Source organism: Chryseobacterium aurantiacum (genome assembly GCF_003020585.1).
Classification (GTDB): domain Bacteria; phylum Bacteroidota; class Bacteroidia; order Flavobacteriales; family Weeksellaceae; genus Chryseobacterium; species Chryseobacterium aurantiacum.
Window position 1 is genome coordinate 1 of sequence record NZ_PXUE01000008.1, and the last position, 57,671, is coordinate 57,671.

53 protein-coding genes (1 of these 53 running past the window's edge) are annotated in these 57,671 nt (G+C 35.3%); 24 read left to right on the forward strand and 29 right to left on the reverse strand.

The annotated features are described in order from the left end of the window. Positions 1 to 359 precede the first annotated feature (359 nt). From C7D53_RS19690 to C7D53_RS19710, 5 genes are all read left to right on the forward strand, one after another. Entirely contained in the window at positions 360 to 1,526 is a 1,167-nt protein-coding gene (locus tag C7D53_RS19690; RefSeq protein WP_106918111.1) for a T9SS type A sorting domain-containing protein, read from the forward strand. A 140-nt stretch (positions 1,527 to 1,666) separates the two neighbouring features. Next, complete coding sequence (locus C7D53_RS19695; protein ID WP_106918112.1) at positions 1,667 to 4,318, forward strand: 4-alpha-glucanotransferase; 2,652 nt, start codon at positions 1,667 to 1,669, stop codon at positions 4,316 to 4,318. Positions 4,319 to 4,457: 139 nt separating this feature from the next. Continuing rightward, positions 4,458 to 5,450 carry a hypothetical protein gene (locus C7D53_RS19700; protein WP_106918113.1) on the forward strand — a complete coding sequence of 331 codons (993 nt, stop codon included), beginning with the start codon at positions 4,458 to 4,460 and terminating at the stop codon, positions 5,448 to 5,450. Between the two features lie 178 nt (positions 5,451 to 5,628). Next, on the forward strand, positions 5,629 to 6,075 hold the full coding sequence (locus C7D53_RS19705) for a hypothetical protein (protein WP_106918114.1): 447 nt from the start codon (positions 5,629 to 5,631) through the stop codon (positions 6,073 to 6,075). A 127-nt stretch (positions 6,076 to 6,202) separates the two neighbouring features. Then, on the forward strand, positions 6,203 to 6,712 hold the full coding sequence (locus C7D53_RS19710) for a ferritin (RefSeq protein ID WP_106918115.1): 510 nt from the start codon (positions 6,203 to 6,205) through the stop codon (positions 6,710 to 6,712). A gap of 114 nt (positions 6,713 to 6,826) precedes the next feature. Here the strand turns inward: C7D53_RS19710 and C7D53_RS19715 are convergent, their stop codons facing one another. The 3 genes from C7D53_RS19715 to C7D53_RS19725 form a co-directional block, all read right to left on the reverse strand. After that, positions 6,827 to 7,195 carry a hypothetical protein gene (locus tag C7D53_RS19715; RefSeq protein WP_106918116.1) on the reverse strand — a complete coding sequence of 123 codons (369 nt, stop codon included), beginning with the start codon at positions 7,193 to 7,195 and terminating at the stop codon, positions 6,827 to 6,829. Positions 7,196 to 7,225: 30 nt separating this feature from the next. Continuing rightward, a complete protein-coding gene (locus C7D53_RS19720; protein ID WP_106918117.1) occupies positions 7,226 to 7,450 on the reverse strand; it encodes a hypothetical protein in 225 nt (74 codons plus the stop codon). A 138-nt stretch (positions 7,451 to 7,588) separates the two neighbouring features. Continuing rightward, the gene (locus tag C7D53_RS19725; RefSeq protein WP_106918118.1) at positions 7,589 to 10,729 is read right to left on the reverse strand and encodes a UvrD-helicase domain-containing protein; all 3,141 of its coding nucleotides are present in this window, start codon (positions 10,727 to 10,729) and stop codon (positions 7,589 to 7,591) included. A 192-nt stretch (positions 10,730 to 10,921) separates the two neighbouring features. Between C7D53_RS19725 and C7D53_RS19730 the strand changes: the two genes are divergently transcribed. The 3 genes from C7D53_RS19730 to C7D53_RS19740 all read left to right on the forward strand — a co-directional run bounded on the left by C7D53_RS19730 (position 10,922) and on the right by C7D53_RS19740 (position 13,389). Then, entirely contained in the window at positions 10,922 to 11,668 is a 747-nt protein-coding gene (locus tag C7D53_RS19730) for a hypothetical protein (protein ID WP_106918119.1), read from the forward strand. Positions 11,669 to 11,803: 135 nt separating this feature from the next. Next, positions 11,804 to 12,532 (forward strand): carboxypeptidase regulatory-like domain-containing protein, encoded by a 729-nt coding sequence (locus C7D53_RS19735; protein WP_228422450.1) that lies wholly within the window; start codon positions 11,804 to 11,806, stop codon positions 12,530 to 12,532. A gap of 122 nt (positions 12,533 to 12,654) precedes the next feature. Further along, the gene (locus C7D53_RS19740) at positions 12,655 to 13,389 is read left to right on the forward strand and encodes an SIMPL domain-containing protein (RefSeq protein ID WP_185126718.1); all 735 of its coding nucleotides are present in this window, start codon (positions 12,655 to 12,657) and stop codon (positions 13,387 to 13,389) included. 78 nt (positions 13,390 to 13,467) lie between these two features. Here the strand turns inward: C7D53_RS19740 and C7D53_RS19745 are convergent, their stop codons facing one another. The 5 genes from C7D53_RS19745 to C7D53_RS19765 are packed head-to-tail and all read right to left on the reverse strand — an operon-like array spanning position 13,468 to position 18,371. Further along, positions 13,468 to 13,980 (reverse strand): GNAT family N-acetyltransferase, encoded by a 513-nt coding sequence (locus C7D53_RS19745; protein ID WP_106918120.1) that lies wholly within the window; start codon positions 13,978 to 13,980, stop codon positions 13,468 to 13,470. 2 nt (positions 13,981 to 13,982) lie between these two features. Further along, on the reverse strand, positions 13,983 to 14,204 hold the full coding sequence (locus C7D53_RS19750; protein WP_034695702.1) for a PspC family transcriptional regulator: 222 nt from the start codon (positions 14,202 to 14,204) through the stop codon (positions 13,983 to 13,985). A 1-nt stretch (position 14,205) separates the two neighbouring features. Beyond that, positions 14,206 to 15,465, reverse strand: coding sequence for a DUF2851 family protein (locus C7D53_RS19755; RefSeq protein ID WP_106918121.1), 1,260 nt, complete (start codon positions 15,463 to 15,465; stop codon positions 14,206 to 14,208). Between the two features lie 27 nt (positions 15,466 to 15,492). Then, positions 15,493 to 16,641, reverse strand: a complete 1,149-nt coding sequence (bshA, locus tag C7D53_RS19760) for an N-acetyl-alpha-D-glucosaminyl L-malate synthase BshA (protein ID WP_106918122.1) — start codon at positions 16,639 to 16,641, stop codon at positions 15,493 to 15,495. Positions 16,642 to 16,667: 26 nt separating this feature from the next. Beyond that, positions 16,668 to 18,371, reverse strand: a complete 1,704-nt coding sequence (locus C7D53_RS19765; RefSeq protein WP_106918123.1) for a glycoside hydrolase family 3 protein — start codon at positions 18,369 to 18,371, stop codon at positions 16,668 to 16,670. 116 nt (positions 18,372 to 18,487) lie between these two features. On the opposite strand from C7D53_RS19765, the gene C7D53_RS19770 reads away from it, so the two are divergent. Beyond that, positions 18,488 to 19,021: a hypothetical protein gene (locus C7D53_RS19770; RefSeq protein WP_106918124.1), complete on the forward strand. Its 534-nt coding sequence runs from the start codon at positions 18,488 to 18,490 to the stop codon at positions 19,019 to 19,021. Between the two features lie 326 nt (positions 19,022 to 19,347). On the opposite strand, the gene ribA is transcribed toward C7D53_RS19770, so the two are convergent. From ribA to C7D53_RS19810, 8 genes are all read right to left on the reverse strand, one after another. Beyond that, positions 19,348 to 19,944 carry a GTP cyclohydrolase II gene (gene ribA / locus C7D53_RS19775; RefSeq protein ID WP_106918125.1) on the reverse strand — a complete coding sequence of 199 codons (597 nt, stop codon included), beginning with the start codon at positions 19,942 to 19,944 and terminating at the stop codon, positions 19,348 to 19,350. A gap of 18 nt (positions 19,945 to 19,962) precedes the next feature. Further along, complete coding sequence (locus C7D53_RS19780; RefSeq protein WP_106918126.1) at positions 19,963 to 20,421, reverse strand: hypothetical protein; 459 nt, start codon at positions 20,419 to 20,421, stop codon at positions 19,963 to 19,965. Beyond that, the gene (locus tag C7D53_RS19785) at positions 20,418 to 21,032 is read right to left on the reverse strand and encodes a DUF4254 domain-containing protein (RefSeq protein WP_106918127.1); all 615 of its coding nucleotides are present in this window, start codon (positions 21,030 to 21,032) and stop codon (positions 20,418 to 20,420) included. The genes C7D53_RS19780 and C7D53_RS19785 overlap by 4 nt, the downstream gene beginning before the upstream one ends. Positions 21,033 to 21,047: 15 nt before the next feature. After that, entirely contained in the window at positions 21,048 to 21,263 is a 216-nt protein-coding gene (locus C7D53_RS19790) for a twin-arginine translocase TatA/TatE family subunit (RefSeq protein WP_065393432.1), read from the reverse strand. Between the two features lie 31 nt (positions 21,264 to 21,294). Beyond that, positions 21,295 to 22,857, reverse strand: a complete 1,563-nt coding sequence (locus C7D53_RS19795; protein ID WP_106918128.1) for a M23 family metallopeptidase — start codon at positions 22,855 to 22,857, stop codon at positions 21,295 to 21,297. Further along, the gene (locus C7D53_RS19800; protein ID WP_106918129.1) at positions 22,854 to 23,699 is read right to left on the reverse strand and encodes a DUF4292 domain-containing protein; all 846 of its coding nucleotides are present in this window, start codon (positions 23,697 to 23,699) and stop codon (positions 22,854 to 22,856) included. Before C7D53_RS19800 ends, C7D53_RS19795 begins: the two co-directional genes overlap by 4 nt. Before the next feature lie 112 nt (positions 23,700 to 23,811). Beyond that, positions 23,812 to 24,828: a sugar phosphate nucleotidyltransferase gene (locus C7D53_RS19805; protein ID WP_106918130.1), complete on the reverse strand. Its 1,017-nt coding sequence runs from the start codon at positions 24,826 to 24,828 to the stop codon at positions 23,812 to 23,814. A gap of 153 nt (positions 24,829 to 24,981) precedes the next feature. Next, positions 24,982 to 26,436, reverse strand: a complete 1,455-nt coding sequence (locus C7D53_RS19810; protein ID WP_106918131.1) for a lipopolysaccharide biosynthesis protein — start codon at positions 26,434 to 26,436, stop codon at positions 24,982 to 24,984. Between the two features lie 191 nt (positions 26,437 to 26,627). On the opposite strand from C7D53_RS19810, the gene C7D53_RS19815 reads away from it, so the two are divergent. Then, a complete protein-coding gene (locus C7D53_RS19815; RefSeq protein WP_106918132.1) occupies positions 26,628 to 27,965 on the forward strand; it encodes a dihydroorotase in 1,338 nt (445 codons plus the stop codon). Between the two features lie 204 nt (positions 27,966 to 28,169). Here C7D53_RS19815 and C7D53_RS19820 read toward each other — a convergent pair whose 3' ends face one another. The 3 genes from C7D53_RS19820 to C7D53_RS19830 all read right to left on the reverse strand — a co-directional run bounded on the left by C7D53_RS19820 (position 28,170) and on the right by C7D53_RS19830 (position 32,487). After that, positions 28,170 to 30,467, reverse strand: a complete 2,298-nt coding sequence (locus C7D53_RS19820) for a GH92 family glycosyl hydrolase (RefSeq protein ID WP_106918133.1) — start codon at positions 30,465 to 30,467, stop codon at positions 28,170 to 28,172. 71 nt (positions 30,468 to 30,538) lie between these two features. Then, positions 30,539 to 31,228, reverse strand: coding sequence for a response regulator transcription factor (locus C7D53_RS19825; protein ID WP_106918134.1), 690 nt, complete (start codon positions 31,226 to 31,228; stop codon positions 30,539 to 30,541). Between the two features lie 11 nt (positions 31,229 to 31,239). Beyond that, positions 31,240 to 32,487 carry a sensor histidine kinase gene (locus C7D53_RS19830; RefSeq protein WP_106918135.1) on the reverse strand — a complete coding sequence of 416 codons (1,248 nt, stop codon included), beginning with the start codon at positions 32,485 to 32,487 and terminating at the stop codon, positions 31,240 to 31,242. A 172-nt stretch (positions 32,488 to 32,659) separates the two neighbouring features. Here C7D53_RS19830 and C7D53_RS19835 point away from each other — a divergent pair, with 172 nt between their 5' ends. The 3 genes from C7D53_RS19835 to C7D53_RS19845 all read left to right on the forward strand — a co-directional run bounded on the left by C7D53_RS19835 (position 32,660) and on the right by C7D53_RS19845 (position 35,087). Continuing rightward, complete coding sequence (locus C7D53_RS19835) at positions 32,660 to 33,070, forward strand: DUF1573 domain-containing protein (RefSeq protein WP_106918136.1); 411 nt, start codon at positions 32,660 to 32,662, stop codon at positions 33,068 to 33,070. 199 nt (positions 33,071 to 33,269) lie between these two features. Continuing rightward, complete coding sequence (locus C7D53_RS19840; RefSeq protein WP_106918137.1) at positions 33,270 to 34,151, forward strand: SDR family oxidoreductase; 882 nt, start codon at positions 33,270 to 33,272, stop codon at positions 34,149 to 34,151. A gap of 108 nt (positions 34,152 to 34,259) precedes the next feature. Then, positions 34,260 to 35,087, forward strand: coding sequence for an endonuclease/exonuclease/phosphatase family protein (locus C7D53_RS19845; protein ID WP_106918138.1), 828 nt, complete (start codon positions 34,260 to 34,262; stop codon positions 35,085 to 35,087). A gap of 2 nt (positions 35,088 to 35,089) precedes the next feature. Here the strand turns inward: C7D53_RS19845 and C7D53_RS19850 are convergent, their stop codons facing one another. Together C7D53_RS19850 and C7D53_RS19855 are read right to left on the reverse strand one after the other, a co-directional pair. Then, a complete protein-coding gene (locus C7D53_RS19850; RefSeq protein ID WP_106918139.1) occupies positions 35,090 to 35,776 on the reverse strand; it encodes a response regulator transcription factor in 687 nt (228 codons plus the stop codon). Continuing rightward, positions 35,766 to 37,112, reverse strand: a complete 1,347-nt coding sequence (locus C7D53_RS19855; protein WP_106918140.1) for a sensor histidine kinase — start codon at positions 37,110 to 37,112, stop codon at positions 35,766 to 35,768. Before C7D53_RS19855 ends, C7D53_RS19850 begins: the two co-directional genes overlap by 11 nt. Before the next feature lie 196 nt (positions 37,113 to 37,308). Here C7D53_RS19855 and C7D53_RS19860 point away from each other — a divergent pair, with 196 nt between their 5' ends. Together C7D53_RS19860 and C7D53_RS19865 are read left to right on the forward strand one after the other, a co-directional pair. Next, positions 37,309 to 39,678 carry an outer membrane beta-barrel family protein gene (locus tag C7D53_RS19860; RefSeq protein ID WP_106918141.1) on the forward strand — a complete coding sequence of 790 codons (2,370 nt, stop codon included), beginning with the start codon at positions 37,309 to 37,311 and terminating at the stop codon, positions 39,676 to 39,678. Between the two features lie 108 nt (positions 39,679 to 39,786). Further along, positions 39,787 to 41,652 carry a M1 family metallopeptidase gene (locus tag C7D53_RS19865; RefSeq protein ID WP_106918142.1) on the forward strand — a complete coding sequence of 622 codons (1,866 nt, stop codon included), beginning with the start codon at positions 39,787 to 39,789 and terminating at the stop codon, positions 41,650 to 41,652. Positions 41,653 to 41,689: 37 nt separating this feature from the next. Here C7D53_RS19865 and C7D53_RS19870 read toward each other — a convergent pair whose 3' ends face one another. The 8 genes from C7D53_RS19870 to clpB form a co-directional block, all read right to left on the reverse strand. Beyond that, complete coding sequence (locus tag C7D53_RS19870; protein WP_106918143.1) at positions 41,690 to 43,075, reverse strand: phosphatase PAP2 family protein; 1,386 nt, start codon at positions 43,073 to 43,075, stop codon at positions 41,690 to 41,692. 97 nt (positions 43,076 to 43,172) lie between these two features. Beyond that, on the reverse strand, positions 43,173 to 44,189 hold the full coding sequence (locus tag C7D53_RS19875) for a zinc metalloprotease (protein ID WP_106918144.1): 1,017 nt from the start codon (positions 44,187 to 44,189) through the stop codon (positions 43,173 to 43,175). Between the two features lie 248 nt (positions 44,190 to 44,437). Then, the gene (locus C7D53_RS19880; protein WP_106918145.1) at positions 44,438 to 45,079 is read right to left on the reverse strand and encodes a response regulator transcription factor; all 642 of its coding nucleotides are present in this window, start codon (positions 45,077 to 45,079) and stop codon (positions 44,438 to 44,440) included. Beyond that, positions 45,076 to 45,861 (reverse strand): sensor histidine kinase, encoded by a 786-nt coding sequence (locus C7D53_RS19885; protein ID WP_106918146.1) that lies wholly within the window; start codon positions 45,859 to 45,861, stop codon positions 45,076 to 45,078. The genes C7D53_RS19880 and C7D53_RS19885 overlap by 4 nt, the downstream gene beginning before the upstream one ends. Further along, positions 45,840 to 46,487, reverse strand: coding sequence for a hypothetical protein (locus C7D53_RS19890; RefSeq protein ID WP_076357328.1), 648 nt, complete (start codon positions 46,485 to 46,487; stop codon positions 45,840 to 45,842). The genes C7D53_RS19885 and C7D53_RS19890 overlap by 22 nt, the downstream gene beginning before the upstream one ends. A 35-nt stretch (positions 46,488 to 46,522) precedes the next feature. Continuing rightward, on the reverse strand, positions 46,523 to 47,047 hold the full coding sequence (locus tag C7D53_RS19895; protein ID WP_106918147.1) for a hypothetical protein: 525 nt from the start codon (positions 47,045 to 47,047) through the stop codon (positions 46,523 to 46,525). A gap of 196 nt (positions 47,048 to 47,243) precedes the next feature. Next, positions 47,244 to 47,396, reverse strand: coding sequence for a hypothetical protein (locus C7D53_RS21055; protein ID WP_162926232.1), 153 nt, complete (start codon positions 47,394 to 47,396; stop codon positions 47,244 to 47,246). A gap of 153 nt (positions 47,397 to 47,549) precedes the next feature. Continuing rightward, the gene (gene clpB, locus C7D53_RS19900; protein ID WP_106918148.1) at positions 47,550 to 50,144 is read right to left on the reverse strand and encodes an ATP-dependent chaperone ClpB; all 2,595 of its coding nucleotides are present in this window, start codon (positions 50,142 to 50,144) and stop codon (positions 47,550 to 47,552) included. Between the two features lie 371 nt (positions 50,145 to 50,515). Here clpB and C7D53_RS19905 point away from each other — a divergent pair, with 371 nt between their 5' ends. From C7D53_RS19905 to C7D53_RS19945, 9 genes are all read left to right on the forward strand, one after another. Further along, complete coding sequence (locus tag C7D53_RS19905) at positions 50,516 to 51,094, forward strand: TetR/AcrR family transcriptional regulator (protein WP_106918149.1); 579 nt, start codon at positions 50,516 to 50,518, stop codon at positions 51,092 to 51,094. A gap of 174 nt (positions 51,095 to 51,268) precedes the next feature. Next, a complete protein-coding gene (locus C7D53_RS19910; protein ID WP_106918150.1) occupies positions 51,269 to 52,585 on the forward strand; it encodes a phenylacetate--CoA ligase family protein in 1,317 nt (438 codons plus the stop codon). Beyond that, positions 52,585 to 53,670 carry a 2Fe-2S iron-sulfur cluster-binding protein gene (locus tag C7D53_RS19915; RefSeq protein ID WP_076357318.1) on the forward strand — a complete coding sequence of 362 codons (1,086 nt, stop codon included), beginning with the start codon at positions 52,585 to 52,587 and terminating at the stop codon, positions 53,668 to 53,670. Before C7D53_RS19910 ends, C7D53_RS19915 begins: the two co-directional genes overlap by 1 nt. 86 nt (positions 53,671 to 53,756) lie before the next feature. Continuing rightward, on the forward strand, positions 53,757 to 54,695 hold the full coding sequence (paaA, locus tag C7D53_RS19920; RefSeq protein ID WP_106918151.1) for a 1,2-phenylacetyl-CoA epoxidase subunit PaaA: 939 nt from the start codon (positions 53,757 to 53,759) through the stop codon (positions 54,693 to 54,695). Between the two features lie 7 nt (positions 54,696 to 54,702). After that, positions 54,703 to 55,308, forward strand: a complete 606-nt coding sequence (locus C7D53_RS19925) for a hypothetical protein (RefSeq protein WP_106918152.1) — start codon at positions 54,703 to 54,705, stop codon at positions 55,306 to 55,308. A 13-nt stretch (positions 55,309 to 55,321) separates the two neighbouring features. After that, a complete protein-coding gene (gene paaB / locus C7D53_RS19930; protein WP_062672207.1) occupies positions 55,322 to 55,603 on the forward strand; it encodes a 1,2-phenylacetyl-CoA epoxidase subunit PaaB in 282 nt (93 codons plus the stop codon). A 99-nt stretch (positions 55,604 to 55,702) separates the two neighbouring features. Then, a complete protein-coding gene (gene paaC, locus C7D53_RS19935; protein ID WP_106918153.1) occupies positions 55,703 to 56,452 on the forward strand; it encodes a 1,2-phenylacetyl-CoA epoxidase subunit PaaC in 750 nt (249 codons plus the stop codon). A 200-nt stretch (positions 56,453 to 56,652) separates the two neighbouring features. Continuing rightward, positions 56,653 to 57,090 (forward strand): 1,2-phenylacetyl-CoA epoxidase subunit PaaD, encoded by a 438-nt coding sequence (paaD, locus tag C7D53_RS19940; RefSeq protein ID WP_106918208.1) that lies wholly within the window; start codon positions 56,653 to 56,655, stop codon positions 57,088 to 57,090. A 149-nt stretch (positions 57,091 to 57,239) separates the two neighbouring features. Beyond that, positions 57,240 to 57,671, forward strand: the 5' portion of a protein-coding gene (locus C7D53_RS19945) for an enoyl-CoA hydratase/isomerase family protein (RefSeq protein WP_106918154.1). 369 nt of this gene lie beyond the right edge of the window; 432 of the gene's 801 nt are visible here — the first part of the coding sequence; the start codon lies at positions 57,240 to 57,242; the stop codon falls past the right edge of the window.

A 57,671-nucleotide genomic window follows, 5' to 3' on the forward strand; every position in this document is an offset into this window, starting at 1 on the left:
GCCAGTTTTTATTTTATTTTTAAAGTCTCATGCAAAAGCATGGGACTTTTTTTGTGCACATAGGTGAACCTGCAAAAATCCTAGAGGCACCCCACACCGTATGCCCCACCTGCACAGGGAAGGCAACAGCCAAGGTCCATAATTATCATTATATTCAATGCCCAGGCAAATTCATTATTTTTAATGCATACCAAGGCCTATCTCTATTGAGAGAGAAAGAATTGTTTTTATTATAATCATAAGAATTATATTAATTTGTTATCAATTTTGCTTTAATTATATAGGATTATTGTTTTTTGACTTGTAAATTGTGTAACTTAGTCATATCAAATCGATTATAAATCTAAACTATACATATTATGAAAAAACATTTATTCCCTCTATTCTTATTGTTATTAGGTATACCTACTCAGGCACAACAAGATTTTTTTGCTATTACAGGAAAAGATGCTCCGGGTATTAATTTCAGTGATTTTCGTGCTATGGATGCGGTGAATGCTACTTCCGGTGAGAAATTTTTCACCGCTGAATCTCCTGCAAAAGTATTTTCGCAGACTAGAAATGGTTCTGTGGCTGAGGATAAAAATTCATTTAATAATTCGCAGGCTGTAACGATGGCGGCACTGGCTTACGACTCTTCTAGTAACAATCTGGTGTATATGCCTATGTTTTCTTCTAATATTTATGTTTTAAATCCTCAAACTAAGGAAATTACATTAGTTGAAAATAACGTAGCCAGAGTATCTTCATGTGATATTAACTCTCATATTACAAGAATGACAACCGGCTATGATGGAAATATCTATGCAGTTAATAATGCGGGTACACAACTTTTACAGATAAGTAAAAAAGGAGGACAGTATATTGTTAATGATTTGGGTATCATTAAAGATGATCTTTCTAATGGTAAAAATTCTTTTACAGCTATAGAAACTGGTTTTGGTGGTGACATGATTGCTGATACGGATAATAACTTTTATATTTTTGCGGCTTCAGGAAATGTTTTTAAAGTTTCTATTAAAGAGCTAAAGGCTAAGTTTGTGGGTAAAATAGCTGGTATTCCGGATAACTATTCTGTAAACGGTTCTGCAGTGAATGTTCATGGAAAAGTAGTAATTGCAAGTGCTAAAGGGGCTCTTTTATACGAAGTAGACCTGATGAGCCTACAGGCAAAGCAACTTCCTGGTGAGCAGAATCTTCATATTTATGACTTGGCAAGTAAATACTTTGCTAATGATAAAATCAGTTCTTCTAATACTGTGACTAATCTGGATATCTATCCGACAAGAGTTGACGAGAATTACATCAATGTGTACCTTAGCAATAAGAATGTGAAAGGAAGCCTTAAACTAAATGTATTCGACCTGTCGGGTAAAAATGTTATGAATCAAAGCCTGCTTGTTAAAGACGGTTCTTTGGATCAGAAAATTTATCTGAGAGGATTAATTAATGGAGCATACGTTGTAAGTATTGCAGATGAATCAGGCAAAATACTACTGACCAAGAAAATCCTGGTAACAGAATAATTGATTAAAAAAAACATATCAAAAAATTTGACTTATCATAGAACCTTTTCAATTGTATTGGGAGGTTTTTTTAATGATTATTTGATATTCAAGAAGTTTTATTTTTCGATATTATAATGTACTTTTATAAAAAAATATAGATGAAGCTATACTTTAATGTAGGATATATTGTAAAGGCCGGAGAGAATCTACAACTTGTAATAAGTGAAGAAGGAACTGTAGCTCATATCCATACTATGTTTTGTGCAGAGAATGGTTTATGGAGATGTGAGGTTGATTATTTTTCAAAGTCTATTTCTTATCAATATAGAGTTGTAAATGAAAAAGGAAATGTTTTAAGAGTAGAATTTGTTTCTCATCATCTTAATTTTCCACATAACTATAAAGAGTTCATCATTTTTGATGAATGGAATAATAAAAATTTTCCGGAGAATTATTTAAACAATAAAATACTTTACAACAAACTGCATGATTTTGTTTCTGAAAAATCGACAGTTTTAAAAAAGCATACCCATTTATTTCGAATTGAAGCCCCTATCTATAATCCGGACTGGAGAATTGTCTTGTTTGGAAATACTGTTTCCCTGGGAAATTGGGATTATGGGAAAGTAGTTCCTTTGTTTCAGACAGAATTTGGAATCTGGGAAACTTCTGTTGAAATTCCTGAAAATGAATTGATTCAATTTAAATATTGTATTTACGATAAAAAGGAAAACAGAGTGATTGATGTGGAGACTGGAGATAACAGATTCACCATTGCCAATCCGTTTGAAGATGTTCTACAGATTGTTTCCAATCATTACTTTAGATTTAAAGGCTATCAGATGTATCATGATGCGGGAGTTGCCGTTCCAGTATTTTCTTTAAGAAGTGAAGATGGTTTTGGAGTAGGTGAATTTACAGACATCAAAAAACTGGCAGATTGGACAAAGGAAACGAATCTCGGAATTATTCAGATTCTTCCCATTAACGATACAACAGCTAATTATTCCTGGACAGATTCATATCCTTATGCAGCAGTATCTGTTTATGCTTTGCATCCCCAATATATTTCACTTGAAAAGCTTGATTTTTCTTTACCGAAAGAATTAGTTAACGAGTATCAGCTTGAAAAACAGAGCTTAAATAGCCTCGATCTGATTGATTATGAAAAAATGATCGCAGGTAAATGGAAGTATCTAAAGGCTGTTTTTTATGCTGAAAAAGATAAAATTTATAAGGATAGAAACTTTAAGAAATTTATAAAAGACAATGAGTACTGGCTGGTTCCTTATGCTGCGTTCTGCGTACTAAGAGACAAGTACAAAACACCCAACTTCAACGATTGGAAAACTCATAAAAAATATATTGCAGGAAAAATCTCACAATTTTTTACAACGAAAAGTAAAGATTATGATACCTCAATGCTTCATGCCTGGGTGCAGTATCAGCTTCATGTACAACTAAAGGATGCGGTGGATTATACTCACAAGCTTGGAGTTTCTTTGAAAGGAGACCTGCCAATCGGAATTTACAGATATTCTGTAGAAGCCTGGACTGAGCCGGAATTATTTGGAATGGATTTCCAGGCGGGGGCACCACCTGATCAATTCACAGAACTTGGTCAAAACTGGGAATTCCCAACCTATAACTGGGAAGCCATGAAAGAAGATGATTACAGATGGTGGAAAAACAGATTCAAAGCTTTAGAACAGTATTTTGATGCCATGAGGATTGATCATATTCTAGGTTTTTTCAGAATCTGGAGAATGCCAATCTCTGCTGTACAAGGAATTTTAGGATACTTTTATCCGGCTGTTCCTATTGTTTTGGATGAATTTAAGGCTTGGCAGATTCCGTTTAAATTTGACAGATATTGTAAGCCATTTATCAATAATCAGATCTTATGGGATTATTTTGGAGGAGATAGTGTGAAGGCTCTTGAATTTATGGATCATAATGAAGATGGTACCTATTCTTTGAAAGAAGAATTTGATACTCAAAGAAAGTTGGTCAACTTCTTTAAGAAAAAACCATATGGTGATATTGAAGATCAGCTGATTTCTCTTTGTGCCAATGTTTTATTCTTAACAGAGGAAAGAAATGGAGAAACGGTTTATCATCCAAGATTTAATGTTTATAATACAGAATCTTACAAATATTTGTCAGAACAGGAGCAGAAAGGGATCTATGATCTGTACCACGATTATTTCTTCAGAAGACAGGATCATCTTTGGCAGGAAAAAGCTATGGAGAAACTTCCCGTTATCCTGAATGCTACGAAGATGCTTATCTGTGGAGAAGATTTGGGAATGGTTCCTGCATGTGTAGCTGTTGTAATGGATGAGTTGGCTATTATTGCCTTAAAGGTTCAGCGTATGCCTTCCGAAAATATTCCATTCTATGATCCGAGATATGCAAATTATATGAATGTAGTGACTGCTTCTTCCCATGATAGCTCAACCTTGAGACAATGGTGGAAAGAAGATCCTGCTTTAACTCAAAAATATTTTAACCAGCAACTTATCCAATATGGGAAAGCCCCTGAACAGTTAACTCCGGATCTGGCAGAGATTATTATGAAGCAGCATTTATATAACGAATCTATGTTAGCTATTTTCCCAATTCAGGAGTTTCTTGCAACAGATTCTATGCTTTCCAATAAGAAAATGGATAATGAAAGAATTAATAATCCTGCTGTATTTCCCCATTATTGGCGCTATAGAATGCATATAAAGCTAGAAGATCTTAAAGAACAGAAAATATTCAACAAAAAAATTGCTAACTGGATAAAAGAGAGTGGTAGGATGTAAATTTAACACTTGATTATCAATTAGTTAATTGCATTTTAAAAGAAGTTTAATCTAAGGATTTAACTTCTTTTTTTTATTTGTATCAAAAAGATAGAATAAAGATATTCTGTTATACACTAACCAATTAACAACTATAGAGATGAAAAAAATATTTTTGGGATTAGCTTTTGGGTTGGGCGTTTTGACGTCAGCTCAGCAGTATCCGAATAATGGTTGGGAAGATGATGGTTATTATCAAAATGGTGGTGGCTATTATAACGATGAAGATGACAGGAACTATTTCCCTGATGATTATTATTACAACTATCCTCAGGATTATTATCCAACTGATTATTATCAGAATTATTATAACGATTATAGAAGTAGTATCATTAATATTGACTGGAACGGTTTCTTTGTACAAAGCAGATTAAACCGCTGGCAGGTTGATCAGATTATCAGATTAAATAACCTATACGCCAGTTTTTCAGCTTGGGATAATTTCTATCGATACAATCCGGACAGATGGTATTATGACAGATTTTATGCTTTGGAAAGAATTATGGGACCAAGAGTATTTGTGGTTTTCCAAAATAACTATTATCGCGGTGGCAGCCCTATTGTATACTTCCAGAATTATAGAAGAACATACTATGTTCCGAGATACAGTGTAATGCCAAGATATAGAAATGTAAACATCAATATTTACAGAGTAGATAGATCAAGGTTTAGAAGAATTGATAATCCTACTTTTGATGTTATCAGAAACAACTCCAGACCCAATAACGGATTTAGAAATAATGGGTTCGAAAACAATGGATCTGGAAATGGAGGTTTCCGTAAGCAGAATAACAATGGAAATTCCGGTTTTAGAAATGATAATTCCGGAGGTTTTAGAGGAAGCAATGATAACAATGGTGGATTCAGAGGAGGAAACTCAGAAAGAAGTGGTGGTTCCAAGAGTAACAATGGAGGAGGCTTTAGAGGGAATACAGAAACAAGAAGAGAAACAGCTCCCGCTCCATCCAGAGAAAATAATGGTGGCTTCAGAGGAAATGGAGGTGGTTTTAGACAAGAATCAAAAAGTCAGGCTCCAAGCCAGCAAAGCCGTAGTAATAGCGGAGGCTTTAGAGGAAGCTTAGTAAGGAATTAATTTTCATATATTATATTTAAGTGGTGTGAAGGACAGGTTTTTATAATCTGTCCTTTTTTTGTTTTATTAATGATTATTATTTGTTAAAATTTAACATTATTTATGAATATATTAATTTAACTTCTGTTTTGTTTAATAATCAAAAAGGTATAATAACAATTAATTAAATTTTTAAAAGATGAAAAAATTAGTTTTAGCAATAGCATTTATCGGAATGGGAAGTTTTGCAATGGCACAACAGACAACTCCACAGGACAAAGAAGCAAAAAGAGCTGAAATGAAGCAGAAGATGCAGCAAAAAGAGCAGGAACATTTGGCACAGATGCAAAAAGACCTTAATCTTAACCAGTCTCAAGTAGCACAGGTAAAGGCATTACATGAAAAAAGGAAAACTGAAATGAAAGCTGAGTTTGAAAAAAGTAAAGAAGTAAGACAAGCTAAAATGGAAGAGAAGAAAGCTAAAAGAGCCCAGATGGATGCCGATATGAAAAAAATATTGACCCCAGAACAATATGATAAATGGCAGGTTGACAGAAAAGCTAAAATGGAGCAGAAGAGAATGGCAATGAAAGATAAAAGAATGATGAAAAAGCCGATGAATACAGCTGCTCCCGAAGTAAAATAACCATTTAGAGGTTTGTTTTTTTTAAGTATAAAGGATGGATGATTTTCCATCCTTTTTGTATTAATTTTCTGTAAAACTTTTGATTTCGGGCTTTTATTCCCTATTTTTGAATATAAATTTAATACTTATGGTTAGCGAAAAAATTGCAAAATTAATTAACGAACAAATTGCCCACGAACAATACGCCGCTCAATATTATCTTTCAATGTCTGCATGGTTTTCCGGAAAAGATCTGGATGGAATTGCGAACTACTTCAGAGTACAAAGCAAAGAAGAATTGATGCACGCAGATAAAATGTTTGATTATCTGAATGATGTAGGAGGAGAAATCATCATTGGAGAAATTGCAAAACCTCCACATGAGTTCGAAACTGCAACGGATATTTTCGAGAAAGCATTAGCACATGAGAAAATAGTAACTAAAAGTATTTTCAATATTGTAAAGAATGCTAATGAAGAAGGAGATTTTGCAACAACTTCTTTCATGCAGTGGTTTATTAATGAGCAGGTAGAAGAAGAAGCAAGCGCTTCTCAGTACGTTACAAAGATCAAAATGGTTTGTGATAATCCATCTGCATTATACCTTTTTGACCAGGAATTGGCGCAAAGAGTATTTACTCCGGATCCAACTGCTTAAACTGAAAATTTTTCAAAAATATAAAAAACCGCTATTCAATAGAATGGTGGTTTTTTGTTTCTGTGTAAATCTAAAAATACCTAATAACAGTTTATTTTAAACACTAACGGAACTCTACTGAATATTTTTAATTGCCTGTGAATTGTTGATCATCAACAAAGTAAAAACTGAAATGATTGATAGTAAATATAGAAAAGTCAAAAGAAATACCTCTTTTCCCAATGGTTTTTCTTTTCTAATAAAGTATGCCTGTAAGAATAAGAAAACAGGATATACTACAGCAATCATGGAAAAGAACACAAAAAGATAGGTCATTACCAAGGAGAATATGCCACTGAGGTTAACTATTTCTACATTTCGGTTAAAGGAAGCATGGGAAGAAGCATTCCAATAATAAATAGCAGTTAAAATAATAAATAGAGTAAAGCCTGCTATCTGAATGTTGAATAATATTCTCCAGTTTTTTATAATGTAATTTTTCATAGCCTCGGTAGGATTTAAGCTTTCGAAAACTTACTTCTTATGTTTTTGTCTCTGGATGCGAATAGCGGAAATAAAAGTTACAGCACCTATTATCATACTTAAGAATAGGGTCTTTGCTATATTTTCAGTGGGCATATATCTATGACCATCGGGGGTTACCGGAGGATCCATATAGTCCGCAATATTATAAATGGCTACTGACGAGAATGCCATCATAAGAATACTTATGACAAAAGAGATAAAATATATTTTCATGGTTACCTGAAATCTCTTTATCAACCCAAATATAAAATTGGGTAGATATTATATAGAATAAAAATAAACAATCCTTTTCTATTATAGGGGTTTTTTATTTTAATTTTATACTATATTTTGATAATATAGGTTGAAAATTTATAGGTAAATGATTTGGGTTTTAAGAACTTTTTTGCCAAGCCTTTCAAGAATATTTTTATAGCCCTGTACCTGAGCTACATCTTTATCTTTACGTTCTCCTGTTTTAAAATCAACAATAATATAGCCCTCATCACTCTTTAATATACGGTCGGGTCTCGAAATATGACTTTCTCCGTTTTCAGAGATCATGATATCTTTCTCATTAATAACCTCCCATTTCTCATCGAAAAATTCAGCATAGGTTTGTACAATATCTTCCAGGGTAACCTGAATTTCATTCTTCTCCTCCAATGTAATTAAACCCTCAAGAGCATATCCTTCCAAAACCTTATTGATGTCTTTCTTAGTATTAATCTTTGAGAGAAGTTCATGAACAAAAAGCCCGATCCTTACTTTTTCATTCCTTACCTGATAGTTCTTGGATGGAGTGGCAATTTTTATAGAAGTACTGTTTTCGTTTACATTTTTCAGGTTTTCTATATTCTTTGTCTTAAAAGAAGAGCTTTTAGTCTTTGAATGTTTCTTCAGCATCTCAGTATTTACTTCATACAGATCAAATTCATCAGCATTCTCAGTGTTTTTTGTCTGAATAAATTCTAACAACTCAAGATTATTGGAAGTTTTGTTAGCTTTTTGGAGATAGAAAAATAATTGCTCAACAGGCCTTGTAGTCGCTACATACTGCAGACATAATCTGTCGATTAAATTCTTATAGGAGTTTTTTTTGTTAAAGCTCTGAATCTGTTCATCATAAACTTCTAGATTTTTACTGAACTGATTAATATTCACGGATTTCAAAGCAGCACTCTCACTTGTTTCAAACCAGTTGGTAAACTCACTATCTCTGTTTTTGTTCATCATGGGAATAAAAACGATAGGAAACTCCAGTCCTTTTGACTTGTGGATGGTCATAATCTGAATGGCATCAATATTTTCCGAAGCCTGAATAGTGTAAGAAGAAGCTTCTTCATCCCAGTATTTTAAAAATTCCTTTGTACTTGCTCCTGCGTTTTGAGTAAAGTTGAAAAGCATTTCCAAAAAGTTAAGCAAGAAATCCGTTTCCTTATTTTCTACAGAAAATTCATTGATATAATACTCAATAAAATTATATAAGTTAAATCTAGGAAAATTATCCTGCTTAAGCTGTATCGAATATTTCTGCTGAATAAACTGAAGAATTTCCTCATGTCCCTCAATATCCAGAATTTCTTTCATATCAAGCGTAAAATCGGCCATATGAACTTTGCCCAGTGTATTCAGATGATACATCATCATAATCAGACAGGGTTTATTCTTAGGATTTATTTCCCATCTTAAAAACTCTATGACAGCTTTCAAAGTATTGGAAAGTTCAAGAGTAAGACCTTTATCAGAAATTGTTTTTATATTGGTTTCCTCACCATGATACCTAACCTTTAAATTTCCTAGTTTTTGAGAATAACTGAAGATGTCAAAATTTCCACGGCATAGTATGGTAATATCAGAGAACTTGAAGCCATTGTCCAGACATTCCTGAATGTCTTTTCGCATCCGTTCAGAAGTATCATCATAAAATTCGTCGTTGGTAAGGTTCTCAATAAGGTTCACCTTTACACGCCCCTCCATCTTCGATTTTGGGGTTTGTTCGGCATCTGCTCCGAAGATATTCTTATGCTCTTCCTCCAGATCTCTGGAATGATACTGATAGAGCTCATTGTTGAATTGTACAATATTTTTTGCACTTCTCCAGTTGTCCTTCAAAACAAGAAGATCAGCCTCCTTAGGCGAAAATTCCTTTTTGTTGATAATATCCAGCATCAGTTTACTTTCTCCACCCCTGAATCTGTAAATACTCTGTTTGGGATCTCCCACCAAAGTAAATGACGTGTTTTCTGTAGAAACACTGTGATCCCTTAACGGGACAAAATTCTGCCACTGAAGCTCAGAAGTATCCTGGAATTCATCAAAGAAATAATGCTGAAACTGTGAACCTACTTTTTCATAAATAAATGCTGAAGGTTCGTTCTTAAGATTTTCATTGATCAGAATATTAAATTTGGACAATAAAACAAGATCATTCTCTTCCTCAATTTTTTTAAGCTCATCCTGAATCTCCTTATTAACCTTTAAAGGAAGCAAAGCAGCTAGAACCTTCTCTTTCTTTTGGGTTTCAATATACAACAGGATAAGCTGCATTCTGTTTTCAATAAGCTGATCCAGAATTTCAAAAATTTCAGTTTCCTTGTGCTTTGATTTTGATGAAGCTCCCTTTCTGTAATTGTTGATTACAGATTCTTCTAAAGTGGTAGGAAAAGGATAACCAGCTCTTTTCTGCTGATAAAAATCAATAACCTTTGTAAAGAAACCTCCGATACCGTTTTTTCCTTGTGCAAAATCTTCAATCTCAATATTTCTGGATTTGAATAACTCAATAGAGGAAGCAGCCAATTCTGCGGCCTGCTTCTTATTAAAAACAATCTCCTTACGAAGGGTGTTTTTTATATTCTCATAATTGGCATCATCAAAACTGTCATTGTTTTTCAAATGTTCGTAATGAATATCCTTTACAAACTCCTTTGCGGAATCATACAGATTTTTGTTTAGATTAATTCTCTCATTGTTCTCAAGACTGTAGTCTACATAATCCATGAAAGAATTGGAGATCGTTTCATTTTCCCCGATTTGATCTAACATTTTATCTACAGCCTCAATCAAAAAGGGTTCCGCTTCAATTTCCAGATTAAAATTTTTGGCTAATCCCAGTTCATAGGAGAAGCTTCTTACCAATCTTGAATTAAAACGGTCAATTGTTCCAATATTCAATGTGGAGTAGTTATGAAGAACATGATCCAAAAGCCTTTTAGAACGAAGATGAAGTTCATCAATTGTGATCTTCAGGCCCTGTTCCTCAAACGCTTTCTGCATATTTTTAAGATCAGCATTTCCGGCATAATCACTGGCCGAGAAATTTCCCAACCAGGTCAAAATTCTCTCCTTCATCTCATTTGCAGCCTTATTAGTAAAGGTCAAAGCGAGAATGTTCCTGATCGATTGCTGTTGATTAGGATAACGGAGACAGATCATCAGAAGTCTTTGAACCAGGGCGTAAGTTTTCCCGGATCCTGCAGAAGCATTGATGACTGTATAAGAATTTTGCATTGTTAAAAGAGAATTGAGACTGCAAGTTAGCTAAAATTTAAAACAAACTTTAACAATTCATCGGAGCTATTTAACAGTTTCGGTGGCAAAAAGTATCAAAGGCCTAGAAGAAAATATTAAAAGGCGTTAACTGTGGTTAAATTTATGGTATTATTTAAAAATAATTTTAGCTTTGCTTTATAAAAACAATCCGTGAAATTTAAACTATTTTTTTTATTAACCTTTATCTTCTTCATTCATACTCATGCCCAAAGCTATATCTTCGGAAAAATTACTTCCGAGGGAGGTTCAGAGATGGAAGACGTTAATGTTATCAACATCAGAACAGACGAAATGGTGCTTTCCAACAGAGATGGACATTTTATGATCTCCGGAAAGGCGGGAGATGAACTTCGTTTTATAAAAGCAGGCTATGAAAGGGTAATAAGAAAGATCTCACAGGAAAATGTACAATCTCCTATGGAAATTAGTCTTGTACGGCAGACAATTCAGATTCCTGAAGTGGAAGTGAAGCAAGGGCTTACCGGAAATTTAAAAATAGATTCAAGAAATTACAACAGACCCAAAAAAGTTGAAAAGCTGAGCAAGGAGATAGATTCTTATATTGCACAAAAGTCTGATCCAAGAGTACTGGCGGCAAGACCTGGTGAATTTGTTCAGCCGAAAGGAGAGGGTTTTTCTATAGGAAAAGTTAAGGACAAATGGGATGACATTGATTTAATGAGCTATATTAAGGCAAGTCTTGGAGATGATTACTTTACCAACCTTAAAATAGATAAGCCACAGATTGACCACTTTATTTTTTATGTTTTCGCAGGTGGTTTTGAAAGAAAAAAGATTTTGAAATACGGATTCTGTAGTGATGCTGATTTATATAGATTTCAACGTTTTGTACTGACAAGAATTTCAACCTATCGCGCTCCAGAGACTCAAAAATAGTTGATGAAAACCATACTTTTAAATAAACCAGAGTCGTTAATATCCTGATACTAATTGAAACATAGAGCTATAAATATTAAAAATGAAGGTTGGAAAAAAGTTTTTCTTTTCATTGTTTTTCTATGCAGCAATATTTTGTTTTCCCAGCAAACAATAACAGGGAGGACCATTGATGATAATGGAGATAACCTGAGTGGTGTCATTGTTGTTAATATTTCCACGGATAAAAAAACGCTTTCCAATTCACTTGGAATGTTCTCTATTGATGCAAATCCCAATGACGAATTGAGGTTTGTAAAGGAAGACTTTAAAAGGGTTTCCAGAAGAGTATTGCAAGACGGAGTTAATTCACAATTGTTGATTACGCTCTTTCAGATTCCCAAAGATGTGGGAGAAGTAAAGATTGTAAAGAAGCTTTCCGGAGATCTGGAGCAAGATTCCAGAATTGTAGCAAAAGTAGATAAGGGAGAGCAGGTAAGACAGGCTGTAGGCCTCCCACAGCCCGTTGGCAAGATGAGGGAAAAACCTGCAGAAGTGAAAAGCGTTCTTTTACCAATTCTCTTGGGGAATCTTAATGTTCAGGGCGTTTATGATCTTATTAGCGGGAAAGCCAGAAAGCAGAAAAGGCAATACAGATACGATGATTTGCAGGAACATATTATCTGGATTCGAAAAAGAGTAGAGGATGAGTATTTTACCAACGCAGGAATCCCCGTAGACAGAATTTCAGAATTTATACAGTTTTCATTTGCCGTAAAACCTCAGGTCCGTACCTATGTAAAAGCCAGAAATTTATCAGGTGTCATGCTGAGAATGGAGGAAACAGTCCCTCTTTTTATAGAAAGACTAAAGAACAGCCATTAATCAACTTTAAATTTTAAAAAGCCAATAATTTCCACTTTTTGATTTGTGTTAAAGAAATCTTAAAATATGGAATGAAAATTGATGCAATATTCTCATAATCAAAAACAAATCCACAAATTATTATGAATAAAAACATTATTGCCGTGGCTGTAGGAGCTCTTGGCTTTGCACTTGGTCTGGGCTTATTGGGCAATTCTATTAAGAATAGGAATAAATCTGAAAATACGATTTCTGTTACCGGTCTAGGGACAAAACAATTTACTTCTGACCTGATCACATGGTCCGGAAGTTTCTCCAAAAACAATATTGATTTAAAATCGGCATATGATGAGCTGGCATTAGACAGAAAAGTAATCAATGATTATCTGCTTTCCAAAGGGATAAAGCAAAACGAAATTGTTTTTTCATCTGTAGATATCCAAAAGCAGTTCAGAAGCTATAACGATGCCAATGGAAATTATGTACAAGGGGAATTCTCAGGTTATAATTTAACTCAAAAAGTTTCCATTGAAAGTAAAGAAGTGGCTAAAATTGAAAACCTATCCAGAAATATTACAGAAATTATTAACCGGGGAATTGAGTTTACATCTTCTTCACCAGCTTATTTCTATACCAAATTGGCAACTGTAAAGCAGGAAATGATTGCCAGCGCTACAAAGGATGCTAAGCAAAGAGCAGAGAAAATTGCAGAAAATTCAGGAAGCAGCCTTGGTAACCTTAAAAAAGCAACAATGGGGGTTATCCAGATTACCGAACCTAATTCCAACGAGGATTATTCCTATGGTGGAACATTTAATACCTCCTCCAAGGAAAAAGAAGCAAATATTACGATAAAGCTTGAGTATCAGGTAAACTAATGAATGAAACAGGAGAGTTTATTCTAAGTTTCTATTTACTGTAAAAAATAACGCCGGATAGTTTCCGGCGTTTTATATTTAAGGATATACAATATCACAAATTTCTTTTTTAAGCTCCTCTACATTATCAGGAGAATAATTGGCAAGCAACCATAAGTTCAGGGATTGTTTTCCCTCGCCGTAACTTGGCTGTACATGAGTAGTATCAATCAGGCTGAAGCTATTTCTCTGGTAAAAAGAATAACGTCTTTTGGCATCTTCATTCAGATCCTCAGGCTCAATTTCCAAAATGATTCTTGGGTAGTTTTCCAATAAGTGTCCTATGATGTGAGATCCCAGTTTTTTACTTCTGAAAGTCTCAAATACTTCAAAATGTTCTACAAAAACAAAAGAGCTTAGCTCCCACAAGATGAGGTAGCCAATAGGTTCAGCCTCATGTACTACAGACATAAATTTTACTTTCGGATTTGAAAATAAATCTAAAAACTGTTCCTTATCTCTTTGTTCGTCTACAGGAAACGTGCTGATATAGGAAGAATAGATTTCCTGAACTCTATAATCCTCAGCAGAAGTAATTGGTAAAAATTCCATAATTATAAATCAAAGACGCTTGGTCTTCTTGTGATAAAAATATCTTTAATCCACAAAGTGAATGCCAAACCCAAATAAATCAAAAAGAAAAACCCGGCCGTGGCAAAAGTAGAGTAGATGAAGAAAATCCTTAATTTGGATACAGGAATTCCTAGCTTAGCACCTGTTCTCGTAAGAACACCAAACCATTCTCTTTCCATTTTATGTCGGATATTACTCAGCATTTCAAGATTCTTTTAAAAGTTTAAATCCAATACTGCAAGTTAAGCAATTTTTTTCGTCACATGAATTTTTATGGTGGTAAATCAGGCTCTGACTCTCCATGGCATTAGTAATAGAAACCCCAAGATTTTTCCATCCTTGAAGTATTGAATTTTTTTCAGCAGCCATATTTCTGTAGAATGTTATGATCTTATCGGTAATTTCCTCACAGTGATATTTGTGATACGTATATTTTAAAGGAAGAATAGAATTTAAGATCAGAAGATCCATAAAATCTTTGCTCAGCGTCTTAGGCTGAACTTTAGAAATAGTACCAAAATTAAAATGACAATCCCAGTATTCGGACGCTTTTATGGACTTAAAAATATTATACAGTTCATCCATACTTTCAGCGTTCATTATCTTTGAGAATAAATTCTGTTGCTGATAAAGATTTACAAGTTGGGATAATCGGATCGTAGGAAAATTGGGCGGGCGTAATCTTAAAAACTTAGGATGAAATTTTAAATCTGAGATATTGAATTTTGCCCTGATAAACTCAAATTCCTGTTTCCAGATCTTCATTTGGCCGTCTTTAGGGTGATCCAGCCAGTCGGAAATTCCAAATAATAAAGCTTCAAATTGTAATGGATTTTGGCGGATTTTATTAACAATACTGTAGTCAATACTTTCAGCAATCTGTCGAAAGATATGGGCGTTCACCTTTAATCCGAAAGAATAAGCAAGACTGTGAAATAAAACCGCCTCAAAATTATTTTTATACAGGATTAAACTCTGTTCAAGTTCCAATGATTTTTCTTCCAGTTTTCTCAAAATATTCGCCTCGTGGAAATTAACAGGAACTTTATCTTTGTTGAAAATATTTTCACAGGCAATGAACTGTTTTCCGTTGATGAGGTTATCATACTTCCCAAGAATATTCTCATCGATATAATTCTTTAGTTCCAGAGTAGGAACTTTTTTATCGGTAAGTGCATTAATATTAATGTCATGCTCAAATACGACATGAAGAATAATATTTTGATAATTGGGGTCTTGAGAATGATTATGAAAAATCCAGTCTGAGGACCGAACGTGCAGCTCTATATTTCCAGCCAGAACCAAGCTGTTGATTTTAATCTTTGCATCCAGAAAATCAGGACCGGCATCCTTATTCCATTTTCCGAATTGTATTATTTCAACGGAATTTCCTTCAATATCCTTGAAGTCAAAATATTTGAAAATCTTATAGTTCCAAAGATATTGAAGTAGTTTTTCCGTCATATGTGTGACGTAAATATAATAGAAATATTATACTTTCGTCAGCTCATTCTTAAAATTTTCTATGGTTGTTCTATACATTTTCTCATAGATAGGAAGAATGTTTTTCAAATCGAATTTTATTGCCTGATCTTTCGCATTTTGCTTCATTTTGGCTAAAAGTTCTTCATTGCTTAGTAGCTTGATGGTATAGTTGCTCATCGCCTCTACATTTCCAATTTCTGCAAGATATCCTGTTTCTCCCTGAATATTTACCTCAGGAATTCCTCCTGCATTTGAGCTGATCACAGGCGTGTAAGCCGCCATTGCTTCCAGGGCTGCAAGACCAAAGCTTTCTTGTTCTGACGGAAGAAGAAATACATCTGAAAGTTGTAAAATCTTATAAAGGTCATTTACTTTACCTAAAAGGCGGATTTTCGAGATAAGATCCGGGTTTTCTTCAAGGAACTGGTTTACTTTTTCCATATCAGGACCTTCCCCGATGATGATAAGCTTAGATTTTACCTTTTTTTCTACATTCTTAAAGATTTGTAAAACTTCATCCACACGTTTTACAGGACGAAGGTTGGATACGTGAATCAATATTTTTTCATCAGGATTGGCAAACTGTGTTCTTTGACATTCGGAACAGTCATCAAACTCAGAATTGTCAATAAAGTTAGTAATCACCTGGATTTCCTTTTTAATATTGAAAAACTGTAGGGTATCTTTTTTCAGACTTTCAGAAACAGAAGTAATGGCATCTGATTGGTTGATAGAAAATTCTACCGCATGTTTATAGCTTGGATGCTGCCCTACAAGCGTAATATCCGTACCATGCAATGTGGTTACCAATGGAATGTCATTATTATCTTCCTGTAGCATTTGCTTAGCTGTAAAAGCCGCATATGCATAAGGAATGGCATAGTGTGCGTGAAGCAGATCAAGCTTATAAAGATTAACAACCCTATAGATCATTGAACTTAACGCAATATCATAAGGCTGATATTGGAAAAGAGGATAGGTTTGAACATTTACCCTATGAAAGAAAATATTCGGGTTGGTAATGTCTAATCTTGCAGGAAGGGCAGAGCTTATGAAGTGTACTTCATATCCTTTATTAGCAAGGGACATTCCCAGCTCTGTTGCTACAATTCCGCTTCCACCATAGGTCGGATAGCAAAGTATGCCTATTTTCATTAGATTATTGTTGTTTTGATGTTGTATTATTTGGTATTCATGGAAGAAGTAGGATTGAGGTCCATACCCATTCCTGCTTTCAACTGGTCGTTAACCAATACGGGAAGTTTTCCCCAGATTTTTGTTTTTCCGTTTAAGGCATCAGCCGTAGCATTCATAGAGTCATCATTGTTTTCATAAGAAACAAGAACTGTAGAAACTTTTGAAATATCAATATCTTTTAAAGCATACGCACTTCCGAAGACATTAAGAATCACGTTTTGGCTTTTAGTAAGATCAGAAAGAATTTTCTTAGATTCTGCTGATATTTTATAAGGCTTGTAAGCGGTAGAATTATCCTTATGGAAACCTACAATTACTGTAGAACCTGTCGGAATTGTACTAATCTCACTAGCTTTTTTAATCATGACATTGGAGCCTAATCTGCTGGCAAAGGTTTTATATGAGGCTTCTTCCAAAGGAACATAATATACCTGTTTTCCGGAAACAGGAAGAAGTTTTTTATCATCCTTTATTAAAGTAAGGGCATTTGCATAAAGATTCTGAACCAATGTTTTATGAGAATCATTATTCAGATCGGCATTAATATTCTCAGGATTTTTTGGCGTGTATTGAGTAAGGCCAAGGAAATATTTTGTTAATAAAATTTTCTTTACACTTTCCTCTACTCTGGATTGAGAAATTTCTTTGTTATCTATTGCTTTTTGAATTAGCTTTTTCCCTTCAGAAACACCTTGGGAGAAAAGCATAATGTCATTTCCGGCTTTAAAGGCCAGAGCATCCAGTTCACCAGGTTTGTACTTGTTGGCTACAGCTCCCATATTCAGAGCATCCGTAATGATTAAGCCTTTATAACCCAGCTTATCTTTTAATAATCCGGTAATGATGTTTTTGGAAACAGAGGCAGGAATTCCTTTTCCGGATTCTAGACTGGGAACATATAAATGAGCTACCATAACGCCACCAATTCCTTTATCCATTAAGGCTTTGAAAGGAGCTAATTCTATTGAATTAAGTCGGTCCAGATTATGAGAAACCACCGGAAGATCAAGGTGTGAGTCTGTACTGGTATCACCATGTCCCGGGAAATGTTTGATGGCTGCTAATATATTATTGTCCTGAAGACCATTAGAGTAGGATAGCGCAGAGTTGATTACATTACTTACCTCAGAACCGAAACTTCTGTTGCCTATAATTGGGTTATTAGGATTCGTATTTACATCCACTACCGGAGCAAAATCCCAGTTAATACCCATTCTGTGACAATCCTCAGCTATTTTAGCAGACATTTGGTAGACCAGATTTTTATCCTGAATTGCTCCCAGAGTCATTGCCCATGGAAATTTATGAGCCGTTGCAATTCTCTGGAATAATCCCCATTCAGCATCCATTCCAATCATTAATGGGATCTTGGATTTCTGTTGAAATTCGTTGACCAGATTAATTTCCCTTGCAGCATCGTCCTGCATTAAGATTAAGCCTCCTATTTTGTCATTTGCAACAATACTTCTTACCTGGTTAATATAGTCTTCTCCTTTATTAGTATAAAGTGCAACAATAAAGAGCTGCCCTAACTTTTCATCCTGAGAAAGATTTTTGTACGTTTTATCCACCCATTGCTGAGCTTTTTTCAGATCTTCTTTGGACGCATTTTTTGGCTGATACTGAGCATTAGCCTTAGGACTTATTAATGCAACAATAAAGAGTGAAGTATATAATAATTTCTTCATGACTTTTTGAATAAGAACAAAAATACAATTAAAAAAATTGACGAAAACAAAGTTTTTGAAATTTTTGGTATATGATTTGAATACGCAATATAAATAATAACTAAACATTTATAAAAATGAAAAAAATTCTTCCATTTATACTTTTAGCTTTTGTAGGCTTATTTGTAATGAGCTGCGATAATAATGATAATGTTGTTGGTGACGGAGATACAATAAGCTTAATGAGAGATGTTACTGGAACTTTTAATAGCGCGAATACTTTTACTTTCTCACAAGGAATCAATATTGAGAGTACAGATGTAGTTTTGGTCTATAGAAGAGAGGGAAATCTTTGGCAACAAATTCCAAAAACATATTTCTTGGATGATGTAAGTGGCTTGCCTACCAATAGAGAACTAGATTATAATTTTAAATTTAATTCTCAAAATGTAAACATTGAATCAAGAGCAAATTTTAATCAGGCAACACAAGTTACATCTGATGAGATTGCTAGATACTTGGCAAACCAAACATTTAGAATTGTACTTGTTCCTGCGAATGGTGCCGGTTCTAAGAGCAAAAAAGTCAATGTAGACTATAGCGACTATAATGCAGTTGTTAAATATTATAATCTTAATGATTCTAATGTTCCATTGACAAGAGTAAATTAGTAAATATCTTTTCAGTTTTTTATAATTAAAAAAGTCCCAGGAGAAATCTTCTGGGGCTTTTGATTTTTTAAGAATAATAGTGAATAAGGGGTTGGAGCGGGAGCTATTTGTTTTTTCTTTCTCCGTATAGGTCTAAATAAAGCTATCCTTGCATTTTTTGATGAGACCGAGGTGTACAGTTGTCCAATAAAAAAGAAGCTTTAAAACGCCTGCTTAATGATGAAAAAATTATGTCCTGAAGTATATTCGGTTTTATAGACTGTATAAGGATTTAAAAACCTTACTCCAATAAAAAAGCCTCAGAAATTCTGAAGCTTTTATTTTATCTATTTATCATTGTCATCCAGAAGATGTCCAAAGAAATCTTTTTTTGTTTGCAGATAGCCTTTGCTTATTTCATTGGCCGGGATCTGTAATGGTATTCTTGAGTTAAGATGAATATTACTGTCAACCACATATTTTACCTTTTCAGGATTGTTGGTAAGCAGATTGATATCTTTTACATTCAACAGATTTAGGATTTCAATGGCTACTCCAAAGTTTCTGTCATCTGCAGGTAAGCCCAATTCAAGATTGGCTTGTACCGTATCGAGACCTTTTTCCTGAAGTGAGTAAGCTTTAAGCTTATTGATGATACCAATATTCCTTCCTTCCTGACGAAGATAAACTATAATTCCTCCGTTCTCGTGGGTATATTTCATTGCAGCATCCAATTGTTGGCCGCATTCACATTTTTTTGAATGGAAAACTTCTCCGGTAATACATTCCGAATGGAAACGAACATTTACAGGTTTAGAGAAATCTGTATTTTCTGCAACGATGGCCATATGAGGCATCCAGTCGTTTTCATTTTCGGAGAAAGCAATCATTCGGAAACTGCCGTGCTCTGTAGGAACATTGGCTTCCGCCTGAATTTTAATCATTGATAGTTCAATTAGTTTTTAACTTCCTGGTAAAGCATCTTCAATTACAGAAATATTGGTTTTTAAACGAACCAAATATCTGTTGAGAACTTCGTCATCATCTCTTTCAAGATTTTGTCTTTGCTTTTGAATTTTTTTGTATGATTTTTCGAAGCTTTTAAGTGCTCTGCTCTTTCCTGTAGAATTATTAGCGTCAATAGCATATAAATAATTCTGAAGACTGTATTTCAAGCTTGTTATCTCATCGTTCAGTCCATTGTTCTTAAACTTTGGAAAAGTTGAGATTATATTTGAAATTTCAGAAGCATTTACATTTTCCTTGATATTGATATTAAAGCTCTTTTTTGAGCCTCTATCAGAATCAGAGCCTTTTGTGTCACTATAAAAGTTATTTGACAGCGGAGAAAGGTTAAGCTTCTCCGTTGCGCAGGAAGATGTTAATATTATTAGTACTCCAAAAAAAACTAGTCTTTTCATTTCTGTTGCCCTTTTTGATAAAGGATTGGGTTAAGACTTTCATCATTATACATTTTCATTTGTTTGTATACTTTCATCTTAACGTTACCGTTCTCAATATCAGCAAGCAACTGATTTATAGAAGTTGATAGATCTTCTTTCTGGGTAAGCAGAACGTCCAGTTTTGCCTGGCAGTTATTTCTGTGTTCCTCAGAAGCAGATTCTCTATTGGCTTCTAATGACATGTGATAAACCTTTAATGCAAGAATTGATAATCTGTCCACTGCCCAAGCGGGAGTTTCTGTATTTATCTTTGCGTCAGGTTTAGGAGTTATATTTTCAAACTTAGTAAGGAACCAGCTGTCAATATATTCTACCAAATCAGTTCTTTTCTGATTGGAGGCGTCTATTGTTCTCTTGAGTTGAAGAGCTTCAGCCGGATCTATATTTTCATCTCTAATTATATCTTCCAGATGCCATTGAACGGTATCAATCCAGTTCTTTGCATACAAAATCCGTTCCAAACTATCTTTTTCGAACGGGTTATTAATTAGAGTGTTAACATCATCAGACACGTGATAGTCCTCAATGCATTGATTGAAGACTGTCCACGCAGTTTCAGTGAATTTCATTAATTCTAAGGAATTTTAGTTGCTGGAAGAATTATTGTTTGTTGTAGAAGACGATTTATTTTCAGAACCTGGTTTGTCTTCTTCTTTTACCGCATCTTTAAATTCTTTGATTCCTGAACCAACGCCTCTCATTAGTTCCGGAATTTTCTTTCCTCCGAAAAGTAGTACTAAAAGTATCGCTACAATTAGGATATGTTGCCAAGATAAGGCAAGTATTGTTAGTGTATTCATCTCTTAAAATTTTTACAAAGTTACACTTTTTTTAATATGCAATCCAACCGAGTGGGTCAACCGGTGTACTTCCGTTCCATACTTGGAAATCAAGAGTATAGGCCCCGTCAAAATCCTGTGCTACGGTTCCTACCGGAGTGCCTGAAGATACCTGCTGTCCTTTGGAAACACTTACGCTTCCCAGGTTGGAATAAATTGTAAAGTAACTTCCATGTTTAATGATGACCGTTTTTGTACCATCATTATTTGCTAATACAGAAGATACAGATCCCGGATACACAGATTTTGCACGTGTACCTGATGGTACGGAAATTTTTATTCCGTTATTTTCTTCGGTAATATTTTTGAAAACCGGGTGTGGCTGTCTACCGAAACGGTGAGTGATCTGGCCGGCTCTGTCTGTAGGGTAGCCTAATCTTCCTCTGTTTTCTGCAAAGCTATTTCCAGATGATGTAGAAACACCATAATTGGTCATTGCTTTAGTTTCTGCTGCTTTTTTATCTTCTTCTTTTCTTTTGTTAAGAGCTGCCTCTGCCGCTCTTGCAGCAGTCAGCTTTTCAGCTGCTTCTCTAGCTTTTGCAGCCGCTTCATCAGATGCTTTTTTAGCCGCAAGTTTTCTTGCTTCATCTTTAGCACTGGCTTCTGCTCTTGCAGCTTCTTCACTACGTTTTCTTTCCTCTTCCGCTCTTCTTGCAGCCAGTTCAGCCGCTTTCTTAGCTTCAGCTTCCGCTATTTTTCTTTCTCTTTCAAGTGCTTCAGCTCTTGCTTTGGCTTCCGCTTCAATTCTTGCTTTTTCTCTTTCTGCGGCTATTTTAGCTAAACGTATTTTTTCTGCCTCTGCCTTTCTTCTGGCTTCTTCTTCGGCCTTAGCTATTCTGATTTCCTCAGCAATAATTGATCGGATCTGGCCTTCAAGGGCTTTAGATTGAACCTGTTTTTGTTTCAGTTCAGCAGTAAGCTTTGATTCATTCTTTTTAAAGTCAGCTACCAGTTGCTCTTTCTGAGCTCTTTCTGTATTGATTGTTGCTAAGTCTTTCTGTTGGTTTACCAAAAGATTTTCTTTCTCCTTTACAGAATTTTGTTTCTGGGTGATTGATTTTTTGATCTGGTTAGCAGCATCAGAAATTTCTGCCGCTTTTTTATCCTGATAGTCTGCGTATTGCTTTAAATACTGTACTCTTCGAATGGCTTCACCTAGGTTTTTAGAAGAAAGAATGAAGGTTACTTTATTCTGTACCCCTTTATTTTTATAAGCATTTACCAAAACCTCAGCGTAATTCTTTCTAAGAACAGCCAATTCTTTGTTCTGACGGTTGATCTCAAGCTGACGCAGATAGATATCATCTTCAATAAATCTCTTTTCTTTCTGAGTATTATTGTAGACTTTTTCTCTTAAGACCAGCTTTTGATTAACGTTGGTAAGATAGGCTATGGAAAGTTTAGATTCGCTTCTGGTTTTAGCTAAATCTGTATTTATTTGTGCAATTTGTTTTTTAAGTTCGGCATTCTGCTTCTGCAGCTGTTCTTTCTTCTGCTGTCCCTGGTGCAGTCCAAACATAAGAACACCTATTAAAAAGCTAAATTTTTTAATCATTTAATCTCTATTTTCTTATAACTGGATGGTACAGAATAAGGTGTTTCCATCCTCGAAAAGTCAAATTTCGTATTTTCCAGTAAAATTTGACTAGATTTTGAGCCTTTTATAATTATTTTAACATTTTGAGGAAGTCGTATTCCGTTGTATTCATTCCAGTCGCTATAAGATATTTCCAATTCATCCGGGGATAAAACATCTTTTAGGTTGACGCTTAGCAGATCATAATTGGTGTCGTACTGGAGGGCAATTTTATACTCTCTGGTTTTTTCATCGGTTACAATTTTCTGATTTACATTGGACGCCATTTTATAACCCTGTGCGTTCTGAGTTAAGGTAAATTGCGAATCGCTGATCTTTACGAAAGTTCTTCCTAATAGAATTTTTTCCAGTGATTTATAGTCAATGAAGTTGACATTCAGTAGATTGTTCAGGTAATCGAAATCAGAGTCGATATAAGTTTTACTGGTTTTATCCTGTCCTTTTATTCCCTCCGGTGTGGCAATCCCTCTGGCTACATTAATGAATAAGGCTCTTAGATTCATCCAGACCTTTTTATCATTTTCAATGTAGATGGTAGCATCAAGTGTTGGTACAAAGCTGCCTGTTTCTACACGCACCTTACTGTCTATTTTGATTTGTTCAAATTTTGGCGGGATCAATACATGTTCGTAAAAGGTAAGTTTGTCTCTCACCGGTTGGTTTACGTCTTTTGGATTTTTGTTGTCCTCTGCGGTTGTAATACTATCCTTTGTACTTCCCGTACCATTTTTCACAGCATTACGGGTTTTACAGGATGATAAGGCAAGAAGCAATAAAAGGAGTGGGATCCAATTTTTCATGTATTTATCTTTTTCAATTAAAAGTACGGAGCAATATTAACGCCAAACCACACAAAACGTTTTTGTGTGGTTTGGTTATATCTTGTTTAAGTTAAATAAATTCTGATTTTACTTATTTAGAAAGAAAATCTAAAACAGAGTAATCTCCCAGGGAAATCTCTCTGGCCACTCCGAAATATTGTGCAGAGTTACCAATCATTGAGTTGGAAAGGTTACCATGATTGATTCTCGTGTTCTCCTGGATCAGGGAGTTTTCAATATTAGAATTGACAACCGTTGTATTATTTCCTAATGAAACTCCTGGTCCTACCTTAGAATTAGAGATTTTTACATTCTCTCCAATAAAGCATGGTGGAATAATTAGAGAATTTTCAATCACCGCTGAAGCTGGAAAATGAGTCATCTCTTCTTTTTCGTATGCAAGGATTTTGCTGTTGGTTTCTACCGTAGCATTCTTGTTACCACAGTCCATCCAGTCGTTTACTTTTCCTAAGGTAAACTTGGCTCCTTTTGCTCTTAAGTTTTCTAGGGCAGTGGTCAACTGATATTCTCCACCATTTTTAATATTATTTTCCATGATATAATTAATTTCATCCATTAGCTTTTCAGCGCTGTTGAAATAATAAATACCAATAATGGCAAGATCTGAAACAAAAGTCTGTGGTTTTTCCACAAAATCTGTGATGAAACCATAGTTGTCTAATTTAACGACTCCGAATGCAGATGGATCTTCTACACTTTTTACCCAGATTACCCCATCTGAATTTTTATCCAGTTGGAAATCTGCACGGAATAGGGTATCGGCAAAGGCAATCACCACATCTCCCTGCATAGATTGTTCAGCACATTTGATAGCGTGTGCTGTTCCAAGAGGGTCATTCTGATAATATATGCTTCCTTTTGCTCCTAATTTTTCGGCAATCTGAATAAGAGACTTTTCAATCTCAGCTCCAAAATCTCCAATGATAAAAGCTACCTCTTCAATTTCTTCTCCTGCAACTTTAGCAATATCCTCCACCAATCTCTGTACAATAGGTTTTCCTGCGATAGGAATAAGTGGTTTAGGAACTGTAAGTGTATGTGGACGTAATCTGGAACCACGTCCAGCCATTGGAACAATAATTTTCATAGATGATATAAAGATGTTTTTTTGTTAAATGTAGGTTATTTTTTCATTAAATATAATAATAAAAACGTTTCTTGAAAACGTAATACTTATCATGCTTAATGGTTTGTTTCGTATTTTTTTAAGCTTAATAGGTATCAAAAGAGGGACCAAATGCTAGGACTTCTTTATAATTTTAGATAGGATGGCTTTTTCCTTGAAAGCTACCAGGCAAAAGAAGAGTACCAAAAGAAGGTTTCCTACCAGATAATTGGTTCTGAACTCATAAAAAGATAGTAATGAACAAGCGATGGTAAAAGTTAAATACATTAATATCTTTCCAGTATTATAATGAATAGGATACTGCTTCTGCCCCCATACATAGGAAATGATCATCATGGACATGAAAGTAATTAATGCAGCCATAGCACTTGCCCAATACCCATACTCCGGAATGAAAAGGAAGTTGATAAGAATGGTAATACATGCTCCGATTACGGATATATACAAACCTACTCTTGTCTGGTCAGATAGTTTATACCATATAGAAAGGTTAAGATAAATACCCAGGAATAATGCCCCAAGCATTACGAACGGAATGATTTCAATCCCCTCATAATACAACGGATTTCTTAAATATTTTTCTGAAATCCATTGAAGATTCACCATAAGACCCATATAAATAATACAGCTGCAGATGACAAAAACATCCATCAAAACAGCATACGTTTTATGAGAATCTTTGTTCTTAAAACTGGAAAAGAAATAAGGTTCAATACCCAATTGGTAAGCTTGTCTGAAAACAGTAATAAAGGTTGCTATTTTATAAACAGCTCCGTACACTCCAATCTGATGGCGTGCTTCTTCTTCTGGGAGTAAATATTTTAAAAATTGTCTGTCAAGAGTTTGATTGACAATACCTGCTAACCCGGCAATCATAACCGGCCAGGAATAATTCATAATTCTCTTCCATAAGCTGAAATCAAATTTTGAAATGCTAAAGCTTAAAAATTCTTTTCCAACAATTAAAAGAGTAATGATACTTTGGATCAGATTGGCTATAAAAACGTACCCAACACCAAAATCGGGATTGTATTTTAAACCTAATATTCCCTCCGGATGATTAGGGAGCCATCTGATAAAGAACAAAACAAGAAGGAAGTAAACCACCGAGCCGGCTACCTTTGAAAACATATATTTAAAAGGTTTGCCCTGAAGCCTTAGTATGGCTGACGGAATTGTTGAGAAAGCGTCCAGTGATAGGATAAACAGGAAAATAATCAGGTAGTTGACCTGATCCGGAGTTTCAAAGGCCTCTGCCAGCTGAAACCTGAATACATATCCCAAAATAAGATAAATGAGCCCCATGCTGATGATACTTACCGAGCATGTGGAAATCAGTGTTTTCTTGTCTATATTATCTTCCTGTGCAAATCGGAAGAAAGAGGTTTCCATACCATGAGTAAGTAATACAGTAATTACTCCTGCAATGGAATACCAGTCTACAAACGGTGACGAAGCAGCAGGTCCGAAAGCTTTTGTGACAATCGGAGCGATAATAAAAGGGAAAATACGGACCAATACAGAACTAAGTCCATATACCGCTGTTTGCCCGAATAATTTCTTATACAATTCGAAAATTTTTATGCAAATGTAAATATTTAGAAATTGATTTATTACGAGTGATATCAAAATTCATTCATAAACCTTAATTTTGCTATTTATAGAAGCTAGATATTAGAAGTTAGAATTTTGTAATTCCATTTTTAACTTAAAAATTTCTCTAGTTTCCAGTATCTAATCTATAATTTCTAAAAAGTAAAATGAAAACCCTTATCAAAAACGTAAACATCGTAAACGAAGGAAAAGTCTTTGAGAGCGATATCTTAATAGAAAATGATTTAATCTCTAAAATAGCTTCCGGTATTTCTGAGGGGGCAGATCAGATTATTGATGGTTCCGGAAAGTATCTTCTGCCTGGAGTAATTGATGATCAGGTGCATTTTCGTGATCCGGGCTTAACGCACAAAGGTGATATTGAAACTGAATCAAGATCAGCTATTGCGGGAGGAATAACCAGCTTTATCGATCAGCCAAATACTGTTCCTAATGCTGTTACTCAGGAATTATTAGCAGACAAATATGAAATAGCCTCCCATAAAGCTTATGCGAATTATGGTTTTATGATGGGAGGAACAAATGATAATCTTGAGGAGGTCTTAAAGACGAATCCTAGAAATGTTCCGGGAATTAAATTATTTCTGGGTTCATCCACAGGAAATATGTTGGTTGACAACCCTGAAACATTAGAAAATATCTTCAGTAATACCCAAATGCTGATTGCAGTTCATTGTGAAGATGAAGCTACTATTAGAGCCAATACTCAAAAGTATGTTGATGAATATGGCGAAGATATTCCTGTTAAGTTTCATCATTTGATCAGAAGTGAAGAGGCTTGCTATAAATCTTCTTCCAAGGCTATTGAACTGGCTCAGAAAACAGGAGCAAGACTGCACGTTTTCCATCTTTCTACCGCTAAGGAAATGGAGCTTTTCAGAAATGATATTCCTTTGAAGGATAAAAAGATCACCGCTGAGGTTTGTGTTCATCATTTAACATTCACCAATGAAGATTATGAAACGAAGGGAGGCTTAATTAAGTGGAACCCTGCCGTAAAAACACAAAAAGATAAAGATGCTTTGTGGGAAGCCCTTCTTGATGACAGAATTGATGTAATTGCCACAGATCATGCACCACATACAGCAGAGGAAAAACAGAATGTATACACAAAATGCCCATCAGGAGCACCATTGGTACAACATTCATTAGTTGTGATGCTGGAAAACTATCAGAATGGTAAAATTTCTCTTGAAAAAATTGTGGAAAAGATGTGCCACAACCCAGCCATTCTTTTCAAGGTAGAGAAGAGAGGGTTTGTAAAAGAAGGATATAAAGCAGATCTTGTGTTGGTAGATTTAAATGAAAACTGGATTGTTTCCAAAGAGAATTTACTTTACAAATGTGGTTGGAGCCCGTTGGAGGGAATGAGTTTCCATTCTAAAGTTACCCATACTTTTGTAAATGGCCATTTGGTATATGATAATGGGAAAATTGCTGAAGAGAAATTCGGAGAAAGATTACTTTTTGAAGCAAGAGATTAGTAAAACAAAATTGAAGAATATAGTCTCGAATTAACTTGAGATTATTATGATAAATCAATAGGAGCGGGCTTTAGCCCGCTCTTTTATTTTAAAATCTTCTACTGGGTTTAACTAAAATTTATTTTTATATCTCGCAGATCTAGGAGATTACGCAGATTTTAAAACTCAATCATCTGCTAAATCCGCAAAATCTGCGAGAATATTTTACTTCTTCGCTTTGCTTCCCATATAGAACGTAAGTTTTCCTCCATTCATAATTTCAGAATGTTTCAATGTGAAATCTTTAATCACTTTTCCATTGAGAAGAATCTTTTGAACATATACATTTTTAGGACCTTGATTGATGGCTTCTATTTCAAAAATCTTTCCGTTTTCAAGGTTTAAAACAGCATGATCAATAGCAGGACTACCGATGGAATAGTCTTCTGAACCCGGTGCAACAGGGTAAAAACCAAGGGAACTCAGAATATACCACGCACTCATTTGTCCGGTATCATCATTTCCTCCCAATCCGTCAGGAGTTGCCTTGTATTGCATTTCAAGAATATGGCGGATCTGTGATTGAGTTTTCCAGGGTTGCCCTGCCCAGTTATAAAGATAAGCTACATGGTGTGCCGGTTCATTTCCGTGAACATATCCACCAATGATTCCTTCTCTTGTAATGTCTTCTGTATCTGCGAAAAATTCGTCAGACAAATGCATGGAAAACAGTTCATCCAGTTTTGAAGCAAACTTCTTTTTGCCTCCCATCAGCTGAATAAGCTCTTCAGGGTTGTGAGGAACAAAGAAACTGTAGTTCCAGGAGTTTCCTTCAATAAAGCCTTGTCCGTGGGTACTCAATACATCAAAATCCTTTTTGAAGCTTCCATCTGCCAGCCTTGGGCGCATGAAACCTATTGTTTTGTCAAAGTTATTCTTCCAGTTTTCAGAACGCTTGATAAACTGATTGTATATTTCTGTCTCTCCCAAATGTTTTGCCAATTGAGCAATAGCCCAGTCGTCATAGGCATATTCTAAGGTATTTGAAACTGATGTTCCATTTTTTTCTGCAGGAATATAACCTAGATCAATATATTGCCCGATGCCCTCATAATCTCTTTTGTTGGCAGTTTCTACGCAGGCTTTCAAGGCTTCTTTAGGATCGCCATTATAATTTCCTTTGATAATGGCGTCTGCAACAACACTTACACTATGATAGCCGCTCATGCACCAGTTATCATTGGCATAATGTGACCAAATAGGTAACATTTTCATGGAAAATTGATCGTAGTGAGCCATCATTGATCTCACCATATCGTTATTTCGCTTGGGCTGGATGATGTTAAAAAATGGATGTAGTGCCCGATAAGTATCCCATAAGGAGAATGTGGTATAGTTGGTGAAACCATTTGCTTTATGAATATTTTGATCCAAACCTTTATACTCTCCATTAGCATCCATATAAACTGTAGGATTGATAAAGGTGTGATAAATAGCCGTATAAAAATTAGTTTTTTCGGATTCGGAACCTTTAATGACAATTTTATTTAATTCTTTGTTCCAATTTTCCTGTGCCATCGCTTTCACCTGATCAAAAGATAGACTTCCTGCCTCTTTTTCAAGGTTTTCCATGGCATTGGCCTGGCTTACGGGTGAGATGGCAAGTTTAACTTCAATGGCCTCATTTTCCTGAGTGTCAAAATCAAAATACATTTTCAGATTCTTGCCGGCGATTTCCGGAAAGTTCTTGGTTTGATCAAATTTTCTCCAAAATCCTTTATAAACTTGCTTTTCATCATAGTTTTTCTGGCCATAAGACTTGAATGGCTTTGAAAATTTCATGGCAAAATAAACCGTTTTGGTTCTTGCCCATCCATTGGTTTGTCGGTATCCTGTGATGGTGTTATTGTTTTCTACGCGAGCATAGGTCCAGACGTTTTTTCCATCATAATTGTAAATGCCCGCCATCAAATCCAAAATAATATGGGCCTGATCTGACTTGGGGAAAGTATAACGATGAACACCAACTCTTGTGGTTGCCGTTAATTCTGCTAAAATATGATGGTCATCAAGTTTTACTTTGTAGTACCCGGCTTCTGCTGTTTCATTTTGGTGAGTAAATTTACTTCTGTAGCCATTTTCAGGATGAGAAGACGTTCCGGGATTAAGTTGAAGTTTTCCAACCGTAGGCATGATGAGGAAATCTCCCAAATCAGAATGTCCCGTCCCGCTAAAGTGAGTAGAACTAAAGCCTACAATGGTTTTGTCTTCGTAGCGATACCCTGCACAGTATTTATAAACTTCACCATTATATTTGCCGTTAAGTTCATAGGAAATGCTATCTGTTTCAGGGCTTAACTGAACAGCTCCAAAGGGTACTGTGGCCCCGGGATAGGTATGTCCCATTTTTTCAGTCCCAATAAGAGGATTGACATATTGTATTAATTTTTCAAATTTTTGAGCTTTATAATGTAGGCTCAAAAATAAAAGAAACAGAAAAACAGTAGTTCTGTGATTTTTCATTAATGGTAGTTTTTCAAAGATTAAAATTAATTAAAATCATCATTTGCTGTTTTATTTTAGCTAGAATTTGTTCAATATTTATTTTTTTCAGAAAAGCGGAAACCTATTCCATGCAGGTTTTCGATCAGTATATTTTGTTCATCAGCCAGAACTTTTCGTAATCTGGAAATAAATACATCCAGACTTCGTCCCATAAAATAGTCATCATCGCCCCAAATGGCTTTCAGGATATCCTGTCTTTTCAGGACTGTATTTTTATTGCGGATAAAATATAAAAGCAGTTCAGATTCTCTTTGGGTAAGGCTAATCGTATGGTTGGCTTCCTGCAAAGTATAGTTTTGGGGATCAAAGTTATACTTCCCGACCTTATAGTTTGAAGAATGGACGTTCGTTTTCTTTGAACGTTTCAGGAAAACTTCAATTTTCAAAATCAGTTCTTCTATACTGAATGGTTTTACCAGATAATCATCAGCTCCTATTTTGAGACCTTTGATACGATCTTCTTTTAAAGCTTTGGCGGAAATAAAAATAATAGGAATATCAGCGTTTTTACTGCGGATTTGCTCAGCCACTTCAAATCCGTTTAGTTCGGGCATCATAATATCCAGCAGACAAATATCGAAACTTTGAATATTAAATGCTTCAAGGGCAGATTTTCCATCCGAATAACAGTTGATGTCATAGTAAGTTTCCAGGCTGTCCTGTATCAGGAAAGCGATAGTTTCGTCATCTTCTGCATATAAAATTTTAGATTTCTCCATACTTATTCAATTTAAAACGGGAAAAAGAGGGTTGTGGTAATTCCCGTGTCTGCATTATTCTCAACGGAAATTCTCCAGTTATGCTGCTGAACAACTTTCTTTACATAAAATAATCCTAATCCAAACCCATTCACCTCTTCACTTCTTTTAGTATTTACCCTGTAAAATTTTTCAAAAATATGAGGAATATTTTTAGCAGGAATACCTATTCCATTATCTTTAAATTTTAAATATAATCCTTTTGGATCTTTATAGGATGAAATGACAATCGTGGGCTTTGCTTCACAATACTTAATGGAATTATCTAAAATATTATAAATGATATTGGTGAAGTGAAATTCATCAGCCATTATTGAAGCACTGTTGTCAATTTCTATTTGAATGCTGAGGTCTTTGTCTTTTTGCAGCATAGCATCGGCAATCTCCTGAATAAAAGGAAGAAGTATGATTTTTTGAGGCTTTAATGACATTCCCGAAGCATCATTTTTAGCAAGATTCAAGATCTTTTCAATGTGGCTGTTAAGCTTGTAACTTTGATCAATAATGATGGAAGTATAGGTTTGAAGCTTAGTGTTTTCCTTTACTGCTTCCTGCTTGTTAAGTGCTTCTGATGCTAAAAGGATTGATGATAGGGGAGTTTTAAATTCATGGGTCATATTATTAATAAAATCACGCTGCAATTCCGAGAATTTTTTCTGTTGAATGATTGTATAGATAGAATAAACATATACCAAAAGAATGATGATAAGGGCAAATGTAAGCAAATACCAGAATCTTAGTGAACTGATCAGATACGTGGTTTTGTCTGGAAAACGTATAGAGAAATAATAGATCAGGTTTTTATGTTTTGGAAAATTGATCACCTTATTACTTGGACTTTCCTGATGGGTAGTCATATATTTTCCATAAATCATTTTATCACTGTGGCAGTTATATAGTGCATACACATAATCGGTATTGATTTGAAAACGGGTGAATTCTGTTTTCAGATAATATTCAAGAACTACAGGGTGAAACTCATTGTTAATATTAACCACATAATAATCATTGGCAATATTCTGAACAGGATTTTCAGTAAAAGAATTTTTTCCTCCGGATAGTTTTTCTGCTACCTCCATTAAAGCAATATTCACTTTCTGATCAAATTTCTTGTCTTCAAGATTATAAGCCTGGCGAGTCCACATCAGCTGGGCTATTAAAATTCCAATAATAGCTATAAACCCCAGCGTAATGATGATATTGAGTTTTTTGATTTTCATTTTCCAGAACAATATTATCCAAAAATATCTATTAATCTTTTATCATTAACAACTTGTTAACAAATGTTTGATAGCAGTTAACAAGTTGTAAGGCTTACGTGCTTTACATTTGTGATATCATAACGAGAATAACAGTTTTCTTTATTATTTCTAACTATTAAAATTTATACTCATGAAAAAATTAAAAATTACAGCAGTTTTAGCAGTTTTGGCTTTCTCTCCATTTTATGCCAATGTATTTTCAGGAGATACTCTTTCAATCGTAAATAGAGTTGCTGATGCTATCAAATGGAAATCAGAATCTATAGATGTAGGTAATATTCCTCAGGGAAAACCAAAAATTATCAGATTTGAATTTACCAATACAAGTTCAAAACCAATTATTATACAAAATGTAGCTCCTTCATGTGGATGTACAACAGCAGATTATACTAAAACGCCTATTCAGCCTGGGAAAAAAGGATTTGTAGAAGCTAGCTACAATGCGGCAGCTGCAGGCCCATTCATGAAAACGGTGAATGTTACAACCAGCGAGAGCAAAACACCTAAAACACTTTCTTTTAAAGGAACAGTTACTTCATAACTCATATTTCAATAGTAATTAAAAGCCGTTTCATCATGCTTGAAACGGCTTTTTTCTTATTACTATCTCCTGCATAATTTAAAAAAATGACGGGAAGAATAATTATATTAAATTTACATACAAAGTATCATTGATTTTCTATAGGAATCTTTTACAGCCTGTAGAATTTATATTATATATTTATTAAAATAATTAAATTATGAGCATGTATACACAGCCAATGTTGCGCGAAGGTGCACTGAAAGATAAAGTAGCGATTGTAACGGGAGGAGGAAGCGGTCTTGGAAAGGCAATGACCAAATATTTCCTTGAATTGGGTGCCAATGTGGTAATCACTTCCAGAAACCTTGAAAAACTACAGACTACAGCAAAAGAACTGGAAGATGAAACAGGTGGGAAAGTTCTTTGCGTTGCTTGTGATGTAAGAAACTGGGATGAGGTGGAAGCAATGAAAGAAGCTACCATAAAGGAGTTTGGTAAAATTGATATCCTATTAAACAATGCTGCCGGAAACTTTATCTCTCCAACGGAAAAGCTAACCCATTCTGCCTTTGATTCTATCTTGGATATTGTTCTAAAAGGAACAAAAAACTGTACGCTTTCTGTAGGAAAACATTGGATAGATTCTAAAACACCAGGAACAGTGCTTAATATTGTAACAACCTATGCGTGGACGGGTTCTGCTTATGTAGTGCCATCTGCCTGTGCAAAAGCTGGAGTTTTGGCAATGACCCGATCTTTGGCTGTAGAATGGGCGAAATATGGAATTCGTTTCAACGCAATTGCTCCGGGACCATTCCCTACAAAAGGGGCTTGGGACAGACTTCTTCCGGGAGATCTTCAGGAAAAATTTGATATGAAGAAAAAAGTTCCTTTGAGAAGAGTAGGAGAACATCAGGAGTTGGCTAACCTTGCTGCTTACCTTGTTTCAGATTATTCAGCGTATATGAATGGGGAAGTGGTAACTATTGATGGTGGCGAATGGCTTCAGGGGGCCGGAGAATTTAACATGCTTGAAGCAATCCCAAGTGAAATGTGGGATGCATTGGAGGCTATGATTAAAGCAAAGAAATCAAACTAGATTAAGGCAAGGTTTAAAATCTGCAATAATTTAACAATATAATGATGTAAATAAGACTTCTCTGTCACAGGGAAGTCTTATTTTTGTCTCAAATTGATAAAATAGACTATGAATTTCAGACTTTCAATCGTATTCCTTATGTTTTTTGCATTGGGATTTTCACAGGACCTTACAGTGATGAGTTTTAATATCAGGCTTAACGTTGCATCTGATAAGGAAAATGCATGGCCGGAAAGAAAACAGGATGTTTCCGATTTACTCACTTATTATCACCCTGATTATTTCGGAGTTCAGGAAGCGCTTCCCGAACAAATGAAAGATATCAAAAGCGGATTAAAAAACTATGATTATATTGGGGTGGGAAGAGATGATGGTAAGGAAAAAGGAGAGTTCTCTGCTATTTTTTACAATACAAACAGATTGGATGTGGTAAAATCGGGGACGTTCTGGTTATCTGAAACACCTGAGAAACCATCAAAAGGGTGGGATGCTGCATTGAATAGAATCTGCACCTATGCCATCTTCAAGGATAAAAAGTCAAAGAAAGAATTTCTTGCCATGAATATTCATTTTGATCATATTGGAAATGTTGCAAGAGTAAAATCCTCTGAATTGATCCTTAAAAAAATAAAGGAGCTTAATCCGAGAAACCTGCCTGTAACATTAAGCGGAGACTTTAATCTGACAGAGGATACAGAACCTGTAAAAATCCTTTCTCAAAATATGAAAGATACCTTTTACCATTCGGAAACCAAGCATTATGGACCTGTAGGAACCTTTACGGCCTTTAATGTAAATGAGATTCCAAAAGAAAGGATTGACTATATTTTTACAAAAGACTTTAAGATAAGATCTCACAGACATATCAATGACAGAAGAGAGAATCTCCTTTATCCGTCAGATCATTTTCCGGTGATTGTGAATCTTTCTTTTTAAGATTAATTTGTTGGAAAATCAACTTCAAATCCAATTCCTCTAAGGGATTGGATTTTTACTTCCTCATCATTACTGAAATATTTTCTCAATCTGCTGATAAATACATCCAGACTTCTGCCCGTAAAATAGTCATTGGTTTCCCAAAGATTATCAAGAATTTCATCCCTTGTTATCATGGAATGATTGTGCTTCAGTAAATATAAAAGAAGCTCCTGCTCCCGAACAGTAAGACGTATATTCCCCGCAGGATGGGAAAGTGAAAGTTTTTGAGTATCCAGCAAATATTGCCCGATTTTTATCTGAATTTCAGTAATTGGAGGAGAGGTTCTTTTCAGAATATTTTTAATCCTTAAAACCAGTTCCTCGGGATCACATGGCTTGGCTATATAATCATCCGCTCCTATCTTTAATCCGGTTAACCTATCGATTTTCTGATTCTTTGCTGTTAAAAATAAAACAGGAAAATTGTTTTTTTCCTTGAGAATCATTTTGGCAAGAGAGAAGCCATCAATATTAGGCATCATCACATCTAAAATCCCAATCTGAAAAGGGAAATCGGAGGAAAGAATTTCAATAATATCTTCAGGATTCTGAAACCAGCTGACCTCAAAATCTTCCAGTTCAAGATATTGTTTAAGGATCATTCCGAAATCCGAATCATCTTCTGCTAATAGGATCTTAGTTTTCATAAGGAATGGTTATTTTAAAAATACTTCCGGCCCCAGGTTTACTGGAAACCTCTATTTTACCATTATAGGTTGTGATTATTTTTTTTACAAAATAAAGTCCCAGCCCAAGCCCCTTACTGTTATGAATGTTATTGGACTGTATTCTGTAGAATTTTTCAAAAATATTTGTTAGCTCTTTGCTTTCCATCCCTTGGCCATTATCAGAAATTTCAATATTCAGATTTTGGGTAGAAGTATTGGTATTTATTTTCACAAAAGATGCGCCGTATTTGATACTGTTTTCACAAAGATTTTTAATGACAGTTTCCATTAGGTTTTTGTCAAAGGGTAGTTTTTCGGAAACTTTATTTTCAAATTTAAAATCTATTTGATGATACGTAAAAGCCAAATCCTGAATGAAAAAATCCCAGTCTTCAGGCTGTACTGCAACCACCTCATCGGGTATTTCATCTTTATGAAGCTGCAGCATTAAACTTTCAAGGCGGGCAATTTGCCGGTCAATAAGGGGTAGTGTTTCTGCATTCCAGCCCTTTTTTAAAGTCTTGGAAGCAATTTTTAAGGTAGCGATCGGGGTTTTAAACTCATGAGAAATGTTATCTACAACAGTGTGGAGAACTTCTACCTGCTTTTGTTGCCTGATGAGGTTTCTGATGGTGAAGATATACAGAAGCAGAACACTTGCTAATAAAATTACACAGCAAATGATCAATAACGCAAGTTCCTTGAAAACAAGACTTTTTATATTATCAACCTCAAAATCAGTCTGACTCTTCACAAAGAATGTTTCCCTCTCGCTGGTCGTTTCTTTTCCTTTAACTTCCTTGGTAGAAGAGGTTCTCCAGGTTCCGGTACTGGTGATTTTAGGTTTTTTTACCTTGTTTTTTGTTTCGAAAATAATAATGGGATGATCAATCAGTTTAGCACTGTCCGGAAGGTGAATGATAGAGGTGTATTGAATTCTTGCAGAAATTTTATATCCATCTTTTTTAAGGCGACTGTTGATATAATTGCTAAGCCTTTCTCTGGAAGCTTTTCTGTCTTCTATAAAATGGTAGATGAACTCCTTTTGGCTGATCTCTTTTTCGTAATACTGAATAATGATCTTCTGTAGAGAGTCACTTTTCATTTCCTTGGCATCATGAATGTTTTCCAGTTTATCTGCGTAGCTGCTAAGTCCCTCGTCTACGGATCTGTAAATGTCTCTTTCCTTTACCTGATAGGTTTTATACATAAAATAAACCTGTATTCCTAACAGAAGTAGGAATAGGGCTGTAAAAAGAAATAGAAGATTTTTACTTTTGGAAATCATTGATAACAAAGATAAAGATTTAACCATTTTATTGATGTTGTATTTTGTTATTAACCTTTCATTAACCTGATTTTTTCGCTTTACATTTTTTCTTCCTGATGGAGGAAAATGCGTTAACCCATCATTAACCTTTCGTTAACCGAAATTCTCCTGCTCAATATGGAATTTTGCTTCGTAAAACAAGAATACATACTGTTTTGCTCCATTCTTTAAAAATATAATCATGAACAAAATTATTCTTTTCCTGTGTTTTCCAATGTTGGCGTTTGCCCAGAAACAAAAACTAGCAGGAACAGTTGTGAACACAGATAATGAAAGGGTTTCATCGGCACGAATAGAGCTGTATGACTCACAGAATAAACTAATCAAAGAACTGAAAACTGATGCTAAGGGTGGATTTGTCCTGGAGGATATTTTTGGAGAGAATATAAAACTGGTAGTGAAAAATGAAGGATATTTTTTATTTGAAAAAAAACTGGATCTTGAAAAACCAGAAGCCTTGCAAATTATTCTTAAAAAAGAATCCCAAGAGATTGAAGAGGTTGTAATGACCAAACGAAAGCCATTGGTGAAACGAAAAGTAGATCGTCTGGAATTTAATGTGGAAAACAGCAATATTTCATCACTGAATGCATGGGAAATTTTAAAAAATACCCCCGGCGTTACTGCCAATAATAATGTACTCGCAGTGAAAGGTAGTACAGGAATTTTGGTGACCATTAATGATAAAAAAGTGATGTTGACAGGGGATGAACTTAAGAACCTTCTGGAGAATACTCAGGGAGATGAGGTGAAGTCCGTAGAAGTGATTACTAACCCGCCTGCAAAATATGAGGCCTCAGGAAGTTCGGTTCTGAATATTATTATGAAAAAGAACAAGATTGAAGGCTATCGTGGCATTTTGTCTTCAAAATATGTTCAGACTCAGTATGCAAAGGCTGTTTTTGGATTATCTCAATATTATAAAAAGGATAAATTTTCCATTATGGGAAGCTATTACAAAGGGATGGGAACTTATTATAGACAAGGGTTTGACTATGTTAATTATCCCGAAAGTCAGACCAGATGGATGAGTACAATGAATAGGAAGGATAAAAACACTAACCAGAATACCCTGAATTTTAATGTGGAATATGAGTTGGACAGTTTGACCAACCTAAGCCTCAACTATTCAGGGTATTTTTCCCCAAAGTCCTATGGAACGTATGATGTGCCTACCTTGATTTATAATAATCAGGATGTTATTGAGTCTGATTATAGAACTCTTAATGATCATGATTCCCGCTCTATTAATAATTCAGTCAGCTTCCAGATAGACAGGAAGCTGAATAAAAAGAGCAGTTTATCCTGGACCAATTACTTTACAGGGAATAATGCCAGTAAATATCAGAACGTAATTACCCATTTAAACTTTGCCGGTCAGCCTCCTAAAGAAGATAACTTCATGACCCAAAATAAAGCGGATGTACAACTGTATTCTACTCAGATAGATTATCAGTGGAAAGGCGATAAGATAGAATTTGAGTCCGGAACAAAATATAGTTTTGTAAAGACCAATAGTAAACTTGATTTTTCTGATAATCAAAATGGAATATTAGAATACAGGCCTGAGAAAAGCAGTGTTTTTGATTATAAAGAACATAATTTTGCTCTGTATTCCTCACTTTCCTACAATATTGGAAAATGGAATTTTAAAGGAGGACTTCGTGCAGAAATGACAGATCTTGAAGGTATTGTTTCTGAACCATACGATCAAAACAAAAATAATTACTGGAACTTTTTTCCTACTTTCTATGCTCAATATACCACAGAAAATAAGCAGGAGTTCGGGTTTTCGTATGGCAAGCGTATCAATAGACCATCATATTCATGGCTGAATCCCGCAAAATCTTATTATAACCTCTTTTCATACTATCAGGGTGACCCGAAACTAAAGGCAACCATTACTCATAATCTTAATCTAACCTATTCATGGAAAAACTGGAATCTGGATTTTTACTATCGCAAAGAACTATTCCCGTCTATGGAAATTTCATATCAGGAACCAGAGACCAATAGTTTGATCTATCATTTTACCAATATTGAAAAAGGTGAGGCTTTCGGTTTAAGTTTGTATAAAAACTTTCAGGTGAAACCTTGGTGGAATATCATTCTGTCTGAAAATCTGGAACACAATGAAAACTATTTCAAGGGCGTTGACGGAATGCTGTATAAGAATAAGGTTTGGAACTGGGAATCTAATATTTCTACAAGCTTCACTTTAGATAAAAATAGTGATTGGAAAATGGAAATGGGACATCGTTATTATTCTCCATCAATACAGGGAACTTTCAAGATTTCCGGTGCGTGGTCTGCTTATTTTGTAATGAACCGAAAGTTTTTTAATAAAAGATTAGAAGCAAGCTTAATCGTTAGTGATATTTTTAGAACAACAGGCCAAAAGATTGTTACCAAATATGCCAATCAGGATAACTACTTTCAGGACTATACAGATACCCAAGGCTTTACCCTTTCATTGAAATTCAACTTTGGAAACCAGTCTGTCAAAAATGCCAAGACCATCAAAAAGACATCTGAGCAGGATAGGCTTTAGGATATATTAAATGAAAAACCAATTATCATAAAACATTATTACAAAAGAAATGACCACCCAGTGTCACATTTTCGCTATTTTTGATACCTATCTTTAAAAAAGGTCGTTATGAAGAGAATTTTTTCCGGAATGCTGATGGTCGTTTCGTTACTACAGTTGTCCGCTCAGGAGCTGTATATGCCGAGAAATATTAAAAAAGCTTATGAAAATGGGACCCGTGATATTTCTGGTGCACCAGGTAAGAACTATTGGCAGAATAAAGGAATTTACAATGTTGAAGTGAAAGTGGATGCCGGTACAAAGATGGTTTCCGGAAAAGAAACAATTGTTTATACAAACAATAGTCCGGATATTCTCAATGAACTGGCCATAAGATTTGTTAACAATATGCATAAACCACAGTCTCCAAGATCTGGAGCGGTTTCCAGCGATTTTTTGTCCTCAGGACTTAAGATTAAGTCATTTGCAGTTAATGGTGAAAAATATGATATCAACAGTGATGATTGGGGGACTGTTGAGAAAGTAGAATTAAAATCAGGCTTAAAGTCAAAATCAAAAGCTGAGATTAAAATCGAGTGGGAATATCCCCTTTCTGTACAAAGTGGAAGAGAGGGACAGATTGATCCTGAAACATTCTATGTAGCCTATTCTTTCCCAAGAGTTTCTGTATATGATGACTACAACGGATGGGATATGCTTCCACATTCTGACAGGCAGGAATTTTATAATGACTTTAATGACTATAGCTTTGCCATTACGGCACCCAAAAATTATGTAGTGTGGGCAACCGGAGATTTTTTAAATCCAGAAGCTGTTCTTCAGCCGGAGTATTTGAAAAGATATAAAGCCTCATTAAAGAGTGACAAGGTAATGCGCATTGCTACGGAACAGGAAATGAAGTCTGGGAAAGTTACCCAACAGAATAAATGGAATGTATGGAAATTCAGAGCCAATCATATTACAGATTTTTGCTTTGCCTTGAGTAATCATTATGTATGGGATGCTGCCAGTGTTCAGTTGAAAACCAAGAGAGCTAGCGTACAATCAGGATATAAAGCCGGAGCAAAGGATTTTGAACAGTATGTAGACTGGATGCGCTATAATCTGGATTGGTTTTCAAAAAAATGGCCGGGTGTAGAATATCCTTATAATGTAATGACTGCCATTCAAGGATATGCGGATATGGAATATCCAATGATGATTAATGATACCAGTATTCCGGATAACTTACAGGATGCAAGACTTACAGCAGATCATGAAATTGCCCATACTTATTTCCCTTTCTATATGGGGATTAACGAAACTAGATATGCATTCATGGATGAGGGATGGGCTACTACCTTGGAGTATTTAATTGGAATTGATGAAAATGGTGAAGCTGCCGCAAAGGAATTTTATAAAAATTTCAGAGTGAAAAAATGGATTAGCGATCCATCTGCAGAGCAGGATCAACCCATCATTACAATGAGTACGCAAGTAAGTGGGTCGGGATATGGAAATAACTCCTACGTAAAATCATCCTTATCTTATCTGGCATTGAAAGATTATCTGGGTGATGAATTGTTCAAAAAAGCATTGCATCATTATATGGATAACTGGAACGGAAAGCATCCTGTCCCTTGGGATTACTTTAATTCTATGAATACAGGTTCCGGAAAAAATCTGAATTGGTTTTTCCACAATTGGTTTTATACTAATAATTATATTGATTTAAAAGTGGCCGGAGCATCACAAATGAATGATTTGCTGACCGTGAATGTTGCAAATGTTGGAGGGTTTGCCATTCCGTTTGATGCTGTTTTGACCTATGAGGATGGTAGCATAGAGAAACTTCATTTTTCACCAGCAGTCTGGGAAAAAGATCAAAAACTAACTGATCTTGTGGTTCCTATCAAGAAAAAAGTAAAATCGGTATCTTTGGATGGAGATCTTTTTATGGATTATACACCGGGAGATAACAGTAAAACCTTATAAAAGTAAAAGCCTTCAGATCTCTGAAGGCTTTTTATTTTTAAAAATAAGCGGTTAATCTTAAACCAAGAGTAAAATAATTTATTTTTTCCTTGGCTATCATATGATTCAGTTCCTCGTTCAGTTCTTCGTTCTCCTGTACGGCATCACTAAAGCGATAACGGATGGTAGATTTAATCTCGTTGTAATCGGTATAGAAAGTAAGTCCTAACCCTGGATTAAATTTGTACGTGATAGAAGCACCGGTATTCCAACGGAAAGCAGGCTTGGGTTTGTATCGTGCAATTTCGAGCTGGTGGTTGGGGCCGTCAATGCTGTCACTTTTAATAAATACTTTTCCACTGGCCGTAGCAGAGTATCCTGCAGTTGCCTTTAAAGTCAGTTGCCATTTATCTGAAAACTCGTGAGAAAAATAAGGTCCTATTCCTGCTCCCAGAAAGCCCAGAGATTGTGTTATGATTTCATGCTCCCCGAAGCTGTCTCCATCATCCAGATTTACTTTCATTGGTTTTATAGGGAAACTGCTGAAGCTAAAATCTCCACCTATACCCCATTTTTTTGAAAAGAAATAAGCGCCTTCCAGTCCTCCTTCAAAACCGATTTGCTTCTTGTCATCAAGCTCTGATTCTTTTAAAAAGTTTGTGGTACCAAACGTGGTTCCCAGTTTTATTGCCAGGAAAGACGGATAATCGTTCCCTTCAATTCGGGATAACATGCTTAAATTATCACCTTTGTTTTTATATATTTTATCTATAAAGAAATATCCTAGTTCTGTAGAAATAATACCGATTCCGGCTCCAGCCAGAATATCAGGCAGCCAGTGTCTGTTGTTGAGGTTTCTACCAAGTCCGGTAAGGGTAGCTGAACCATATCCTGCAATACTATAAGCGGGATTTACCATACCATACTCCTTGTGCAGAAAGCTGGCGTTGGTAAAGGCCATAGCCGCATGTCCGGATGGAAATGAATTATTCTTGGAGCCATCTGGCCGTTCAACTTTTGCTGTATATTTAATGGAGTTCACAAGAATTCCCATGATGACTAAACTGGCTCCATAGGACAAAGTAGCTCTTCCCAGATTATTTCTTCCTTTCACCCCTCCTAATTTCAATCCATAAACCGCCAAAGCCGGAGCATACTGAAGATAATCGTCATATTTTACCTTAAAGGCAGGTAGGTATCGGTTACGAACTTCACGAATGTTTTCTTTTTCTCCCCATGTTGCAGCTGCAGCCGCAAAAAGTAGAGTGGGGGCAACTGATTTTTTTACCCATTCTTTCTTTAGAAATGGAGTTTTTTCTTGTATTGAAATAGTAGAGTTAAGCAAAGCAATGTCTTCCTTGAGATTTCTAGACTGAACAGTATCCTGTGCTTTGTAACTATATAAGTTTAATAGTATACCCGAGGCTAGGGCCAATTTTTTCATCCTTGTGGTCCTTAAATTTAAATTGCGTAAAAATATTAAAAAAAATCTATCCCAAATGCGGAATAGATTTTAAATATTATTTAAATGGTGTGATTTATTAGTAAACTCTTAATCCTGATCTTGCTCCGGAAGAAGCTGTTACAGATTGCATTTTTGTTTTTTGCCCTGCAGTAAACATATATAATGAGTTATCATCAGAGTAATCCATATAGTTCATAAACATAACAGATCTTTTTACTCCATAGCAAGTGTTGTAAAGAGGATATGTTGGTTTACCTGTATTAGCAGTTGTTTGTGTAGGGGTATCTGCGATTAAGTCATCTCCACATGTGGTGTCTCCCCAAATATGTCTAAGACCTAAATAATGTCCTACCTCATGGGTAGCAGTTCTTCCTAAGTTGAAAGGAGAAGATGTTCCGGTTTTACCAAAGAATGGAGCCGCGATTACTACACCGTCTTTCCATGTACCTGCATCCTCAGGGAAAGTAGCGTACCCTAAGATTTCTCCTTGAGTATCCGGCATACTGCCCACAACCCAAATATTAAAGTAGTTGGTAGGGTTGGTAGCATCAATTCCTCCCGTAGAGGCTTTCTTCATAGTGTTGTTTGTTCTGTCTGATTTGCTCCATGATGTTTTGGTCGTAGTTTTTCTGATGGTATTTACCAATCTGAATTTCACTTTTACATCACCAGCTTTTACAGCCTGAAACTCAGTAGGAATACTTGAAACATCACTGTTTGTTCCGCTGTAGTCAGCATTCAGTACTGCAATTTGTTCTGCAATTCTTGCATCTGAAACATTCTGGGCAGCTGTTTTGTAGATTACATTAACAATAACAGGAATTTCAACTGTTCCATCTGCCAGCACTTTTCCTAGTGCAATGTTGTTGGCAAATCTTTCAGCGTTGGCATCTATTTCTGCAACTTTTTGTCTTAATGCAGGATCTTTTTCCAAAGCTTCCTGTCTCATTTCTTCAGAAGGACAATTTCTTTTTAGCGCAGAGGTGGAAGCAATTTCCTTATCTGCCGAAGTTTCATTTTGATTAGTTACACTGTCGTTGTTACACGCAGACATAAAGCCCAATGCAAGGACCCCAAATAATAATCTTTTCATATCTTTTTTTTTGGTTTGAGGATGTGAAATTATATTATTTAAAATTGATATGCAAATTATTTTCTAATTTATTTGAATTATTCCTATTTAATGAATGGTTTTATTGATTATAAATTAGTTTTATTGGGATTGTATTGAATTTTAACTAATTTCGAAAATTAAATTATTTATTTCACATTTAAGTGTATTTTTAAATGTAAACATTTAATTTAATTTTAATTTTTATAGAATTTTTTTAATGTAAAACTTTAATTAGCAAAGCCGTTTTTGATCGCAAAAACTGCGAGCCCTACACGGGTTTTTAAATCAAGCTTATCACAAAGCTGATCCCTGTAGCTCTCTACAGTTCTGGGACTGCAGCACATTCGGTCTGCAATTTCTTTATAGCTAAGCTCCGTAACGGTGTATTTCAAGAATTCTTTTTCACGATCAGATATTTTAACTGTGATTTCAGCTTCCTGATCTTTGTTGAAATTGGAAAATATGATTTTTGAAGCCCATTCCGGGTAAAAGAAACCATCAGTATCCAGTCTTGTAAGAGCTGTTTCCAGATCTTTCGGATGGGTGTTTTTTAGAAGGTATCCTTTTGCTCCGTTTTTGATCATTTTAATCACGCTGTTGTCGTCTCCCTGCATGCTGAGCGCCATTACCTTAATGTTGGGATGGTGTTTGGCAAGCCATGCTGCAGTTTCAAAGCCGTCCATAATAGGCATGCTGATATCTAAAAGGATAATATCAGGAATTGAGTTTCCCTCTTCAAATTTTTGAATCAGGTCTTTTCCATTTTCACATACATAGATTACCTCAAATTCATTAAAGTTATCAATAATCCCTTCAAGAGCCTTGGCAATAAGGATGTGATCATCAACAATTACAATAGATTTTTTCATGGTTGTTTTTTTAAAGTGATATTGAGGAGCGTTCCTTTATGATCCTGGCTCTCCAGTTTGAAATCGGCACCTATAATTTCTGCCCTGTTTTTCATGTTTGTAAGACCTATTCCATTGAATTTTGTTTGGGAGGTATCAAATCCGATCCCGTCATCATGAATGTTAAGCTCCCAAAGAATATGTTCGGAAGTATTTAAACTGATAAAAATATTCTTGCATTGAGAATGTTTTATACTGTTCTGAATAAATTCCTGAGTGATTCTGAGAAGTACATTTTTATGAACAAATCCCAGGTCTAGTTGATTAAAATTGTGTTCAAAATTAATCTTGCACTTTTTTAAAGAATTGGTATTGTCTACCTCTTCCTGAATCAAAGTTACAATTTCCTTTTGATTGATGTTGTCATCAGTCAATGTCTTAGAAAGGCTTCGGAGATCCTGAAGGGATTGGTTGATGATCTGTGAGACCTGATCAATTCTTTCGCTGGCTTCAGGAACTTTATTCTCATAGAGCATCTGTTGAACATATAAGCTTACCAAGGTTAGTTTCTGGCCAATATTGTCATGAAGCTCCCTCCCGATTTGCTGCATGGTCGCCTGCTGAATCTCCAATTGGGTAGCCAGAAGTTCTCTTTGATGAATTTCATTTTTCATTTCAATTTCATTCAGATACTCTTTTTTGCGTTGTCTGTAATTTCTGATGTAGATGGCTACAGCCACAACAAACATTAAAAAAAATGTATTGAAAAGAATGATCGTAATTAAAAGCTCTGTTTTCCCCATATAAATGAACTTGCAAATAAAAGATACATTACAGCTCCTGAAATCTGGAAATAAGCAAAATATAAATCCCAAATATTTCTATATTCCCAAAGAAGCGACATGAATGTCATAAATGGGAGGGTTCCAATATAAAAGAGTGTTATTCCCAGGTTGATATAAAACATTTTGTTTGTGCTGAACTTTAAAATTTCAGATGAATTTACCTGCTTATAGTATTCCATAATAACCAGTACCATTAAAAAAAGGCATCCAAAAGTATAGTTAAAGGAGTATACTACTTTGTTATTTGAAAAGAATAAAGCATTGGGAATGAATGACAAGAGATAGATGGCAGCAAAAATATAAAATAGAGTTGTTTTTTTTAGTGATTTTTTGGCGTACAGCCAATAAAAGAAAATAAACTGTAATGGCATGACAAAATAATTGTAAAACTTAACTCTATCTATATGAAGAGGTTTTTCAGCCCATTTTACAGCAGATTCACACAAAAAAATAGCAATAAGATATAATGCCAAATACTTCCAATATTGTTTTTTTACACGGTTAAAATAAATAAGAGAAGTTAAAGCAGCAATTCCTTCCCCAACATACATGAATTGTAAGAAAAACTTTTGGAACTCAGTCATTGTTTATTAATAGTATAAAATATTTTACAGGGAGATTAGTACTTTTGTGTTTTAGGGTTGCCTGGAGGAGTTAGGGTTCCTTGGTTTTCTCCAAGATCTCCATCGTCATCAGAAAGCGGTATACCACGTGCGCTTAACGCTAAGTTTTGTTGTGTTAATGAATTGAAATCATAATCCAGTTTTTCTCCCTCTTCACTTTCTTTTTTCAGTGTTGGAATCATCACCAATGTATGTCTTTCAGAATATTCCTGAGGAACAGGGTGATTTTCCATAATGTCCCAATTTTCAACTTTTGGATAGGCGGCATAATAAAATCTGATCCCCAAATCTTCTTCCGTACATTCAGGATTTATCTTGCTTGCTTCCTGTTCTACCAAAGCAATGAAACTTTTTAGCTTAGGAAGGTCAAACCAAATGGAATGAGCATCTTCTATTCCTAAAGCATTATTGATGGCAGTAAGGTGATTTTGACGATAATTGTCAATAAGAGCTTTAATCAGAGCATTAGACATTGCTCCTGATCTTTGTTGATCATTTTCGTTAGTAGATTCTGTATTCATAACTTAGTTTTATCATGGAATATCCATATTACTGCAAATTTCGGAAAAAATATGAAAGAAAAACTATTATTAAATAGGGAATTATACCGTTATTTTTACCGTGTTTTTACGGATTGTGTATGAAATTTTTACATTTTTGAAAACGAACCGATGATGGGGTCATAAAAAAACCGGAGAAAATCTCCGGCTTAATTTTTTAAATGCATCCGTATTTTTTTGGATCCCTACAAACCATTCCTGCTGTGCAGCATAGACCGGTTGGGCAGTTCCAGTTCTCGTCACACATAATTAAAGCAGAAGCCATTCCGCCATCAATGTTCTTCAACTCGTTTCTTTTTAACTTTTTCATACTGATTTTGTTTTAGTTATTAATTTGTTTGGGAAATAAAGATAATAATATTTCACGATACTTGGATAATTATGTAAAAAAATAAGTGCTGTAGAGAAATCTACAGCACCTACTTACAAAAATTAATGTATATGAAAAAAACTACTTTATTTTTTATTGTTCCGTTGGTCTAAAAACCAATCCGGTTTCTACAAAGTAATCCAGAGTAATTCTGTCACCATCATTCACATTTCCGGCAAGGATTTCTTTTGACAGTTTATTTAATACTTCCTGTTGGATTACTCTTTTTAAAGGTCTTGCCCCGAAAGCAGGATCATATCCTTTGTCCATCAGATAATCTACTGCATCCTGAGTGAAAGTCATGATGATATTACGTTTTGATAACATATCATTGAATCCTCTCAATTGATACTGAACGATTTTTCCAATTTCTTTCTTTCTTAAAGGTTGGAACAATACCACTTCATCAATTCTGTTTAAGAATTCCGGACGTAAGGTTTGTTTTAAAAGATCGAAGACTTCAACTTTCGTTTTATCCACAATCTCATCCTGATTCTCGTCAGTGATATTTTCAAAATTCTCCTGAATAAGATGCGAACCTAAATTCGAAGTCATGATAATGATTGAGTTTTTGAAATTCACAACACGACCTTTATTATCCGTTAAACGACCATCATCCAAAACCTGAAGCAATGTGTTGAAAACATCAGGATGGGCTTTTTCAATCTCATCCAAAAGAACTACCGAATAAGGTCTTCTTCTTACCGCTTCAGTTAATTGTCCACCTTCATCATATCCCACATATCCCGGAGGAGCACCTACCAATCTTGAAACACTATGACGTTCCTGATATTCACTCATATCAATTCTGGTCATATTATTTTCATCATCAAATAAGAACTCAGCTAATGCTTTCGCAAGCTCAGTTTTACCAACTCCAGTTGTTCCAAGGAATAAGAATGATCCAATAGGTTTCTTATCGTCACTTAGTCCGGCTCTGTTTCTTCTGATAGCATCAGCTACAGCTCCAATGGCTTCATCCTGTCCTACAACTCTGTGGTGAAGTTCGGCTTCCAGATTCAGTAGCTTGTCCCTTTCTGATTGTAATAACTTCGTGACAGGAATTCCCGTCCATTTTGCAATAACCTCAGAAATATTGTCAGAAGTTACTTCTTCTTTAATAAGCTCATTCTGATGATTTTGCATTTCTATTTCAAGCTTTTCGAGTTGTTCCTCTTTTTCACGAAGCTTTCCATACTGGATTTCCGCTACTTTGGCGTAGTCTCCTGTTCTTGAAGCCCTTTCAGCCTCCAATTTCAGAGATTCAATATCTTTTTTGATCTGGGTAAGATCTTCACTTTTTTGCTTTTCTTTCAACCATTTTGCATTGATCTCATTTCTCTCTTCAGAAATCTTTGAAATATCTTCTTTTAAATGATCAATTTTGGTTTGGTTGCCCTCTCTTGAGATCGCTGCCAATTCGATTTCCAATTGCATAAGTCTTCTGTCCAGAACGTCCAGTTCTTCCGGTTTTGAATTGATCTCCATTCTCAATTTAGCCGAAGCTTCATCAATAAGGTCAATGGCTTTATCCGGTAAAAACCTGTCCGAAATATATCTTTGAGACATTTCCACCGCAGCAATAATCGCTTCATCCTTGATTCTTACCTTGTGGTGAGCCTCATATTTATCCTTGATTCCACGAAGAATTGAAATAGCAGATTCGGTATCCGGTTCTTCCACCATCACTTTCTGGAAACGTCTTTCCAATGCTTTATCCTTTTCAAAATACTTTTGGTACTCATTTAAGGTTGTGGCACCAATAGCTCTCAATTCGCCCCTTGCTAACGCTGGTTTCAGAATATTGGCGGCATCCATTGCCCCATCACCACCTCCGGCACCTACCAGAGTGTGAATCTCATCAATGAAAAGAATAATCTGTCCGTCAGACTTGATAACTTCATTCACTACAGACTTTAGACGCTCTTCAAATTCACCCTTATATTTTGCGCCGGCAATTAAAGCTCCCATATCCAAAGAGTATAGAGTTTTATCCATTAGGTTCTCAGGAATGTCGCCACTGATAATTCTGTGGGCAATCCCTTCAGCAATGGCTGTTTTACCTACACCAGGTTCTCCAATAAGGATAGGGTTGTTTTTGGTTCTTCTGGAAAGGATCTGTAAAACCCTTCGGATTTCTTCATCACGCCCGATTACAGGATCCAGTTTTCCTTCAGCAGCCAACTCATTGAAGTTTTTAGCATATTTATTTAAAGACTGATAAGTTTCTTCTGAGCTTGCAGAAGTAGCCTTACTTCCTTTTCTTAATTCTTTAATTCCCCCTTCCAATAGTTTTTTGGTGACTCCCATGTCTTTCAACATTTGAGAAACTTCCGAACTGGTTTCAATAAGGGATAGCCATAAATGTTCAATCGTTACAAATTCATCACCCATTTTTTTGGCGATATTCGGTGCATCCAGTAGCACCTTATTTGCAGATTGAGATAGGTAAATATTTCCTCCCTGTACTTTAGGAAGCTTTTCTAAATTTTCACGATTTCGCTCTCTTACCAAAGTGGCATCTGCTTCAGATTTCTTTAATAGGAAAGGCGATATATTTTCATCTACCTGAAATATTCCTTCAAGGAGATGTTGAGGTTCAATACTTTGGTTGCCAAGTTCCATGGCCACTTGTTGTGCTGCCTGGATGGCTTCTTGTGATTTTACAGTATATTGGTTTAAGTTCATATTTTATATATTTTTGGTAATGGTTTGTTCAAAGTTTAGCTTTAATAAAACATCAAGAAACTAAATTTTCAGGCTTAGTTTCTTAATGCCATCAATTATTTAATCATTTATTCGATGACTATATCGCAAAAACTGTTCAATTATTAAATTTACAAAAAAAATAGACAAAATTTCCGAATTTACTATTTTTAACGGAAAGTTAACTTGACAAAATTTCCGATTATTCAAAATTTCCTCTGAAATTCATGAACAAATAGTCAGATTTAAAAAAACAACGCCCAACACAATTTTATAAATGAGTGAATTTGTTTAATCACTATGTTAAATTTCAACTTTTTATTAACAGAATAACTACTTTTGCATTTTTACAGATGGAACTTAAAGAAAAACAAAGGAAAATATTAGACGTAGCAGTAGAGCTTTTCAAAGAGAAAGGCTATATGGGAAGCTCTGTAAGAGATTTGGCTACGAAGCTTAATATCAAGGCAGCATCACTATATGCACATATCCGTTCAAAGGAAGAAATTCTGGAGTGGGTGTGTTTTGGTATTGCCCAGGAGTTTTTTGATGAGCTTCAGGAAGTAAAAAATACGAATGTAGTTCCGAGAGAAAAATTAGACTTATTTCTGGATAAACATTTATCGGTCGTCCTTAAAAACCGTGATGTAACCCATATTTATTCTGTAGAATGGAGACATTTGGAAGAAAGACTTCCCGAATTTGAAGAACTAAGAAAAAATTATCAGCAGGAAGTTGAAGAATTGATTTCTGAAATTTATAAAGCTGAAAACTGGGAATTAAAGTCACCCTCATTTACTACGAGATTCATTCTTCATACCCTTAACAATTCCTATTTCTGGTTCAAGAGAAGCAGTGACTCTACAGACGAAATTACTGATGAAATAAGGGAGAAAATACTTTTTGGATTATTAGGGAATCAAAGATCATAGCCTTTGGCAAAAGGAATTCATTTATACATTTTACATTGTACTTTTTATAAAGATAAAGCAGTTTAGCTAGTATTTCGTTATTTAGAATCATTCAAAATATGATAAAAGTCATGAAAATTTTGCCAGCTTCCAAAATCTTTTTAAATTTACACCTAACAAATGTTAGTTAGTTTTATGGATTTTTCAGTTGAATATCTGGAGCTGGGTCAGTTGAGACAGCTTCAATCTGACCGGTTGATCAGTTTGATCGGTTATCTAGGAGAGAAGTCAGAGTTTTATAAAAGAAAACTTGATGAATTGGAAATATCTCCCAGCGATATAAGGTCGATTGAAGATATTACGAAACTTCCGATTACTTACAAACAGGACCTACGAGATAACTATCCGTTTGGTTTATTCACCGTTCCAAAAAGTGAACTTCAGAGAATTCACTGCTCAAGCGGAACAACCGGAAAGCCAACGGTAGTAGGATATACTAAGGAAGATGTAGATCTTTTTAGTGAAGTGGTAGCAAGATCTTTATATGCTGCAGGAGCCAGACCGGGAATGCAGCTGCATAATGCTTACGGCTATGGAATTTTTACCGGTGGATTAGGACTTCATTATGGAGCAGAAATGCTCGGGATGAGTGTTCTTCCTATTTCCGGGGGAATGACTGCCAGACAGGTTGATCTGATTGTAGATTTTAAACCTGAAGTAATTTGTTGTTCACCATCTTATGCCCTGACTATTGCTGATGAGTTTGCTAATAGAGGAATATCGGCAGATGAAATTAGTCTTAAATATGCCGTATTGGGTTCAGAACCTTGGACGGAAATTATCAGAGGCCATATCGAAGAGAAATTGGGAGTACATGCAACCAATATTTATGGTTTAAGTGAAATTATTGGCCCCGGGGTTTCCATGGAAGACTTTGAAGAAAAAGGAGGTTCCTACATTTGGGAAGATCATTTTTATCCTGAAATCCTGGATCCCATTACCAATCAGCCAGTACCTTTTGGGGAAGAAGGAGTTCTGGTGGTTACTACTTTAACGAAAAAAGCCATGCCGCTTCTACGTTATTGGACTAATGACATTACCAGCCTTTATTATGATGAAAATGCCAAAAGAACAATGGTAAAAATGAAACCAATTGTTGGCAGAGCAGATGATATGTTGATCGTAAGAGGAGTAAATGTCTATCCAAGCCAGATTGAAGAGGCGTTTTCCCATGTAAAAGGAGTAGTTCCTAACTACTATTTGACTCCAATTGAAAAAGAACAAATGTGTGTAGCCCTAGATGTAGACGTAGAAATTGCAGATGATCTTGTAAAGGCTCAAAAAATAGAAGCAAATACCGATGATTATTTTAATTTTGTCGGAAGCTTCGGAAAAAGTATAGAAAGCGAAATAAAAAAGCGGGTAGGGATCACCACAAAAGTGAAAATTCATACCCAGGACAGTTTGCCGAAGTGCGAAGGTGGAAAAATTAATAGAATACTAAAAAAATAATGAACTCATTTTATAAACTTAAAACTGTAAAAGTTCAGAAAGATACCTCAGAAGCCGTAAGTGTAGCGGTGGAAATTCCGGAGGAACTGAAAGACAAGTTCAGGTTCAAGCAAGGACAGTATCTGAATTTCCGAATGATGATCAACGGAAATGAAGAAAGACGTTCTTATTCTATCTGTAATGCTCCAAGCGAAAAAAGCAATACGCTGGAAGTTCTGGTAAAATTGCTGGAAGGTGGAAAAGTATCCGGATACTTCAATGAGCATCTTCATATGGATGAAATTCTGGAAGTTATGCCTCCAATGGGCGGTTTTAATACTTCTTATCACCCGACAAACGTAAAAACGTATGTTGGCCTGGCAGCAGGAAGCGGAATTACTCCGGTTTTATCCAATATTAAAGAAAGTCTTTATCAGGAGCCTAACAGTAATGCTTATCTGTTTTACAGCAACAGAAGTATGAACCATATTTTGAGAAAGGCTGAAATTGATAAGCTGGTAGAACATTTCAATGGAAGACTTAAAGTGGTTTACCTGGTAAGTAGAGAAAAACATGAGGATCCTGTTTTTGAGGGAAGAATCTCTCCAGAAAAATTAGATCAGCTTTTTGAAAGATATACGGATATTGATGTAAAAGAAGCTACCTATTTTATCTGTGGCCCTTCAGAAATGATTAAAGGGATTGCAGATTATCTGAAGAAAGATAAAAAAGTACCTGCAATTCAGGTTTTATTTGAATACTTCACTGCTCCGGACGAAGAAAATACGGAGGAGATGAGTGATGAATTCAAGGCAATTGCCAATATTGAAAGTATGGTAACGGTAATCATTGATGATGATGAATATTCGTTCCACCTTAATTCCAAAAAAGAGAGTATCTTAGATAAAGCATTGAAAGACAATCTTCCTGTACCTTTTGCTTGCAAAGGAGGAGTTTGTTGTACGTGTAAGGCAGAGGTTTTGGAGGGAGAAGTTTTCATGGAGAAAAACTATGCGCTTACCGAAGATGAGGTTGCAAGAGGCTTCGTTCTTACGTGTCAATGTCACCCGACAACCAATGTGGTGATGCTTAATTATGATGTTTAAAAAATTAATGTAACAATATAACAAAATATCAGTGTAACAATCATTGGTACATTGGTAAACTGATACATTGCTAAATTGAAAAAATTATGGACTTAGAAAAATTTGTTCAATACGTTCACGACGAAAATAAAGTAGAACCAAAAGATGTAATGCCCGATGATTACAGAAAATTATTGGTTCGTCAGATTTCGCAGCATGCACATTCTGAAATTGTCGGGATGTTGCCGGAAGCAAACTGGATTTCGAGAGCTCCTTCATTGAGAAGAAAAATGGCTCTTTTGGCTAAAGTTCAGGATGAAGCAGGACATGGCTTATATTTATACTCTGCAACAGAAACATTAGGAAACGGAACTATCAGAGCAGATAGAGACGCTACCTATGAAGATATGCTGGAGGGAAAAGCTAAGTATTCAAGTATATTTAACTACCCAACATTGAGCTGGGCAGACATAGGTGCCATCGGATGGTTGGTAGATGGTGCTGCCATCATGAATCAGGTAATGCTGATGGGGAATTCTTATGGCCCTTATTCAAGAGCGATGGTGAAAATTTGTAAAGAAGAATCCTTTCACCAAAGACAAGGGTATGAAATCCTAATGGCACTTTGCCGTGGTACAAAGCAACAGAAAGAAATGGCACAGGCTTCGTTAAATCGTTTCTGGTGGCCGGCTTTGATGATGTTTGGACCTAATGATGACAGCTCTCCAAACTCTAAAATCTCTATGAATTACAGAGTAAAAAGAGAAAGTAATGACAGTCTTCGTCAGAGATTCATTGATGTTACCGTTTCTCAGGCAGAATTCTTGGGATTAACAATTCCTGATAAAGACCTGAAATGGAATGAAGAAAGACAACATTATGATTTCGGAGAACTTCCTTGGGATGAATTTATGGAAATCTTAAAAGGAAACGGACCCTGCAATAAAAAGCGTATCGAAACGAAGAGAAAAGCGCAAAGAGAAAATTCGTGGGTAAAAGAAGCTGCAGCAGCTTTTGCTGAAAAACAAAACGAGAAAGTAAATTAAGAAATTAGTGAAAGTTTTACTTCAAACTTTATTTTTCCTTATGGTTTCAGTATTGAAGGGACAGGATGTAAATAAACTTGCCGGTCTTCCTTCTACTATTGAGAATAAAAAAGAAATAATAATTTATCAAGGTTCCGATATAACAATCGGAGGAAAGATTTTCAGAATTTATCAGGGAAAAGGTGAGAATTGGAATGCTGAGTTGATACAATGGTTTTCACCCTATTACATAAGTAAGGATGAATTTAGAATCACTCCGGCAAAAGTTACCCAACTAAAATCAAAACATATACTTGAAAAAGCTTTTGTTACTTTGGAATCAATGAATATTGGTTATCTCCCTAAAGAAGATCTTTTCAGATATAAGACATCCCAATCAAAGGCTGTGTATGATAATGATGTGAAAGGATACGGATTATTTACAAAAGAATACAGTATTACAGGAGGAGTAGATTTTTTAGTAAAATATAAATCAAATGACAAAGAGAATGAATTTCATTATTCTAACCCTGAAAGTTATTTAAATAACACTCCCGGGATTGATGAATATGAAAGCTTCATGAAGATTTTAAAATATGTTGAAAATAATTTCAATATCACATTAAATTATTAAATAAAAATAGATAATGAGTCAATTAGATATGTGGGAAGTGTTTATTCAAACTAAACCGGGATTATCTCACAAACACGTTGGAATAGTACAGGCACCAACAGCAGAAATGGCTTTGCAAAATGCAAGAGACGTTTATACGAGAAGAAAAGAAGGCACCTCTGTTTGGGTAGTTCCAAGTAAATATATTGTCACTTCAGAAGGGGTAGACAAGGAAGCTTTCTTCGATCCGGCTGATGACAAATTATACCGTCACCCGACTTTCTATGAGATTCCAAACGATGTAAAAAATATGTAGAAAATTGTATTAATGTAAAAAGTATTAAAGTAAAATGACAGGTTCTTTTACCAATCATTAATACATTTTACATTGAGTCATTTTACAAATAGAAAAACAATGAACCCATTATATAATTATTTATTAAAACTAGCAGACGACAGTTTCATTATGGGACAGCGCTTGTCTGCATGGTGCGGTGAAGGTCCTTATCTGGAGGAAGATATTGCATTGACGAACATTGCTTTGGATGAACTTGGGCAGGCTAACAACTTTTACGTTTATGCTTCCAGAGTGGTGGATAACGGTAAAAGTGAAGATGACTTGGCGTTCTTAAGATACGAGCATGAATATTTAAATGCACACTGGGTAGAACTTCCCAACGAAGATTATGCACAGACTATTTTGAAAGTATATGTTTTTGCAGTCTATCAAAAGCTGATGTATGAAGCATTATCCAATTCTGCGAATGAAGAACTTTCTGCAATTGCTCAAAAGTCTTTGAAAGAAGTAAGATATCATTATACCCATACGGCTTCCTGGATGAAAATTTTTGCTCAGGGAACAGAAGAAAGTAAAACTCGTTTGAAAAGAGCAATTGAAGATATCTGGGAATATACAAAAGGTCTTTTTGCTAAAACAGAAGGAGAAGACGATCTGGTTGCTTTAAATATCGTTCCAAATGTAGATGCTCTTTACGAAGAATTTGTTGCTATTACAAAGAAAGATTTTCAAGGTTTTGGATTAGAATATCCAGCTAATCCGTTTATGCAGCCAAAATCAAGAACAGGATACCATACAGAGTATTTTGGATTTATCCTTTGTGAACTTCAGTATATGCAGAGAGCGTATCCTGGTTGTACTTGGTAGATTTTTGAATGGAGCAATGGAGCAGTTTATCAATGTAACAATTTGAACTGCCATTGAAATTATATTTTGTTGACTTTGCTAAGTGAAACGCCTTTGCGAAATTAAAAACGTTTAGCAGTCAAAAAAAACTTAATGCACTTTGCGTTTAAAAACTTTTCAGATAAAAAAGAAGATTGAAAAACCCTTTAGAGATATTAGAAATGGTTCCTGATCCGGAAATTCCGGTGATCAATATTGTGGAACTTGGAATTGTAAGAGAAGCAAAGGTTACCAGTGAGAATTCTTGTGAAGTAACAATCACTCCTACCTATTCCGCCTGTCCTGCAATGTTTACCATTGAAGAGGACATTATAAAGATTATGAAAGAAAACGGATGGGATGCAAAGGTGGTGACCAAAATGTTTCCTATCTGGACAACAGACTGGTTGACGGATGAAGCAAGAGAAAAACTTCGAGTGTACGGAATCACCCCTCCCGAAAAAGGAGCAGACGAACATCATATCGGGAAACCGAAAAAATGTCCAAGATGTGGTTCTGAACATACCAAACAGATCAGCAGATTCGGGTCTACCTTGTGTAAGGCTTCCTATCAATGCTTAGACTGTCTGGAACCGTTTGATTATTTTAAATGCCATTAAGAAATGTAAGAAGGTCACAATCTAATAATGTAACAATCTAATGATACCAATAATGCATAGCATTGAAATATTCGCACTGTAATTGGTAAATTGTTGCATTGTTATACTGTTAAATTATTATATTTATCTGAACTTAAATAGATATTTTTATGTATACACAACTAGATATTGAATCGCATTTTGACGGGAAGCTCAAAATAGCATATCTTAATCAGCCAGAAACAATGAACGCTCTTACAAAGCCTGCTTTGGCAGACTTGAGAGATTTTATAAAAGAATGCAGTAATGATGAAACGGTAAGATGTGTTGCCATTTCCGGAAGAGGAAGAGCTTTTTGCTCCGGTCAGAATCTGGACGAAGCTTTTGTAACAGGCAAGGAGCACAATGATCAGGATATCATCAGAAAAATTGTAGTAGATTATTACAATCCGTTGGTTACCGAAGTTACTCGTTGTAAAAAACCGGTTATTGCACTGGTAAACGGACCGGCAGTAGGAGCAGGAGCTATGTTGGCACTCATCTGTGATTTTGTATTGGCCAACAACAAAGCCTATTTTTCACAGGCATTTTCAAATATCGGC

Excerpts from the sequence above, each read along its gene's own strand:
- paaA (WP_106918151.1), top strand. The coding sequence starts at position 53,757 with ATGGACTTAGAAAAATTTGTTCAATACGTTCACGACGAAAATAAAGTA.
- C7D53_RS19695 (WP_106918112.1), top strand. The coding sequence starts at position 1,667 with ATGAAGCTATACTTTAATGTAGGATATATTGTAAAGGCCGGAGAGAAT.
- C7D53_RS19765 (WP_106918123.1), bottom strand. The coding sequence starts at position 18,371 with ATGAAGAAATTATTATATACTTCACTCTTTATTGTTGCATTAATAAGT.
- C7D53_RS19860 (WP_106918141.1), top strand. The coding sequence starts at position 37,309 with ATGAACAAAATTATTCTTTTCCTGTGTTTTCCAATGTTGGCGTTTGCC.
- C7D53_RS19770 (WP_106918124.1), top strand. The coding sequence starts at position 18,488 with ATGAAAAAAATTCTTCCATTTATACTTTTAGCTTTTGTAGGCTTATTT.
- C7D53_RS19820 (WP_106918133.1), bottom strand. The coding sequence starts at position 30,467 with ATGAAAAATCACAGAACTACTGTTTTTCTGTTTCTTTTATTTTTGAGC.
- C7D53_RS19870 (WP_106918143.1), bottom strand. The coding sequence starts at position 43,075 with ATGAAAAAATTGGCCCTAGCCTCGGGTATACTATTAAACTTATATAGT.
- C7D53_RS19830 (WP_106918135.1), bottom strand. The coding sequence starts at position 32,487 with ATGAAAATCAAAAAACTCAATATCATCATTACGCTGGGGTTTATAGCT.
- C7D53_RS19785 (WP_106918127.1), bottom strand. The coding sequence starts at position 21,032 with ATGAAATTCACTGAAACTGCGTGGACAGTCTTCAATCAATGCATTGAG.
- C7D53_RS19910 (WP_106918150.1), top strand. The coding sequence starts at position 51,269 with ATGGATTTTTCAGTTGAATATCTGGAGCTGGGTCAGTTGAGACAGCTT.
- C7D53_RS19710 (WP_106918115.1), top strand. The coding sequence starts at position 6,203 with ATGGTTAGCGAAAAAATTGCAAAATTAATTAACGAACAAATTGCCCAC.
- C7D53_RS19850 (WP_106918139.1), bottom strand. The coding sequence starts at position 35,776 with ATGAAAACTAAGATCCTATTAGCAGAAGATGATTCGGATTTCGGAATG.
- C7D53_RS19880 (WP_106918145.1), bottom strand. The coding sequence starts at position 45,079 with ATGAAAAAATCTATTGTAATTGTTGATGATCACATCCTTATTGCCAAG.
- C7D53_RS19805 (WP_106918130.1), bottom strand. The coding sequence starts at position 24,828 with ATGAAAATTATTGTTCCAATGGCTGGACGTGGTTCCAGATTACGTCCA.
- C7D53_RS19705 (WP_106918114.1), top strand. The coding sequence starts at position 5,629 with ATGAAAAAATTAGTTTTAGCAATAGCATTTATCGGAATGGGAAGTTTT.
- C7D53_RS19690 (WP_106918111.1), top strand. The coding sequence starts at position 360 with ATGAAAAAACATTTATTCCCTCTATTCTTATTGTTATTAGGTATACCT.
- paaC (WP_106918153.1), top strand. The coding sequence starts at position 55,703 with ATGAACCCATTATATAATTATTTATTAAAACTAGCAGACGACAGTTTC.
- C7D53_RS19825 (WP_106918134.1), bottom strand. The coding sequence starts at position 31,228 with ATGGAGAAATCTAAAATTTTATATGCAGAAGATGACGAAACTATCGCT.
- C7D53_RS21055 (WP_162926232.1), bottom strand. The coding sequence starts at position 47,396 with ATGAAAAAGTTAAAAAGAAACGAGTTGAAGAACATTGATGGCGGAATG.
- C7D53_RS19885 (WP_106918146.1), bottom strand. The coding sequence starts at position 45,861 with ATGGGGAAAACAGAGCTTTTAATTACGATCATTCTTTTCAATACATTT.
- bshA (WP_106918122.1), bottom strand. The coding sequence starts at position 16,641 with ATGAAAATAGGCATACTTTGCTATCCGACCTATGGTGGAAGCGGAATT.
- C7D53_RS19855 (WP_106918140.1), bottom strand. The coding sequence starts at position 37,112 with ATGGTTAAATCTTTATCTTTGTTATCAATGATTTCCAAAAGTAAAAAT.
- C7D53_RS19875 (WP_106918144.1), bottom strand. The coding sequence starts at position 44,189 with ATGAAAAGATTATTATTTGGGGTCCTTGCATTGGGCTTTATGTCTGCG.
- C7D53_RS19840 (WP_106918137.1), top strand. The coding sequence starts at position 33,270 with ATGAGCATGTATACACAGCCAATGTTGCGCGAAGGTGCACTGAAAGAT.
- C7D53_RS19865 (WP_106918142.1), top strand. The coding sequence starts at position 39,787 with ATGAAGAGAATTTTTTCCGGAATGCTGATGGTCGTTTCGTTACTACAG.
- C7D53_RS19725 (WP_106918118.1), bottom strand. The coding sequence starts at position 10,729 with ATGCAAAATTCTTATACAGTCATCAATGCTTCTGCAGGATCCGGGAAA.
- paaB (WP_062672207.1), top strand. The coding sequence starts at position 55,322 with ATGAGTCAATTAGATATGTGGGAAGTGTTTATTCAAACTAAACCGGGA.
- C7D53_RS19755 (WP_106918121.1), bottom strand. The coding sequence starts at position 15,465 with ATGACGGAAAAACTACTTCAATATCTTTGGAACTATAAGATTTTCAAA.
- C7D53_RS19720 (WP_106918117.1), bottom strand. The coding sequence starts at position 7,450 with ATGAAAATATATTTTATCTCTTTTGTCATAAGTATTCTTATGATGGCA.
- C7D53_RS19780 (WP_106918126.1), bottom strand. The coding sequence starts at position 20,421 with ATGAAAAGACTAGTTTTTTTTGGAGTACTAATAATATTAACATCTTCC.
- C7D53_RS19700 (WP_106918113.1), top strand. The coding sequence starts at position 4,458 with ATGAAAAAAATATTTTTGGGATTAGCTTTTGGGTTGGGCGTTTTGACG.
- clpB (WP_106918148.1), bottom strand. The coding sequence starts at position 50,144 with ATGAACTTAAACCAATATACTGTAAAATCACAAGAAGCCATCCAGGCA.
- C7D53_RS19790 (WP_065393432.1), bottom strand. The coding sequence starts at position 21,263 with ATGAATACACTAACAATACTTGCCTTATCTTGGCAACATATCCTAATT.
- C7D53_RS19895 (WP_106918147.1), bottom strand. The coding sequence starts at position 47,047 with ATGAATACAGAATCTACTAACGAAAATGATCAACAAAGATCAGGAGCA.
- C7D53_RS19905 (WP_106918149.1), top strand. The coding sequence starts at position 50,516 with ATGGAACTTAAAGAAAAACAAAGGAAAATATTAGACGTAGCAGTAGAG.
- C7D53_RS19795 (WP_106918128.1), bottom strand. The coding sequence starts at position 22,857 with ATGATTAAAAAATTTAGCTTTTTAATAGGTGTTCTTATGTTTGGACTG.
- C7D53_RS19745 (WP_106918120.1), bottom strand. The coding sequence starts at position 13,980 with ATGGAATTTTTACCAATTACTTCTGCTGAGGATTATAGAGTTCAGGAA.
- C7D53_RS19800 (WP_106918129.1), bottom strand. The coding sequence starts at position 23,699 with ATGAAAAATTGGATCCCACTCCTTTTATTGCTTCTTGCCTTATCATCC.
- paaD (WP_106918208.1), top strand. The coding sequence starts at position 56,653 with ATGGTTCCTGATCCGGAAATTCCGGTGATCAATATTGTGGAACTTGGA.
- C7D53_RS19715 (WP_106918116.1), bottom strand. The coding sequence starts at position 7,195 with ATGAAAAATTACATTATAAAAAACTGGAGAATATTATTCAACATTCAG.
- C7D53_RS19750 (WP_034695702.1), bottom strand. The coding sequence starts at position 14,204 with ATGCTGAGTAATATCCGACATAAAATGGAAAGAGAATGGTTTGGTGTT.
- C7D53_RS19845 (WP_106918138.1), top strand. The coding sequence starts at position 34,260 with ATGAATTTCAGACTTTCAATCGTATTCCTTATGTTTTTTGCATTGGGA.
- C7D53_RS19815 (WP_106918132.1), top strand. The coding sequence starts at position 26,628 with ATGAAAACCCTTATCAAAAACGTAAACATCGTAAACGAAGGAAAAGTC.
- C7D53_RS19740 (WP_185126718.1), top strand. The coding sequence starts at position 12,655 with ATGAATAAAAACATTATTGCCGTGGCTGTAGGAGCTCTTGGCTTTGCA.
- C7D53_RS19890 (WP_076357328.1), bottom strand. The coding sequence starts at position 46,487 with ATGACTGAGTTCCAAAAGTTTTTCTTACAATTCATGTATGTTGGGGAA.
- C7D53_RS19835 (WP_106918136.1), top strand. The coding sequence starts at position 32,660 with ATGAAAAAATTAAAAATTACAGCAGTTTTAGCAGTTTTGGCTTTCTCT.
- ribA (WP_106918125.1), bottom strand. The coding sequence starts at position 19,944 with ATGATTAAAATTCAGGCGGAAGCCAATGTTCCTACAGAGCACGGCAGT.
- C7D53_RS19915 (WP_076357318.1), top strand. The coding sequence starts at position 52,585 with ATGAACTCATTTTATAAACTTAAAACTGTAAAAGTTCAGAAAGATACC.